Consider the following 57,184-nt stretch of genomic DNA (forward strand, 5'->3'; position numbering starts at 1 on the left):
ACCGAAGAAAAAATCTATTACAACAAGAAAGACAACGAACTTGACCCCCAACAGGGCAACTGAAAACGAAAAATCTCGAGGCATCGACCGGAACGATGTCTCGAGACTTCACATGGTGCCCCCAGTGGGACTCGAACCCACACTGAATCGATTTTAAGTCGACTGCCTCTGCCGATTGGGCTATGGGGGCAAGGGCAAGGAATATTTTAGGCCACCTCACCCTGCGGGAGTTAACGAGGGGTACCCTCCGCAGCCAGACCAGCGATAATGCCGTCGAGAATGTCCTTTTCACTGATGAAAAAGCTGCGCGCATCGCAATTGCGCTCGATAAGCTGCATGATGCCTTCGACGGCCACCGCCCCACCGCCAATGACGTCGGCACGGCCGGGGTGAATGACGGGGTTGAGGGCGCGGACGTCGGAAGGCAGGCCAATAAGCTGCTGCAAAAGCACGCGCAGGGCATCGAAGCGGAGCTCAGACCCGTGAATGGCATCGGCGTCGTAGCGCTCAAGGCCCTGAGCCAATGCAGAAAGAGTGGTAAACGTGCCTGCGCAGCCGACGATGGTACGGGCCTTAGAAATAGGTACTATCTTCTCCACTTCTGCCGTGCGCTCGCCGACGTACTCGGAAGCGATCTCAATCTCCGACTCGGTAGGCGGATCGGTACGCATAATGCGCTCGGTTAGCCTGACGCACCCCATGCGGGCAGAGTGGGTGCCCAAGATATCGCCATCGGCCGTGCCTACGACGAACTCGGTCGAACCGCCGCCCAGATCGATGACACAGAATGGCCCGCGGTCTGGCTCCACATCGGCTACGGCGCCATTAAAGGACAACAGAGCCTCTTCCTCGCCCGAGACGACCTCGGCCTGTGCGCCCGGCTGAATTTGGCCGAGCAACTCAGCGGTCATGTCGAAGAATTCCTGCTGGTTCTTGGCATCGCGAGTAGCGGAGGTAGCGACCATCCGCACGCGGGTGACCTTCTCAAACTTCATCTGGCGTACGTAGCCTTCCAAGGCCACGCGGGCGCGGTCTAGGGCCGCAGGGGCAATTTCGCCAGTGGCATCGACTCCCTCTCCCAAGCGGATGATTTCCATGGTGCGGGTAATATCGCGGACCTTGCCGTCATCCTGAATCTCAGAGATGAGCAAGCGAATCGAATTCGTACCGCAATCAATCGCAGCAACGCGAGTCATAGCAGCCCTCCTATTCCGCGTTAGAGAAATCGAACTGGGCTAGGTCAATCCCCAGATCTTCTACGGTGGGCCAGTCCTGCGGGATGGCAGAGCCTCGAAGCTTGCCGTGGTCGGCGGCCATGGCCACCGCTTCAGTTCCCAACCGGAAATGCTGTGGGCCTTCAGCAAGCGCGTATGCGATGAGCACATGCAGACACTTGACCCGATCGGGCATGCCGCCACCGGAGAAATCGGTGCCAAGGTCTTCGATGTCATTGCGCTTGGCCAAGAAGTATTCGTGGGCGCGCTGATAGTCGGCAGCCAATTCCTCGTCCTCACCCAAGCGGGCTTCCATCCACTTCATAACGTGGGCAACCTCCAAGCGTGAGGCTTCGGCAGTAAGCCGTGGGTCGGTGAGGTAGTAGAGGGTGGGGAATGGGGTGCCGTCGGCAAGCTTGGGCGCCGTCTTAATTACCGCGGGCTGCCCATCCGGCGTGCGATAAGAAACCTCTAGGACCCCGCGCGGGGTGCGGCCCAATTGCTCAGTTACTACAGCGATATCTGCATCAGTGACGGTCATGCGGACAATTATCGCACATCTGGATTCTCTTCCGGCGCCGGCTCAATCGGAAGATGATTTACCTGCTCGGATGGAGCTTCCTCCTCAGGGGGCTCAGCCACGGAATCCCACAAAACCTCGTACCATTCGCGGGAATCTTCTTCCTTCTGACCATCTGTAGTGAGCTGGTCATCCGGCTTTATCTGCGGGTCAATGATGCGGTAGGCGGTCTCGCCCTCATCGACGACCCCGAATCGGCGCCGCGCCTCCTGCTTGATGTACTCATCAGACTTATATCTATCAATCTTTTCCAGCAAAGCAGTCTTCTCATCCTGCTTGGCGGCGATTGACTCATTGAGGCGGGCAATTTCGGACCGGCCGTGGTAGTAATTGCGCAGCGGAATAGCGATAGCAAACAAGACCACAAGCACGATGGCCACGATCACGCCCACTCCGGCAATACTCATCCGGTCCGGCTTCTGCTCCTGCTTCAGTTGCGCACGTTGAGCTTTGCGGATATCCGCAGCACGCGAGGCCACCGGAACCCTAGTGCGACTCCGGTTTCGCTGCGTCTTCTTTTCGCGTGCCATAGGCCTCTAATCCTAGCGCCGTCACTCCTGTAACAGGGACGTGGCACGCGCAATTTGGATACACTAAAAGAAATTCTCCCTCCCAGGAAGGAAGTTTCATGTCCCTCAAGCGCCTCCTCCCCGTTCTCACCGCAACCCTATTCCTTGCCAGCTGCAACCCTTCCGCCCAAGACGGCGAATACCCCGTCTACGGAGACGGCTACGACCTGAACACCAAAGACGGCATGGCCGACTATCTCAAGGAGTACAAAACCCTGCCGGATGATTACATCAACCATGATGCTGACCAGCTCCAGGGAGACGATCAGCCCGAAAGCTTTGAAACCAACGCGGACTCCGTCAAGAAGGCCGGCGAAGCTGCCTGCAAGAATGATGAATTGCTCGATATCTCGAAGGAATATTTCCGAGGAAACACCGACAAATTTGGGGAAGCAGTTATGTCATCGGTCGACGGCTCTGATGACAAATACCGTGATGTTTTTGAAGCGCTAGACATCCCCGATGACGCACCGGACACTGACAAGATCATGGCTGCAGCGATGAGCTCACTCGGCGCCGTGATGTCTTGCGGTGATGAATTCAGCGATGAGGAACTGGAAAAGGTCGCTGAGTCGATCCATTCCAGCTAGAGCTTCGAACCATATTCCCTGCCTAAGGAATAGTAATGCCACTCAAGCGTCTCCTCCTCCTAGCCGCCGTAGGCACCCTACTTACCGGGTGCAGCTCGACCGACCACAAAGAAGAAGCAGCCACCAAAGCGGAATCCCCCACTAGCGAAAGCCCTACCAGCAGCCAAACCCCCACCACCACAAGCAGAAAACACGACCTCAACACCAAAAGCGGCTTCATTTACCATATAAAAGAACATGGCACTATCCCGGACTTTTACCTAGACCTGTTCGGCGCTGGGGCTTCCGAAGAGCCCGACGGACCAACAAGCTACGAGGTCAATGCCACAACACTGAAGAAGGCTGGAGCTGTTGCCTGCGAGAATGAGCAAATCCTGGACGACGCCAAGTATTTGCTAACCCATGGCGACAGCGCATTTGAAGAACTCGTCCCTAGCCTTGAGGAGTTCGATAGGAAATACGCTCCCGTCTACGAAAAGCTTGAAATATCAGCGGCTTCTCCCGTCCTAGACAAGCTTTTTACCATGTACATGGCTGGCGTGGGTTCCCTCGCCACCTGCGGTGACAAATATGACGATAAGGAACTCGAAGCAGTAGCTGACAACGTTTTCAGTTACTAACCCCCGGAATTTCGCACACTCTTTCGTTTCCCCTTGCGCACGCCGGAAAGGCGGCTTATACTAGGGGCAGAAATTCGATTGGGTGTGCGATTCATTTCAGAGGGGGAACTTTCCGTGACAGCCAGCGACGCACCACCAAAGAAAGCTTATTTTTCTACCAATAACCTCGACGATACGGTTTGCGTTCTGGGTATGCTCCAACGCATTCAATCCTGGCAGCTATACCAATCCGTACTTCCGCGATTAGAAGACGATGTCGAATGCACTACCGCCGCTTTAGCTAAGCGGGTGGGCTTGAGCTACTGGCGCGTTTTATCCGCGCTGCGCTCTCACCTGCGCATGCGAGAATTGCCGTTAACCACGGCGGTACAGACCGTACATTGGATTCTCGACCTCCCACGGCTGCACGTCATTGATGCCGAGCTTGCCCCGCTTGGCGACGACGCCGAGGGCATCCAACTAATCGATGCCGCCCTTGCAGACTTCCTCACCCCAAAAGAACCTGCCCAGCATGTCCCCACGGAATCTGAAATCCGTAGATTCTTGCGCGACTACATCGACGGAATTCTCAAGCCAGATATTGAGAAGGAAATCGAGCGCTCCGTTTCCATTTCTTATTCCAAAGGCCAAGCCACCATTACCCTGAAGACGGATAAGGCTACCGCCAGTGCTATTTCACGGCACATCGATAAAGCCGCGCGAAAGAAGAACATCACCAAGCCAGAGGCTTTGGAAGCGCTGATCTTTAATCGCACCCAGACAAAAGTAGTTATCAACACCTATGCAGCGGGTGACGATGCTTCTCGGGTATATATCCCGTCGGCGGGATGGTGCGTTCTTACGGAGCATTTAAGCAATTACTCGATGACTCGCGAGCTGTGCCCAGAAGAAACTTCCTCCTACGTTCCCACCGAACAAATCAGGACATGGGTCCACGGTCGCGATGCCACGTGCCGTTGGCCGGGGTGTTCCATGCCGGCGCATTACTGCCAGCTTGATCATCGGGTGGAGTATGCCGACGGCGGACCGACGAGCGTCGATAATCTTGTCACTCTCTGTCAACACCACCACAACGTAAAGACTGATGGTAGGGCACGCTACATAATGGATCCCATCACTGGGGACGTTGCCTGGCTCTTTTCGGACGGCACCTTCGAAATTGACCGTGCCCAAGGGCCTTTAGCGCCGCGAACCGTGAATTGGAAGCAAACCTGGCAGCAATACCTAGACATGCGAAAGCGCCCCCGCGGCAATGCGAGGGCGCTACGAAAGGAGGCGATTAAGCCTTAAAGCGCGGGAAAGCGGAGCGGCCGGCGTAAACTGCGCCGTCGCCAAGCTCCTGCTCGATACGCAGCAGCTGGTTGTACTTAGCTACACGCTCGGAACGTGCCGGTGCGCCGGTCTTGATCTGGCCGCAGTTCAGAGCAACAGCCAGGTCCGCAATGGTGGTGTCCTCGGTCTCGCCGGAGCGGTGGGACATCATGGTGCGGTAGCCGTTGCGGTGAGCCAGCTCGACTGCGTCGAAGGTCTCGGTCAGGGTACCGATCTGGTTGACCTTAACCAGCAGGGCGTTGGCAGCCTTCTTCTCAATGCCCTCCTGCAGACGAGCAGGGTTGGTGACGAAGAAGTCATCGCCGACGATCTGTACCTTCTCGCCAATTGCGGCGGTCAGGGCGGTGTAGCCCTCCCAGTCATCCTCCTGCAGCGGATCCTCGATGGAGACGATCGGGTACTGGTCGATGAGGTCCTCGTAGACCTTGGACATTTCTTCAGCGGTGTGCTCGCCACCCTCGAAGTGGTACTTGCCGTCCTTGAAGAACTCGGAGGAAGCAACGTCGAGTGCCAGGGCTACATCCTTGCCGGGCTCGAAGCCGGCCTTCTTGATGGCGTCCACGATGACGTCGAGAGCAGCCTTGGTGGAGTCAACGGACGGAGCGAAGCCGCCCTCGTCGCCCAGACCAGTGGACAGCCCCTTGTCCTTCAGCACTGCCTTCAGTGCGTGGTAGACCTCGGCGCCCATGCGTAGAGCCTCGGCGAAGGACTCAGCACCAATCGGAGCGATCATGAATTCCTGGACGTCAACGCCGGAGTCTGCGTGTGCACCGCCATTGAGGATGTTCATCATCGGCACTGGCAGTACGTGCGCATTCGGGCCGCCGATGTAGCGGTACAGCGGCAGTGCAGCGGACTCTGCAGCGGCCTTGGCTGCGGCGATGGAAACGCCCAGGATGGCGTTTGCGCCGAGCTCGGATTTGTTATCGGTACCGTCCAGCTTAATCAGTGCCTGGTCAATGAGGCGCTGATCGTCGGCTTCGAAGCCAGCAATTTCGTCGGCAATCTTCTCGTTGATGTTCTCAACAGCCTTTAGAACACCCTTACCCTGGTAGCGCTCGCCACCGTCGCGCAGCTCGTGAGCCTCGTGCACACCGGTAGAAGCACCGGAAGGAACGCCGGCAACACCGCGGGCGCCGTCATCAAGGAAGACCTCGGCCTCGACGGTTGGGTTACCACGGGAATCAAGAATTTCGCGGGCGAAAGTGTGGATGATGTCAGCCATGCTGTTTTTCACTCCTCATTAAAAAGTTCGCTCTGGACCAGCCGGCCCAGCTACGTTGTCAATTGTTGCAGAAAACTTTACTGTGTGACACTACTTTGCACTTTGCGGAACCGAGTAGGCATTGGCGGCGTGTGCAACTTTATGCAAATACTCGCTGGACTGATTGTAATTTAGGATTGCTTCCTCCCACTGTTCTGGGTTAGAGAGATCTCTATCACCAAAACATAAAAGTCCGGCGGCGCCAACTGCGGCGTCGTCAATTTGATTGGGATCTGCCTTGCCATCGCCGTTGGCATCAGCGCCCACCGATTCCCACGTGGTCGGGATAAACTGCATCGGGCCGACGGCGCGGTCATATTCGGAATCCCCATCGATTTTGCCGTTATCGGTATCTGGGGTGTGCGCCGTATTGTTCAGGCCATCGAGGGCGATGCCGTTGATGGGTGGTTGGGGGTAGCCGGCGTCGTCAAGCTTGGAGGGCTTAAACCAATTGCCGTTGTAGGTGCCATGGCGGGTCTCCACGTAGCCCAGGCCGGCAAGGGTATTCCACCGCAGATGGCAATTCGGCCATTTTTGCTGAGCGATGAGTTCGGCGTTGCCATAAGCGCGCAGGGCTGCCGGTGGGATACCCGTCTGCTCAGCTAGGTCAGAGGCCCAGTAGGTGAGCTTATCGGCGGTGCGGCCGGGGGCATTGACGTCAATATGCGCGACCTCTTTGCCCTCAACGGGCGGAATGTTCTCCGGTACGGGCTCCTGTGAAGTGCCGTGCCCCGTCAACAGCCATGCCACCAGCGCGATTATCACGGCTACGGCCACCCCGCAGCCCCCGAATATCTGCAGCAGCCTCTTCATGAGAAGCCATCCTACATTCCCTTGCCTTCGCGCCACAGCCTCTCTTGCGTGTCAACGTCGACAATCTCCGTGGTGCCATCAAATAGGTATGGGGCGCGGGCGCGCATTTTGGTGAGGAAGCTCTGGGCGACGTCGTCAAGCGAAAAGGTGGAGATTTCCGCATGGAAAAGTACTTGGAGGAAGATATCCCCCAATTCCTTAAGCATCTCGCTTTCCGGTTCGCGGCTGCGCACGGCCGCGGCGAATTCGGCGGACTCCTCCTCGAGGTACGGCAAGAGGGAAGTATGGGTTTGCTCGCGCTCCCACTCCCCGATGCGCCGCGCCGTGGCCATGGTCTGGCGCGCTTGCATGATGGGATCTGCGAGGGATTCGGCGCGAATGACGGGCTCGCCGCTAGCGAGGCGGGCGCGAGTGTCCGGATCGTGTTCGTCGGTGCTTACCAAGGTGCCGGTGGCGTCCTCGCCTACCAGCAGATCGGAAAAATTCCACCGTACGGACACGGGTACCTCACCCGTGAAGTGGACGGGGCCACGCAGCTTCCCGTATGCCTGCATGGGGATCATGGTGGGCCAGCGTTCATCGAGCAACAGCACAGTCATGTGCACAAAGTCTAGCCCGAGTTCCCATTATGGGGCTATTCAAGGTATTTTAGGCCAATGACCTCCAGCCAGAATAGATCCCACTCCGTGACGTTGTGGACCCTCGTCGCGCTGATTATCGGTTCCACCGTGGGCGCGGGCATTTTCTCGCTGCCCCAAAACATTGCCTCCGTTGCCGGCCCAGGCGCGATGCTCATTGGCTGGCTGGTAGCGGGCATCGGCATGCTCTCCGTGGCGTTTGTTTTTCAAATTCTGGCCCGCCGAAAGCCGCACCTTGATTCTGGCGTTTATTCCTACGTGCGGGCCGGCCTCGGCGATTTTATTGGTTTTACCTCCGGCTGGGGCTACTGGCTGGGCTCCGTTATGGCGCAGGTGGGTTATGCCACCCTCTTCTTCAATACCTTGGGCCATTACCTGCCGCTTTTCGACGCCGACCATCACTGGACCTCCGCCATCGCCGTCTCCCTCCTATCCTGGGGCATTTTTGCGGTACTTGCCCGCGGCATTAAGCAGGCCGCGTTCATGAACCTCATCACCACAATTGCCAAGATTGTGCCCATCCTGGCCTTTGTGGTGCTCATTGCGTTCCTCGGGTTCAGCTGGGATAAATTCACCTTGGATTTCTGGGGACGCGCGTCTGAGGCCAGCGTTTTCGAGCAGGTCCAGGGAATCATGCTCTTTACCGTGTGGGTCTTCATCGGCGTGGAGGGAGCATCCGTTTATTCCAAGCAGGCTTCTAAGCGCACCGACGTCGGCCGCGCGACCGTCATCGGTTTTTTCTCCGTGCTGGCACTGCTGGTTTCCGTGTCTACCTTGAGCTTTGGCGTGATGACCAAAGAAGAACTAGCCGCATTGCCAGATAATTCCATGGCCTCCGTGCTCACCGAGGTCATCGGACCTTGGGGCGGCGCGCTGGTGTCTATTGGGCTGTGCTTGTCAGTTTTGGGTGCCTATGTTTCCTGGCAGATGCTGTGCGCCGAGCCCATCGTAATGATGGCCATCGACGGCCTCATTCCCCGCCGCATCGGAACCATTAACGTGGCGGGTGCGCCGTGGGTAGCGCAGCTGATTTCCACGATGGCCATCCAGCTGTTCATCATCGTCTTTTACCTCAACGAGGCGTCCTATAACGCCATGGTGCAGCTGGCAACCATCATGTACTTGCTGCCCTATATCTTTTCTTCCCTGTACCTATTGCTCTTGGCACTGCGGGGCAAGGGGCTGTCTCACCCGCAGGCGGGTATCAAGTTCGATCTTTCCGGACCAGAGGTAGGCCGCAAGGATAACCGCAAGCACTTGGTCATTTCTTTGCTCGCGTTTATCTATTCCCTGTGGCTGATTTATGCGGCCGACCTCGTCTACGTCCTGCTCGGCGCTTTGGCCGTGGTTCCAGGCCTCATCCCGTATGTTGGCACCCGGTTGTGGAAGAAGGAACGCATCTTCAACACCTTCGAGTGGTGCGTGGTGGCCGTTGTCCTGGCCGGTGCCGCCACCGCCATTTGGGGCTTGAGCACCGGCTGGCTCACCCTCTAGCTACTCCCCTACGCTGACCACGTTCGAGGTGGGCTGGGCGCCGCTGACGTTGATGGGGTCGACGTCGAAAAGCGCGCTTAGGAAGTCCGCCGCCCACTGAATGAGCTCGGTATCGCGCAGCTTCGGGGAGGTGACATTGCGCCCCGCCTTGGGGAACGGCACGTTGATAGCCTTCGCCGCCGCACGGAAGCTGGAGCCCGGATATAGGCGCTTGAGACGCACCTGCTTGGAATCCGGCAGCTCCACCGGGTGGAACTTGACGCGGGTGCCCTGCACAGTGATATCGGAAATGCCGGCGCGGCGCGCCTGGTGGCGCAGGCGAGCAACGGAAAGCAGGCGCAGGACCTCCTGCGGCAGCGGGCCGAAGCGGTCTTCCATTTCCTCGATGACGGCCTTGAGATCATCGTCATTCTGCGAGGCCGCAAGCTTGCGGTAGACCTCCAGGCGCAGGCGCTCGGAGTCGATATAGCCTTCCGGAATATGCGCGTCCACGGGGAGATCGATGCGGATTTCCTTCGGGCCCTCATCGGTAACGGTGGGGGCCTCGCCGCGGGCGAGCGATTTGAAGGTCTCGACCGCCTCGCCAACGAGGCGCACGTAGAGATCGAAGCCCACACCGGCAATGTGGCCGGACTGTTGGGCGCCAAGGACGTTGCCGGCACCGCGCATCTCCAAGTCCTTCATGGCTACGGCCATGCCGGCACCAAGGTCATTGTTCTGAGCGATGGTGGCCAGGCGGTCATAGGAAGTTTCCGTGAGCGTGGCCCCCTTGGGGTACAGGAAGTAGGCATAGCCGCGCTCGCGGGAGCGGCCCACGCGCCCGCGCAGCTGGTGCAGCTGGGACAGGCCCATATGGTGGGCGTTTTCCACAATGAGGGTATTCGCATTAGCGATATCCAGGCCGGTTTCCACGATGGTGGTACACACCAATACGTCGTACTCGCGATCCCAGAAACCCTGGACGGTCTGCTCGAGCACCTCCTCGTTCATCTGGCCATGCGCGACGACGACGCGGGCCTCCGGTACCAGGTCGCGCAGCTCGCGGGCCTTCTTTTCGATATCAGAGACTTTGTTGTGGATGAAGAAGGTTTGACCATCGCGCAGCAGCTCACGGCGGATGGCCGCGGCTACCTGCTTGTCCTCGTAAGCGCCGACGTAGGTCAGCACGGGGTGGCGGTCTTCCGGTGGGGTCAGGATGGTGGACATCTCGCGGATGCCAGCCATAGACATCTCCAAGGTGCGCGGGATAGGTGTCGCGGACATGGTGAGCACATCCACGCTGGCTTTAAGCGCCTTAATGTGTTCCTTGTGCTCCACGCCAAAGCGCTGCTCCTCGTCCACGACGATGAGGCCGAGGTTCTTCCAGTGCACGCCAGTCTGTAGGAGGCGGTGGGTGCCGACGACGATATCGACGCTGCCATCGGCCAGGCCCTTGAAGATGTCCTTGGCTTCCTTCTTTGAGGTAAAGCGCGAAAGCACCTCAATCTTGACGGGGAAGCCGGTCATGCGCTCGCTGAAGGTATCAAAGTGCTGCTGCGCCAGCAGCGTGGTGGGTACAAGGACGGCTACCTGCATACCGTCTTGCACAGCCTTGAAGGCGGCGCGGATGGCCACCTCGGTCTTGCCGTAACCCACATCGCCGACGACGACGCGATCCATCGGCACCGTGGACTCCATATCGTGCTTGACGGCGTCGATAGCCAGCATCTGGTCTTCGGTTTCGACGAAGGGGAAATTATCCTCCATCTCCGCCTGCCACGGATTATCCGGGGAGAATTGGTGCCCCGGCGCGGCCTGGCGCTTGGCGTAGAGCTCGACGAGCTCGCCGGCGATTTCGCGCACGGCGGCGCGCGCCTTCTTCTTGGTGTTCTTCCAGTCGGAACCGCCCATCTTGGACAGGTGAGGCGATTCGCCACCGGTGTACTTGCTGAGCAGATCCAGCGAGTCCATGGGAACCCAGAGCTGATCGGCGGGCTGACCACGCTTGGAGGGCGCGTACTCGAGCACGATGTATTCGCGGCGGCTGGTTTCATCGCCGGACTGGATGGTGCGCTCGGCCATCTTGAGGAACTTGCCGATGCCGTGGGTCTCGTGCACCACAAAATCGCCCTGCTTGAGGGCAAGCGGGTCAACCTTATTGCGGCGCTTTGCGGGCCGGCGCTTCGCTTCGGCGATATCGCCTACGCGGTTACCGGTCAGATCCGTCTCGGTCACAACGACCAGCGGGAGGGGCTCAGCGTCCTTAGGCTTTTTCACCTTAGGAAATACCAGGCCGGCGTGGCTTAGTGCTTGGTAGAGGGTAACTTCACCGGCGGTGGGCTCCCAGCCAGGGGTAGCCACCTTGGTGCGGATGCCCTTTTCTGCAAAGCGGTCCACCATGCGCTTGATGGCACCTTGCGCCGGCGCGATGAAGGCTGCCCGGCCGCCGGCGTTGGTGTGCGCGAGGAGCTGGGCCATCATGGCGTCGATTTCTTCGATATTGCCGCGCGGGGTGGGCCCTGGTTCGAATTCGAGCGGGAGGGTCTCCTCTTCCGGGGCGGCGAGCATTCCCGGTGGGGAGAAAGTCCACAAAGGCAGGCTGGACTCGCTGATGGAGACCTCGAGCGACTCATAGGAGCGATAGCTGGATGCCTCGGTATCGAGCCCTTCGGTAGCCAGCGGGCCATCGGCACCCATGGCCGCGGCCTCCCAACCGGCAGCGAGGAATTCCGCATCGGTCTTTTCTAGATCCGCCACACGGCGGCGAATCTTTTCCGGGCCGACCATCACCACGTGGGTGGTGGGGCGCAGGAATTCGGGGAGGGTGATCATGGGGGCGTCGGAAAGCGCGGGCAGGAGCGCTTCCATACCTTCGGCCGGGATGAGCTCGCTAACCTTGGTCAAAAGCTCCACCAGGGCGGGATTGCCGGGGTGCTTGACGGCGAGATCGGCCGCACGCTTGGCAATGGCGTCCGTAATAGGCAGCTCGCGGGCCGGGAAAATGTCTACGCGGCCCACCTCGATTTCCGGAATGGTGCGCTGGTCAGCTACGGAAAATTGGCGGATATCGGTAATCTCATCGCCCCAAAACTCCACGCGGACCGGATAATCCAGCGTGGTGGGGAAAATATCGATGATGCCGCCGCGCGTAGCGTACTCGCCGCGCTTAGCCACCATGTCTACGTGCTTATAGGCGCGGAACTCGAGCTCGCGGACTACCTCATCAAAGTCATATTCATGATCTTCTTCGAGGTGGACGGGAGCGCGGCCCTCCACCTCCTGCAGGATGGGCTGGGACAGGCCGCGGGCAGCCGTGACAATGACCTGCAGGCTATCGAGATTGTGCAGAACTTCAGCGCGGCGGCCGATGATGTCTACGCCGGGGCTCAAACGCTCGTGCGGCAAGGTCTCCCAGGCGGGGAACATGGCCACCTTCTCCCCCAGCATCGCCGTTAGCTCCGCCGTAAGATCCTCAGCCTCGCGGCTCGTAGCGGTTACCACGAGCACTGGGGCATGATGCGCCAAGGTGCCCAAGGCCCACGGCCGGGACTGATCCAAGCCCGTGATGTGGAGGTCTTCGCCCACATGAGAAATCATGCCCTTGAGCTTGGGATCCGAGGCCGCTACCTTGAGCAGGCCGGCCAGCATTGGGGTCGCCATCTATTTGCCTCCTAGCTTGGGCTTTACTTCCATACCGGACAAACCATTCCAGCATAGATTGACAATATGCGTGGCGACGACTTCCTTATCCGGGTTGCGCTCATCCAGCCACCATTGCGCGGTGGTCGATACCATTCCCACCAGCGCTTGGCCGTAAATATCCGCCAAATCCGGGTCGATGCCACGGTGCTCAAATGCTTCGCTCAAAATATAGGAAACCTGGCCCACCGCGGAATTCAACAGCGTGGAGAAACTGCGCTCGTCACCGGGCTTGGCATCGCGCACCAGGATGAGAAAGCCATCAGTTTCTTCCTCAACATAGGTCAAAATGGCCATGACGGCCTGCTCGATGCGCTCGCGCCAGCTGCCGGTCTTCAAGGAATCAGTAATGACCTTTTCCAGGGCCAGCATCTCGCGGTCAACAACCACCGCATAAAGGCCTTCCTTGCCCCCGAAGTGCTCATAGACAACGGGTTTGGATACCCCGGCGCGTGCCGCGATCTCTTCGACGCTGGTTCCTTCAAAGCCTAGTTCCGCGAATGCAGCGCGTCCGATGGAAATGAGTTGTTCGCGGCGTTCCCGGCCGGTCATCCTTTGTCGAGCCATGCCCTCTACCCTATCCTTTGCCCCGCAATTTGTGATTTACCCGGGGGCGTCAGGTACGCTATGCCTACAGCTTTTGCTGTGTTTCCCCATGGTGTAATCGGCAACACTACGGTTTTTGGTACCGTCATTCTAGGTTCGAGTCCTGGTGGGGAAGCTGATTTTTGTAGCCCGTTAACTGGTGTTTTTGCTGGTTGCGGGCTATTTTTCTACCTAGACCCGTTTACTTTGGCGACGTTTGGCTACCTGCGGAAACGTCTCGCTCTCCGTCAAAAGTCCGTCACAAAACACCCCCCTAAAACGACGAAAAGACCCCACCCCGCGATGATCTGGCCCCCAAAAGTTGGACTGTTTTAGTTCTTGGTTTGATGGTGCGTTGAAGCGGGCGCAGGCTAAGGATGCGTCTATAGAGCGGGTGACGCCACATGGTTTGCGGCATGTGGCGTCGGAATTGCTGGTGAATGCGGGGGGCGAACGTGAAAGCGGTGGAGACTCAGATGGGTCATGCGTCGGCGACTATGACCCTCGATACCTACAGTGATCTGTTTGATGATGGTTTGGATGTGGTGGCACAGCGTTGAACGATGGTTTTCTGATTCCAGTTCTAAACCATCATCCAACGTTTCGTCTCTACGCTGATTCCTTATCTGAAGATGATTTTTCTTTACTAGGCGCAAACACAGCAGCTAAAGCGACGACATCAATCGCGACAAGGAACCCAGCCAGCCACGGCTTATCTAGGTATGCGCACCAGCCCGCTAGCAATAGGACAGCGACGACTGAAATAATTCCTAGGATCTGTCCGCGGGAAGCCAATTCGTAGGAATTGTCGACTGTTTGCCTACGGACATAATTGTCCGTGCCAATAGAGGACTTTGTAGTCTCGAGCCATGCGTCATAGACTTCGGGAGCTCTTTCCCGCAACTGTTCAGCAACTTCGGGGTCTGGGTAGTATTGCCGGAATTCTTGGTGGATAAGCGGTATTAGCGCTTGGATGAGAGTGCGGTCTGAAACTCCCTGCCCGTTCGGAATGCCGCTGTTGAGAAGTTCGTCGAGCGAGTTGCCGGTGACATCCTGTATGTCGCTTTGACTGTTTTCAGTCCCCGCAGATCGAGGATGCTCGCCATCCCGATGAGGATCGGGTTGGTCGTTCGGTTGATTCGGATTGTCACTGGACATGTCACCTCGTTTCTCGTGAAGCATCGATTATGACTCAATTTTACCTCAATTCAAAGTCTTTTTCTCACAACGATCTTTATGGCCGCGGGTGCGAGTTATTTTGTTTTATGTCGTCAAAATATCGTCAGATGAGGAGGTTTGCCGAGCTGAGCAGAGCATTTAACAAGGTTCGAGTCCTGGGGAAGCTTTTTTAGTTTTTCTTCCTACCGCGGCGAAAGCCTTTGAGCTCGGCTTTCTTCGCAATAGCCGCCACTTGGGCGGCGGTGTAGTTGACGGGGGCTACACCGGCGCGGGGCAGGACCCAGCCGCGCCAATAGGACACGATGGCCATGCCACTGCCGACGATCGGCGCGACCACCATGCCGAGTGCAAACTGTCCGTAATCGGCAAAAGTAACCATGACGATGCCGGTGAGGATAGAGGGCACGGCATACAGGGGGCTGCCACCAAAGATGGACGGGATTTCCCCAGACGCAATATCGCGGACCATTCCCCCGCCCACTGCGGTAAGCACGCCCAGAAAGACACAGGGAATAAGTGGCATGCCGTGGGTGAGCGCTTTGACGCAGCCGGTAGTGGACCACACGCCGAGAATAATGGCATCGCCGTGTTCGCGGAATAGCTCCCACGCCTTGCCCTTGAGATCGATAAGAAACGCTATGAGAGCACCTCCGCACGCAAGGCCGAGGTACCACGGGTCTGAGATCGCTGCCGCTGCTCCATCCCCGATGAGCATGTCACGGATCATGCCACCGGCCAGCCCTGAAAAGAGGGCGAGGAATACGAAGCCCACAATGTCGAATTCGCGGCGGCGGGCAAGGGTGCCGCCAATGATGCCGTTCAAAACTACGCCGAGAAGATCGAAGGCTTGGTAGAGCGAATTGATGAGGGGATCGACATCGTGCATGATTCTTAGGCCTCCTGCCGCGCGGGTAGAATTTCGGCGTGACTGCGGCCGTCTTTTACTCTCCGGCGTGTCAGCATGGCTCTTATTTAACCAACTCGTTTCTCTGAAAGATCGCATTTCTCATGTCTAAATCCAACGCCCGGTATTTCATCTGGTCCAATGGCCTGCAAAATTTGGGCGATCAGATTGTTGCTGCCAAGACGGTGCTTCCCGCGCTTTTTAGTGCGGCCGGAGTGCCTGCGTTCTTTACCGGTCTGCTCACCCCTATCCGCGAGTCCGGTTCGATGCTCCCGCAGGCGGCGCTGACCCCGTGGGTGACTACCTATAGGGCCCGCAAGCGCCTGTGGATTATCGGTTCGCTGGGACAAGCGGTATCCGCCGCGGTCATCGCGCTCGCGGCATTTTTTACCCGCGGGGCGGTATTGGGCGTGGTGGTGCTGGTGGCCTTGGCGGCGCTGTCCCTCTTCCGCGCGCTGTGCTCGATTGCGGGCAAGGACGTGCAAGCGCGCACGATTTCTAAGGGCGCACGCGGCCGAGTGACCGGTAGCGCGGCAGCCCTCGGTGGCGGTGCCACTTTGCTGACCGGCATTATCCTTTACTTTCTCGGCGAGCTCAGCATTCCCATGATGGGCACGGTCCTCGCCGTTGGTGCGGCCACGTGGGCCATTGCCGCGTGGGTCTTTTCGCACGTGGATGAGCCGGTGCCAGAGGAAGCCGAAGGGGGCATCGATAAGCGCTGGTGGCAAGATACCTGGCAGCTTTTTACCAGCGACGGCCAATTTCGCAACTTCGTCATCGTCCGCGCGCTGCTGCTCGTTTCGGCGCTATCGACCTCTTTTATTGTGCTGCTCAGCAGCAACCTTTCTGGGCTCTACGGATTCGTGCTAGCTTCCGGCCTAGCCTCCCTGGTGGGCGGGCGCATCTCCGGCGTGTATTCGGATAAGTCCTCTAAGAACACCATGGCCGTGGGCGCGGCCGTGGCTTCCGTCGTGCTGGTGCTTTTGGTCGCCAGCTCGCACTGGGCACCGGATGCGGTCAATGCCTGGGTCATGCCGATTGGCTTCTTCGCCGTGAACCTGGCGCACACGGCTATTCGCGTGGCGCGTAAGACCTACGTGGTGGATATGGCCGGCGGCGACAAGCGCACCCAGTATGTGGGTGCGGCCAATACGATGATGGGCGTTATCTTGCTTATCGTCGGTGGCATTTCCTCCGTGGTGGCACTGGCCGGACCTGAGGCGGCGCTGCTCTTCCTTGCCCTCATTGGTTTCCTCGGTGTGTGGCGCGCCCGCGGCCTGAAAGAGGTTTCTCACACATAAATCGCACTTGGGCTATAGGATGTAGTCCGGATAAGAATCAGACTCGACCCCAGGAGTTCAATAACCCGTGGTAGCAACAACCTCGTGTGCTGTCGTCGTCCTTGCGGCTGGCGCCGGCACCCGCATGAAGTCCACTAAGCAGAAGACCTTGCATGAGATTGGCGGTCGCACCTTGCTCGGCCACGCTCTGCATGCTGCGGCCGGGATCAACCCGGAGCGCATCGTGACGGTGGTGGGCCACCAGCGCGATCAGGTCTCCCCCGCCGTGGATGCCATCGCCCAGGAGCTGGACTGCGAGGTACTGCAGGCGGTGCAGGAAGAGCAGCTGGGCACCGGTCATGCCGTGGCCTGCGGCTTGGAGCCGATTCCGGACTTCGAGGGAACCGTCATTGTCACCAACGGCGACGTCCCGCTGCTGACCCCAGAGACCATCGAGGGCCTGCGCGCCACCCACACCGAGCAGGGTAACGCGGTCACTGTGCTCTCGATGCGCCTCGATGACCCGACCGGTTACGGCCGCATCATTCGCGCTGAGGACGGCAGCGTGTCTGCCATCGTTGAGCAAAAGGATGCCACCGAAGAGCAGCGCCAGGTCGATGAGGTCAACTCCGGCGTCTTTGCCTTTGATGGGCGCGTGCTTGCCGACGCCCTCCAGAAGCTCGACTCCAATAACGCCCAAGGCGAGCTGTATATCACTGATGTGCTCGAGATTGCCCGCACCGCAGGACACGGCGTCGGCGCGCACGTAGCAGCGGATCCGGCCGAACTCGCGGGCGTCAATGACCGCGTGCAGCTCGCCGCTGCCGGCCGTGAGCTCAACCGCCGCATGGTAGAAAAGGCGATGCGCGGCGGCGCCACCATCGTGGATCCGGAGACCACCTGGATTGGTGTCAACGTCACCGTGGGCTCCGATGTCATTATTCACCCGGGCACCCAGCTGTGGGGCGCTACCAGCATCGCCGATAACGCCGAGATTGGCCCCGACACCACCTTGACCAACATGCAGGTGGGCGAGGGCGCTTCCGTCGTGCGCACCCATGGCAGCGATTCCGTCATTGGTACCAACGCTAAGGTCGGCCCGTTTACCTATATCCGCCCGAAGACCGTGGTGGGCGAGGACGGAAAGCTCGGCGGCTTCGTAGAGGCAAAGAACGCCCAGATTGGCCGCGGCTCCAAGGTTCCGCACCTGACCTATATCGGCGATGCCACCGTGGGCGAGCAGTCCAATATCGGCGCCTCCTCCGTCTTCGTCAACTACGACGGCGTAAACAAGCACCACACCACCATCGGCAGCCACGTGCGCACCGGTTCTGACACAATGTTTATCGCTCCGGTCAATGTCGGTGATGGCGCATACTCCGGTGCGGGTACAGTAATTAAAGACGATGTTCCTGCGGGAGCACTCGCAGTCTCCGGTGGCAAACAGCGCAACATCGAGGGCTGGGTTCAAAAGAAGCGTCCGGGTACTCCCGCGGCTGAGGCCGCAGCCCGTGCGCAGGACAACGAAAAGTAAGGGGCACATTCTCCCATGACTGGCAAGGTAACTGGTAGCAGCAAGAACATGAAGCTCTTCTCTGGGCGTGCACACCCAGAGTTGGCAGAGGCTGTGGCTAAGGAGCTCAAGACCGATCTGGTTCCTACCACCGCCCGCGACTTCGCTAACGGCGAAATCTTCATCCGCTTTGAGGAGTCCGTGCGTGGCGCCGACTGCTTCGTAATGCAGTCTCATACCCAGCCACTCAATAAGTGGCTGGTAGAGCAGCTCATCATGATCGATGCTTTGAAGCGCGGCTCCGCTAAGCGCATCACCGCCATCCTTCCCTTCTACCCATATGCACGCCAGGATAAGAAGCACCTGGGCCGCGAGCCTATTTCCGCCCGCCTGGTGGCAGACCTCTTGCAGGCTGCCGGCGCAGACCGCATCGTGTCCGTGGACCTGCACACCGATCAGATCCAGGGCTTCTTCGATGGCCCGGTCGATCACATGCACGCTCAGCCCATCCTGACCGATTACATCAAGTCCAAGTACGCCACCGATAACATCACCGTGGTCTCCCCGGATGCTGGCCGCGTGAAGGTGGCAGAAAAGTGGGCCCACGACTTGGGCGACGCCCCGCTGGCCTTCGTGCACAAGACCCGCTCCAACACCGAGGCCAATAAGACGGTGTCCAACCGCGTGGTCGGCGATGTAGAGGGCAAGGACTGCGTGCTTCTCGACGACATGATTGACACCGGTGGCACCATCGCCGGCGCCGTGCGCGTTCTGAAGGACGCCGGTGCGAAGAAGGTCATCATCGCCTGCACCCACGGCGTCTTCTCCGACCCAGCTCGCGAGCGTCTCTCCGAGTGCGGCGCGGAGGAAGTTATCACCACCGATACCCTGCCGCAGTCCACCGAAGGCTGGTCCAACCTCACGGTGCTGTCCATTGCACCGCTTTTGGCACAGACCATCCACGAGATCTTTGAGAATGGTTCCGTGACCACCCTTTTCGACCGCGCCTAAGCGCAGGGCCGCCGAGATTTCCCTCGGCGGCTTTTGATTTGCCCCTGACGCACGTGCTAATCTAACTCAGTCTCGGCGAGGGCGACCTCAGGATGAGGAAGCCGTTATCGACGCGATTGAAGTTAGAGCATGTTGCTTTTTATATACGCCTGCGATGACTCGTCCAAGACGTCCATCGGCAGGCTTTCGTCGTTTTTATCGCGTTGGCCGCGCCGCACTACTTTAACTAAGGAGAATGAAGCATGGCACAGCGCCCAGTAATTAAGGCTGAAGCACGTACCGAATTTGGCAAGGGTGTCGCACGCCGCCTGCGCCGCGAGTGGAAGGTTCCAGGCGTCATCTACGGTTCCCACCAGGAGCCGGTCCACTTCGCAGTTCCGCTGCTGGACATCCAGTCCCTCGTCCGCAACAACGGCGTCAACGCCGTTCTGGAGCTGGAGATCGACGGCGAGCAGTACCTGACCATGGTTAAGCACGTTGACCAGAACGTCCTGACCTTCGACATCGACCACGTTGACCTGCTGGCCATTAAGCGCGGCGAGAAGGTTGAGGTTGAGGTTCCGGTTACCCTGACCGGCGAGCCAGCTGCAGGCACCATGCACATCCAGGATGCTGACGTACTGCTGGTTGAGGCAGACGTACTGAACATTCCGGAGGAGATCGAGGTTTCCATCGAGGGCCTCGAGGACGGCGCAGTTATCACCGCGGGCGACGTCACCATGCCGGAAGACACCACCCTGGTGGCAGAGGAAGACACCGTTATCGTCTCCATCTCCCTGCCTGAGGTTGATGAAGAGCTCGAGGAAGCAGCCGAGGCTGCTGAGGAAGGCGGCGCTGACGCCGGCGCCGAGTCCGCAGAGGATTCCGAGGAGTCCGCTGACTCTGACGAGGAGTAATCCCCTCCCCTTCACACGCATAGGCCGCCGTGAGATTCGCTTCTCGCGGCGGCCTTGCCGTTTTTCTCTCTGCCTATGAGACAATTGAGCGCGTGACTCCACTTCTCGTAGTAGGCCTTGGCAACCCCGGCCCCAAGTACGCAGGCACTCGACACAATATCGGCTTCGATGTGGCAGATGAACTCGCAGGAGAGCTCATGAGCGGTTTTTCTGTACACAAAAAGACCAACACCGAAGTCGCCGAGGGCATGGCCGGCGGCCGCAAGATTATCTGCGCAAAGCCACGGTCCTTTATGAACCTCTCCGGCGGGCCGATCAAGGCTTTGGCCCAATACTTTCATCTCTCCGCCGCCGACATCATTGTTGTCCACGATGAGCTAGAACTCGATTTCGGCACCATTAAGCTCCGCCAAGGCGGCGGCGACCATGGCCACAATGGGTTGCGTTCAACCACAAAGTCCCTGGGCACCAAAGACTATCAGCGCCTTTCGGTAGGAATCGGGCGCCCACCGGGGCGCATGGACCCTGCTTCGTTTGTGCTCAAGCCTTGGGCAAAGCAAGAAAAGGCAGAAATCCCCATCCTTTGCGCCGACGCGGTCGAGGAAATCTTGCGCGTAGGATAGTCGCCATGAAATTGGCTACCCTACGCACTGGCTTTGGAACTTCCGCTATCCGCATCGACGGCGATAACGTGGGAGTTGAGTTGGATTATGAGGACGTGGGCCAGCTGCTGCGCAGCGAAGATTGGCGCAAGGCCGCCCAGCTTTCCGGCGAGCCCGTGGTCTTTGACCACGCTGATTTGGAAGCCGTCGTACCAACTCCCGGCAAGGTCATCTGCGTGGGGCTCAATTACGCCAAGCATATTCGCGAGATGGGACGCGAATTCCCCGAACATCCCACCTTGTTCATCAAGTTCGCCGACGCCCTCACCGGCCCCTATGATGATGTCTTCATTCCCGAATATGGCACACAGAAGCTGGATTATGAAGGTGAGTTGGCGGTCATCATCGGCGAGCGTGCCCACCGTGTCAGCCGCGACGAGGCGCTAAATTATGTGGCGGGCTACGCCATCATGAATGACTACACGCTGCGTGACTTCCAACGCCAGACTAGCCAGTTCCATGCCGGTAAATCCTTTTATCGCACCGCCGGCTTCGGCCCTTGGCTTACCACCGCGGATGAGTGGTCACCGGGGTCCGGAGCTGTGCTCACCACTACCGTAGACGGTGAAGAGAGGCAGCACGATAATACCGATGACCTCATCTTTTCCGTAGCTGAGCTCATTGAGTTCTGCTCGCAGCTCTATCCACTCAATCCGGGCGACGTCATCGTTACCGGCACGCCAGAAGGCGTGGGTTTTGCCCGCACCCCGCAGCAATTTATCGAGGATGGCCAAAACGTCACCATCGCCATCGAAGGCTTGGGGCATATTTCTAATACCACCCGCTATGGAGAGCCCGGCTGCGGCCCCGGCTGTACTTGTTCCTAAGCTGTGCCCAGGTTCTCACTCCAAAGTGGGCGGTCCCGTTTTCATCCCAGCCGCTTGCGCCGGTTAAGCTGGATTAATGAGCACAAAAAGCAGTAAAGCCCCTAAGAAACTCAACAAGAAGGCCTACGAGAAGGAGCTCGAGCGCCTCCAAGCAGAGCTCGTGGACATGCAGCAGTGGGTCGTTGAAACCGGCGCCCGCGTAGTCATCATCATGGAGGGCCGCGACGCCGCCGGCAAAGGCTCCGCGATTAAGCGCATCACCCAGTACCTCAATCCGCGTACCTGCCGCATCGAGGCGCTGCCCGCACCGAACTCGCGCGAACAGGGCCAGTGGTACTTCCAGCGCTACGTGGAAAAGCTGCCCACCAAGGGCGAAATCGTCATCTTTGACCGCTCCTGGTACAACCGTGCCGGTGTCGAGCGCGTCATGGGCTTTTGCACCGACCAGGAGTATGTCCGTTTCCTCCACCAAGCACCCACCTTTGAGCAGATGTTGGTCGAAGACGGCATCATGCTGCGCAAGTACTGGTTCTCCGTCTCCGATGAGGAGCAGATCAAGCGCTTTGAATCCCGCCGCAACGACCCGCTGCGCCGTTGGAAGCTCTCCCCTATGGATCTACAGTCCATTACCCGCTGGGAGGACTACTCCCGTGCCAAGGATGCGATGTTCATCCATACCGATACCCCAACGGCGCCGTGGTACACCGTGGAATCAGAAGACAAGAAGCGCTCGCGCATTAACGTCATTTCGCACCTTTTGAGCACCATTCCATACGAGAAGCTCGAGCGCGAGATGCCGGAGATTCCGCCGCGCCCAGATTCCGATGGCGAAACCTATGAACGCCCTGCCCGCGAAGAGTTCCGGTACGTGCCGGACGTCGCTGCCAAGCTAGAGCGCAAGTCCGAGCAGAAGACAGCGAAGAAGACCTCCAAGAAGGGCAAGAAGAAGGATAAGAAGAAGTAGCAGCAAGGGCTGTATTACTATCTTCTTTTATGAGCACTGACACCGCCGCGCGAGCGCGCTTAGGGGATAAAATCCTCACCGCGGTGGCGGTGCTCATTGCGCTGTTTTATGTGATTTCTGCCGCGAAGAATCCCAGCATAATTGAGATTATTCAGGCAGGTCTATCGTTGCTATTCCTGCCATTTATGTGGATCTGGCGGAGCCGTCCCGTGCTCAGCGCCACGGGCTTCATTGTGCTGCTCGCGGCATGGGCCATGGCTTGGATGAGCCAGCTGCCCACCAATCTAGGGCTTACCCCTTGGGCCCTGACTGCACCCATGGCGGTGTATGCGACCTCCCGCTACGTGGGGCGCCGCATTATTCCCCGCACGGTGCTGGCGCTGACGATTCTGGGCTCCTTCATCTCGCCCGTCATGTGGCGCATTGATCCGGAGTCTTTCCTGCTGCACTACCAGCTAGACCGCCGCTTCCTGGCCATGCTGGTGGTGCACTGGGCAGTTTTGGGCAGCACCTACTTCATCGCCGCACGCTACTTCGACCTGGCGCGCCAGCAGGAGCGGCTGGCCCAGGAGCGTTTCCACCAAGCCCAAGAAGAAGAACGCCTGCTCATTGCTAGGGAATTGCACGATGTACTCGCTCATTCCCTAACTTTGATCAAGGTTCAGGCGAATGCCGGGATCATCGCCGGGCGTGTAAATAGTGAGGCTGCCCAGGAAGCTCTGGCCGCTATTCGTGATGGCGCGGATTCTGCATTGGAAGAGGTTCGCGGCATCGTCACGGCACTGCGAAGCACCGGTCCTTCCGCGCTCAAGCCGACAGAGCAGCTTGAGCACATCGAGGGCATTATCGATGGGTTCCGCGCGGCGGGCTTAAAGACTGCAGCGGACTTACCGGCGACCTACGAAGCGCCTGCACTTACGCAATTGGCCTTGGTACGTATCATTTCTGAAGGCCTGACCAATGCTATGCGCCACCAAGGCCCCGGCACGCAGGTAGAGGTAGAGCTCGCGCTTGCCGACGCCGCCCGGATCACCCTAACCTCTACCAATCCCTCCCCGTCTCCCAGCGAAGTTACTGGCAGCGGAGTTGGCCTCATCGGCGTCGAAGAGCGCGCCCACGCGCTGGGTGGAAGACTAGAGTGCTCGGGTGATGCAACAAAGTTCATCCTGCGCGCCGAACTACCCTTGTAGAAGGAAAGCCGTGCCTAAGATTCGTGTCCTACTCGCCGATGACCAAGCGATGCTAGTTGCCGCATTGTCTACCATCCTTAACGCTCAGGATGATATTGAGGTCGTGGCCACCGCCAATACCGGCTCCGAAGCCGTCACCGCAGCGTTGAGCCACCGCACTGACGTAGCCATCCTGGATATCCGAATGCCCGGCATGGACGGCATCGCTGCGGCCCAAGCAATCCTTTCCCGCGTCCCCGAATGCCGAATCATCATGCTCACCACGTTTAATGAAGAAGAATTGGTGGCTCAATCTATCGCCGCTGGCGCGCATGGGTTCCTCCTCAAAGATGCGGATCCGGAGGTGTTAGCGGGGGCAGTCCGGGACGTCGCCAAGGGCGAATCGGTGCTGGCCTCTCAGGTCACCGGACCAGTTTTGGAGGCCTATCGCACCGCCCTTACCCGCGGCCAGTTGAGCGCGCAGGAGCGCCAAGGGCTTAGCCTGGTAACCCGGCGCGAGATGGAAGTTCTTTCGCTCATCGCACGCGGTGCTACAAATTCCGAGATCGCCGCCGAGATGGTCATTGCGGAAACGACGGTAAAGACGCACGTCTCTTCGCTCATGTCTAAGCTTGCGGCGCGCGACCGCGTGGCGCTGGTGCTGTTCGCCCAGCGCGCCGGAATTGCCTAGTCTCCTACTGCAGTAGGAGACATTCACTGCGAAGTCCGTCTTGTAGGCGGAAGATTCTCGCGCCCCGGCACGCGAGACTTCACAGTATGAACTATGACATCTCTTTTGAGCACGTCTCGAAGTCTTTTGGCCCCCACACAGTCTTGCGGGACGTAGATTTTCGCATCACCCCTGGTCGCGTCCATGCTCTTTTAGGGCGAAACGGTGCCGGCAAATCTACGCTCTTTTCCATCTTTCTAGGCCTGCTGACCGCCGATTCCGGGACTATTCGCGTGGCTGGTGCGCCCTGGTCACGCGAGGTTCTCGACCACGTGGGGGCTTCCGTTAACGGTCCAGCTTTTTATGGGCACCTTTCTGCAGCAGCCAACCTTCGCGTCCATACGCGATTGCTTGGTCTACCAGAATCCGAGATAGAGCGAGTGCTTGCCATCGTCGGTCTCAATGGAGCTGGGTCGAAGAAGGCTAAGTCATTTTCTACTGGCATGAAGGCACGCCTCGCCCTAGCCCAAGCACTGCTTGGCGATCCCGAAATCCTCGTTCTCGATGAACCACAAAATGGCCTTGATCCGCAGGGCATCGTAGAGCTTCGTGAGCTCCTGCAGAAGCTGGCTGGCGCCGGTCATACCGTCATCGTCAGCTCCCATCAGCTCGGTGAGGTTGTCCACTTAGCCCAAGACATCACCATCCTTGCCGAGGGCACCATTCGCTATTCTGGTTCTCTTAAGAATTTGGCTCCCAGTGGCCAGCTAGAAGCCGAGTTTTTCCGCTTGACCTCCCCGGATGGTGAAGCTCATGTTTAAGCGTTACCTTTCTGCCGAGGTCCTTCGCAGCCGCGGGAGCGCACTGCAATGGCTCCCTCTACTGGCCGTACCATTAGTGGTATTGACAGCGTTGTTTTCCGCGCTGGCTTCTCCCGCGCAGGACGCCACCGGCGTTTTGGGATGGCAGTCCATGTTCATCACGGGCATGTATGCACCTCTCATCGCGCTCTTTGCCGCCATTCCCGAGCGCCGAGAAGTCCGTACTCGCGGCGGCGGTACGCTGTGGCGCCGGATCAATGCCCACTATGAACAGGCCTCGCGCTATCTTGCCGTCCTTTCTAGCTTGGCGATCTTTCATGTCCTCAATTTCGGTCTTTCTTGGGCAATAGTGGCTCTTCAGGGCCGTGCCAACCATCAACTATTAGTGGTGGCTGGGCTCTATTCCTTCCTAGGGGCTATCGGGATCGCCGGACTCGCTGTAGGGTGTTCGCGCCGCTGCGGCCTCGTCGCCGCGTTGGCTGGAGGCATTGTCTGGCAAGAAATTGGAACTCTACCGAGCACTGTCGAGGGCAATGCGTGGTGGGCATTCCCGCCTGCATGGCCGATGAGATTAATGCTTCCTGCCCTGCGGATCCATCAAAACTCTGTTCCTCTCGATCCAGGTGATCCGCTACTGCAAGAAGGTCCACTGCCTGCCGCACTGCTGTGCCTGGTTCTAGCGGCTGTAGGTACGTGCGCGGCAATCTTTACTCCTCGCCGCATACGCCCTCTTAGGTTGCGTCTGCGCCAGGGCGGTACCGCTGAAGATGCGGCCGCAATCACCACTGGTGGGGTGTGGACCCCAACTGCTACACCGAGAGCTGCCGCTCGCTCCAAGCTACCTGGCGCGCTGATCGGGCTGCACCGTGCGGCATCGAGCCCCTTGCTCATTGGGTGTCTAGTACTGAGCATCGTGGCTTTAGCCGTCATTGCCCTCACCTACCCTGCCGATTATGTCCACGGCTTCTTCGTCTTTGCGCTACTGCCTGTGGGCGCGGGAGTCCTCCCTTGCATAGTGTGGCCACTGCTAGAGGCGGCGTGGCCGCTGAGCTACAGCGAATCACGACATAGCCCAAACGCCCTTCTCATCTGGATCTTTGGGGCAATAGTATTCGTGTGCACGGCTGCTTCGCTCGCTTCAATCTGCGCCGGTACTTCTGCTCCTGCTGTATTGGGACGACTGCCGCTGGCCGTAGGTGTAGGTTTCAGTATTGCGGTGATTTCCCTGTGCATCGTGGTGCGCTTCGGGATTATTAGTGCACTCGCCCTCACCATCATGGGCACCATTGTTTCCGTAACTCTCGGCGGTGATGTCCTCGCCAAGACTTACCTGTGGCTAGTTGCCTTTTCGGCGTGGCCAATAAATGCCGATACTCCTGCACGCTACGCTGTCGCAGCGTTCTTAACACTGCTCATCGCCGCCGTTGGTTCGTGGATGGCGAAACGACTGCTGCAGACAAAGGCACTGCAGCCAACGGATTAACCACATCAAGCGGCCACGTTTCAACTCCATTGGCGTGCTTCCAGGCCGATAGCGTGGCTGCTTTCGGGGTGGGGTGATTGGAGCAGGGAAAACGGCAAAAGCCCGCGGAAACCGCGGGCCAGAGCTTTATGAGCTTAAAGCTCAGACGGAGATACGCGCTTCGGCAGAACAACCGGGCGGGTGTGCGCCAGCTCTTCTACGATGCGTACTACCTGGTTGGAGTAGCCATACTCGTTGTCGTACCACACGTAGAGCACCAGGTGCTTGCCGGAGGCGATGGTAGCAACGCCGTCGACGATGCCGGCGTGGGTATTGCCGATGAAGTCAGAGGAAACGACCTCTGGAGAGGCAATGTAGGAAATCTGCTGGCGCAGGTCGGAGTGCAGGGAAACGTTGCGGAGGAAGTCGTTGACCTCATCGCGCTCTACTTCCTTGGACAGCTCGAGGTTGAGCACGGCCATGGACACGTCCGGGGTAGGAACGCGGATGGCATTGCCGGTGAGCTTGCCCTCAAATTCCGGTAGAGCCTTGGCCACAGCCTTGGCTGCGCCGGTAGCGGTAAGCACCATGTTCAGGCCTGCGGCGCGGCCGCGGCGATCGCCCTTGTGGTAGTTATCGATGAGGTTCTGGTCATTGGTGAACGAGTGCGCGGTCTCCACGTGACCGTGGGTTACACCGTAGCGGTCATTGATGACCTTAAGAACCGGGGTAATGCCGTTGGTGGTGCAGGATGCAGCGGAGAGGATCTGATCCTCATCGCTGATGTTGTCGTTATTGATGCCGTAGACGATGTTCTTGATATCGCCCTTGCCCGGTGCGGTCAGCAGCACGCGGGAGATGCCCTTGGCCTTGAGGTGCTGAGACAGGCCCTCGCGGTCGCGCCATGCGCCGGTGTTGTCCACCAAGATGGCGTTGTTGATGCCATAAGAGGTGTAGTCGATCTCGGCGGGATCGTTGGCGTAGATCATCTGGATCTTGGTGCCGTTAGCCCAGATGACCTCGTTTTCCTCATCTACAGAGATGGTGCCGTTGAAAGCACCGTGAACGGAATCGCGGCGCAGCAAGGAAGCGCGCTTGAGGATGTCACCGTCGCCCTTCTTGCGCAGGACGATGCCGCGCAGGCGAACGCCACCATAAGCTGCCTCGCGGGCGACGAGGAGGCGAGCAAGAAGGCGGCCGATGCGGCCGAAGCCGTAGAGGACGACGTCAGTGGTCTCTAGGTCAACGCCAGCACCGACGATCTGGCACAGCTCGCCTTCCAAGTACATGCGGAGGTTTTCCTCGTTGGATTCCTCCCACCCGAGGACCAAGCGGCCGAGGTCGACGCTTGCCGCGCCCAGGTTCATGTCTGCCAATTCCACCAGGATAGGCAGGGTCTCCGCCGTGGACAGGTGGCGCTGCGCGATGCGGCGGCCGTAGCGGTGAGACTTGATGATGTCGATATCGGTCTGCCCCACCAGTGGGCGGCCGAAGATGGTGGTGACAACGTTATTGTTGCGGTGCAGCTGGTGGATGAGCGGAATCATCTGCTGCGCCAGCTCGAGGCGCTCGTTCCAATCATCATGGCCAACATGTGCGTTCGCAGTCACGTAATTCATTCCTTTTCTGTCACGGGGGTGGCATTAAATCTTCAAACATAAATATTAGCGCCTACTACTGTGGGTTTTGGCATAGTTCGTTCAGGATGTTGGCCACAGTACCCCCGTTAATTTTTGCCACGTCGGTACCTACGAGGCAGTAGGCTACGGCATCATCGTGCTGCGCACGGCGTTTCTTAAGCACAGGGTTCAAGAGCGGATAAACCGGGGGAAGGTTGGGGTGACTGCGGGTGTACTGAGTTTCTAGTCCACGGGCGAAGCGGCCTGAGAAAGCACGGGTAGACACGGTCTGCCCACCACGACGCAGTAGCTGCCGGTTGTAGTCACTCGTTCCCGCCTCTTCGGTGAGCAAAAATGCAGAACCGCAGGAACATGCGGCGACGCCGTCCCAGGACATAGCAGTGGCTATATCGTCTGCGGTGCGCAGGCCGCCAGCGGCGATTAGAGGAAGATCTGGGGCTGCTGTATGCACCTCGGCCACTAGTTCTTCCAGATCCCGGGAATCGGGAGTCGCGGCTAAATCCCAGGTTCCGCGATGGCCGCCGGCGGCCGGGCCTTGGACGCAGAGCACGTCGACGCCCCGACGTGCGGCCGCGGTTGCCTCAGCAGAAGTGGTGACGGTGGTCCAGGCCTCTGCGCCCGCGGCGTGGATTCGCTCTATCTGTTCGGGTGTGAAGGGGCCAAACATAGACCACACCACGCGGGCACCGCCGCGCAACGCTAGGTCCAGCTTCTCTTCGAAGCCAAAGGAGTAATCGGGATCAGGCAGTGGCTGGTTTTCTGCTTGCGCCAGCTCGCGTGCGGCGGCACGTTGCACCCCGGAAAGCGGCTGTTGTGGGCAAAAGAGGTTTACTCCAAACGGAATACCGGCACACTGGTCAATCTGTGTGCGGGCAGCGTCTAGGCTGGCAGAGCCCAAGCCTAGAGTGCCAAAGGAACCGGCGGCATGGGCGGCGCGCACCAGTTCCGGGGTGGTGGGACCGCCGGCCATGGGCGCGGGGATTACGCTACGGGAAAGGGAACTTATAACCTGACTCATAGCGCCCCACCCTACTGAGAGAGGAAGTCTAGTGCAGTGGCACCTTTAGGAGATTTTTTCGCGCGGTTCTTTGGCTCGAAGAATAAACCCACACCAGGCCTCAATCCGGACGAGCTAGAGGCGGAGTGGCTTATTGTGGGCCTGGGCAATCCCGGCGCGAAGTATGCCGCTACCCGCCACAATGTGGGCTATATGGCCGTCGATGATCTGTTAGCCGCAGGCGGTGACGTGCTTGAGCCGGTCCGTGGGATGGATGTGCAAGTCGCGCCGCTTAGCTGGGCGGGACAGAAAGTACTTGCCGTGCGTTCGGGCACGTTTATGAATCTTTCTGGCGATCCAGTAGCGCCGCTGGCACAGGAGCTAGGCATCGCCCCAGATCACGTCATTGTTCTCCACGATGAGCTGGACCTTCCGGCCAATAAGATCCGGATCAAGCAGGGCGGAAATGAAAACGGGCACAACGGCCTCAAGTCGCTCACCGAGCGCTTGGGAGCCCGCGACTATCTGCGCGTGCGCATTGGTATTGCCCGGCCGCCCAAGGGTTCGTCCATTCCGGATTACGTATTGGGCCCCGTGGATGCGGGCGCAGGCTTTGATGACGCCATCGCCACCGCGGCCGAGGCCGCCCGCCTCATCGTGGCAGACGGGCTAGGCAAGGCCCAGAACCAGATCCACTCGCGCTAGCACTGGGAAAATTTTTCTAGCGCCTTGGGGCTGCCGGCGGCGACGATGAAATCGGTGGGGGTGAGCTCGGTGGCGTCGGCAAGCGGGGCCCACTCCCCTTCCGCGCGGCGCACGGAAACCAATTGCACGCGGTGCGTGCGCCAGATGGCAGACAGGTCGAGCGGCCGGCCCACCAATGAGCTAGGCACGGCCATCTGGGTCACGCCATAATCGGTGGCAATCTCCGCAAAATCACGGAACCGCCCGCCCAAAAGGTAAGCCACGCGGCGGCCGGTATCGCGCTCCGGCCGGATGACATGGTGGGTACCAATCTGGCTGAGAATACGCGCGTGTGCCTCCGAGTCCGCCTTGGCCCAGATGTCTTTGACCCCCAACTCCACCAGATTGGACGCGGTGAGGATGGAATCTTCCAAATGGGAGCCGATGGCGACGATGACGCGCTCAACCTCCTCCACGCCCAGCTGGCGCAAAGCCTCTGGGTCGGTGGTATCGGCCGCAATGGTCTCGGTGAGGTAGGGCGCTTCTTCGCGCACGCGCTTTTCGCTGGAGTCGATGCCGAGGACCTCAACACCATTGGCCATCAGCTCATGCGCAAGCGAAGAGCCAAATCGGCCTAATCCAATAACGACGACGGGTGGAATATCGATGCCGGCGCGGGAGCGTCCCAGCGCCTTGAGAATATTAGCCAAGGAACGGCCTTTCTTCGGGATAGCTATAGCGCCGGCTGACGGATTTTGCCGCCAGCGCTGCTACCAAGGTAGTTGGGCCAACGCGGCCCAGGTACATGATGAGGCACAGCACTATCTGCGAGGGCGCAGACAGGCTTGCGGTAATTCCGGTGGACAAGCCCACCGTAGCGAAAGCGGAGAGCACTTCAAAGGACACCTGATCACCGCTAAACTCCGGATCAAAAAAGCGCAGGACCGCCACGCCCAACGTGACCACCAGAACCCCGGCAAAGCTCAGCGCCAACGCCTGGCGGGTCACCGAGCGCGGAAGGCTGCGGTGGCCGATGGTGGTGGTTTCCCGGCCCGTAAATTCCGCGGCCATGGCAGCCAAAAGCACGCAGGCGGTGGTGACCTTGATGCCGCCGGCCGTACCGGCAGAGCCACCACCGATGAACATCAAAATATCGGTACCCATCAGCGTAATGGGGTGTGCCTGCCCATAATCAATGGCGTTAAAGCCCGCCGTGCGCGGGGACGCGCTGGCAAAGAAAGAGTTGAGCAGCTTATCCCCCAGCGACATGGAGGATAAAAGCCCGGTCCACTCCATACACGCGAAAAAGACGCCGCCGGCGAGCAAGAGCACCATTGTGGCCGTTAGGGTCATGCGGGCAGTAATGGAAATGCGGTGGACCACATGGCGATCGCGGCGTACCAACCGCGCCAACTCCGCCCACACCGGAAAACCTAAACCGCCACCAATCAATGCGGCGGCCAAGGGCAGCAAAATCCAGGCATCAGAAACAAAGGGCACCAGGTTATCGCTATTGGTGCTAAAGCCGGCATTGTTAAACGCAGATACCGCATGGAAAATGCCCTCCCACACCGCGCGCGGAAAGGAGTGCCCATAGCCAATCATCAAGCGTGCGGCCACAATGACAGCGATGATGGTCTCAGCCACCGCGGTAAATGCGAAGGTAAAAATCAGCGTCTTGCGGATTCCGCCGGGGGCAATGGGGCGCCCCTCATAGGCACCAGTTTTGCGCGCCTTGAAGCTAATCCGGCCGGTAAAAAGCAGGCCCGATAGCGAAGCGAGCGACATGATGCCCAGGCCGCCCAGTTGGATCAGCGCCAAAATGATGACCTGGCCGGCCGGGCTCCAAAAGCTGCCGGTATCCACCACGATAAGCCCGGTGAGCGAGACCGCAGACGTAGCGGTAAACAGGGCAGACAGGAAGGAAGCGCGGGCGGTGCCGGCTTCGGCGAACGGCAGCATGAGCAAAACCGTTCCCACCAGAATCAGCACGAGGAAGCCAGCCGCGGTCAATCGCGCCGGGCCCCACTGCCGTATGGAAAGCAAGTGTTTCACCAGCGGAAGTATAGACCTGCTTTCGGCCCAGGGAAACTGCTAGCCGGCGCTGCCCTCGGTGGGCGGTTAGGATTGGTGCTATGACTTCGCCAAATAGCACTGCCAAGACCATTGTGATTACCGGCGCATCGGGCGGATTGGGCGCCGCGGCAGCTCGTCAGTTGCACCGCACCCGGCCACAAGACAACCTGGTTATCATCGGCCGCAATCCGGAAAAGACCCGCGCGGTGGCCGAGGAAGTCGAAGGCCAGTACTTCCTGGCGGACTTCGAATCATTGGGCCAGGTACGCCGCTTGGCACAGAACTTGGAGGGCCTAGAGCACATCCACGCCTTGGGCAATAATGCCGGCGGCATTTTTGACGGCCCATCCACCACCGCCGATGGATTTGAGCGCACCTGGCAGGTCAACGTGGTCGCGCCTTTCCTGTTGACCTCGCTGCTACGGGACAAGCTGCGCGCGGATAAGGCGAACGTGGTTCAAACGGCTTCCCTAGCCAATTTCCTCATGTCTCAATTCGACCTCAGCGACCCTAATACGCTGGAGCACTTCAGCCCTGAGCGCGCCTACGGCAACGCCAAGCTGGGCGATATCCTGCTCACCCGTTATTTTGATGCCCACGGGCTTTCCGCGGTGTCCTTCCACCCTGGCGTGCTTGCCACTGACTTTTCCAAGTCCTCTACCGGCATGATGTCCAAGCTGTATTCCGGGCTGATTGGCAAGACCTTTGGCAAGCCTGCCGACGGCGGCGAAAACCTCGCCTACTTTTTGACGGGCACCGAGGGAATCCACTTTGAATCCGGCGAATACTACAACGACAAGCGCAAACCTGGTCTCCAGCGCCCCATTGCGAAGAAGCTGTCGGTGGCTCGTCGCGTCTTTGATGATTTGGGGCGCCGCCTCAATGTGGAGTGGTAGCGCGAAACCACTAGACTATGGCGCATGAGTTCTGTCGTTTCTGAGGCCTCCCGCCGCCGCACGTTTGCCGTTATCGCCCACCCGGATGCTGGTAAGTCCACGCTGACGGAGGCGCTGGCGCTGCACGCACACGTTATTAATGAGGCCGGCGCGGTCCACGGCAAGGGCAACCGCAAGTCCACCGTGTCTGACTGGATGGATATGGAAAAGGACCGCGGCATTTCCGTGGCGTCCTCGGCGCTGCAGTTCGAGTATGCACCGGAGGGCCACGAAGGCGAGCCCTACATGATCAACCTGGTCGATACCCCGGGCCACGCGGACTTCTCAGAGGATACCTACCGCGTGCTCACCGCGGTGGATGCGGCAGTCATGCTTATCGACGCCGCCAAGGGCCTCGAGCCCCAGACCCTCAAGCTCTTCCGCGTGTGCAAGGCCCGCGGCCTGCCTATCGTTACCGTGATCAATAAGTGGGACCGCGTGGGCCGCGAGCCCTTGGAGCTTGTCGACGAAATCGTCAACGAAATCCAACTGCAGCCCACCCCGCTGTACTGGCCGGTAGGCATTGCCGGTGACTTCCGCGGCTTGGCACACATCAACGATGATGGCGAGGCCGATGAGTATATCCACTTCATCCGCACTGCCGGTGGTTCTACCATCGCCCCGGAGGAACACTTTGCTCCGGATGCCGCCGGTGAGAAGGAAGAAGAGGTGTGGGAGACCGCAGTCGAGGAAGCCGAGCTGCTCGCCGCCGACGGTGCCCTGCACGATCAGGAGCTTTTTGAACAGTGCGTGACCTCCCCGCTCATTTTTGCTTCTGCGATGCTGAACTTTGGTGTGCACCAGATTTTGGACACCCTGTGCGCCATTGCCCCGGCTCCGCACTCGCGCGAATCCGACCCAAAGGCAGTCGAGGCTGCCACCAGCGCCATTGATGAGGTCCGCGAGGTTAGCGATGACTTCTCGGGGGTCGTCTTCAAGGTCCAGGCAGGCATGGACCAAAAGCACCGCGATAACTTGGCCTTTATGCGCGTGGTTTCCGGTGAATTCGAGCGCGGCATGCAGGTCAACCACGCCCAGTCCGGCCGCAGCTTTTCCACCAAGTACGCCCTGACTGTCTTTGGTCGCACGCGCGATACCGTGGACACCGCCTATCCGGGCGATATCGTGGGTTTGGTCAACGCTGGCTCGCTTGCCCCTGGTGACACCATCTATTCCGGCAAGAAGGTGCAATTTAAGCCCATGCCGCAGTTCGCGCCGGAAGCCTTCCGCATTCTGCGCGCGAAGTCGCTGGGCAAGTACAAGGCCTTCCGTAAGGGCCTGGAGCAGCTGGCGGCCGAGGGCGTGGTCCAGATTCTCAAGAACGAGGCGCGTGGCGATGCCTCCCCTGTCATGGCGGCGGTGGGCCCCATGCAGTTCGAGGTGATGCAGGCCCGCATGGAGTTCGAATACAACGTGGAAACCGTTACCGAGCCTATTCCCTATTCCGTGGCTCGCCGCACCGATGCCGAATCCGCCCCAGAGCTCGGCCGTCAGCGTGGCGTGGAAATCTTTACTCGCCAAGATGGCGAGCTCATCGCGCTCTTTGGCGATAAGTGGAAGCTCGCCTTCATTGAGAAGGAACACCCAGAGCTCACTATGGAAACCCTCGTGGCGGATTAGAAACCACACAGGTCCACACAGCAGAGAAAAAGGCCGCTTCCCGTTCTGGGAAGCGGCCTTTTCCGTTGCGTGTTAAACCATCAACATCACAGGGACAACGGCAATCTTGACCACCTGCCCCACCACAATGGTGGCCGCATAACCGGTCATGATGCGCGAGTCGGAGCTCAGCCCCGTGGCGTAATTGACCACGGCCGGCTGAGCAAAGATGCCAGAGAGTCCGCCGGAGGTACGGGTTTCGGACTGACCCATGAAGCGATTCGCTACAGCGAATAGGACCGAAACCACCACGGTGACAATGGCGGCGAGGATCATGCACTTCAGACCCATCCAGGAGAAGGCGGTGGACAAGAATGCCTCGCCGGATGAGAGGCCCACAGACGCCAAGAAGATGACGAGGCCCCACTGCTGGAAGGCGGTATTAATGGAGGCCGGAACCTGCCATGGAATGCGGCGGGTGCGGTGCAGCGCACCGAGGATAAGACCGGTAATCAGCGGGCCGAGCGCGAAGCCCAGCTCGAAAGAAGCACCACCTGGCATCGGTACCACGACCTGGCCCAGCAGGTAACCCAAGAAGAGGCCACCGCCCAAGGCCACCCAGTTCAGCTCGGAGTAGGACTTAATGGAGTCGCCGAAGTAATCCTTGATATCGCCCAAGCGGTCAAACTTCACGATGAGCTCGAGGATATCGCCGGAAGCCAGGTGAGTTTCATTATTGGCCAAGAATTCCTCATCGCCGCGCTGCACGCGCACGATGCGACCGCCATAGCGGGAGAACAGGTTGAGCTCCTCAACGGTGCGGCCGGCAATGTCTTGGTTAGAAATAGCCACGGTTTCGATGACCAGGCGCTTATCCACGAACGGAGTTTGCGGCTGGCGCTTGCCCAGCATTTGGGTCAGTTCACGGGCCTTGGCCTTGGTGACCATCACGCGCAGAATATCACCTTTGCGCAGTTCGGGGCGGTCACCTGCCACGCGCACTTTATTACCGCGGCGAATGGTAGCGATAACAAAGTGATCCTTGAACCGTTCTTCCAAATCATCGTAGTTCACGTCTTTGGTAACGCGGATGGTGCGGGAACGGAAGATCTTGGAGGCAGAATTGTCCTTATCGTGCTTGGCGGGCCAATTCTGCTTGAGCAGGAAGGCCACGACCAAAATGGCCACCGCCACACCCACGGGATAGCCCAGCGAGTAGCCCACGGCGGGTAGCTCTTCACCGGTTTGTTGCTGGGCAACTGCCAGCGACGGCGTCGAGGTCGTGGCGCCGGCAAATACACCAACGGAAGCCAAGGTATCCAGCCCCAGCATGCCACCAAAGAGGATGGCTGCGCCCGCGGCCACCACAATCGCAATGGTCGCCGTGAGCATGTGCTTCATCTGCTTGGAAAAGCCCTTGAAGAAGCGCTCACCGGCGGACAGGCCTTGCATATAAATAAAGAGTCCCAAGCCCAGCTCTTGCAGGGAGCTTAAGATGTCTTTATCTAGGTCAATAAACGAGCCGAAGGCCAAGCCCACAAACAGCGTGCCTGCCGCGCCAAAGCGCAGCGGACCGAAGGGGATCATGCCAAATAGCGTGCCGAGCAGCACTATGAAAAAGATGCTCAGCCATATATTTCCATCAAAAATTGCTAACACGCTGGAATATTTTAGGCATTTTCCTCCAAAGTGCCACGTGAAAGGCACATTCTTTAACGACCACCAATGGCATCGCTACTGCTTAGACCCTTTTCGCCAGGGGCCACCCACCCCCAGCAGCGGCACATCTCACAGCTAACGCCCATAGTGAACTAGTCGAGGAGGAATTCCCTCCACCGGGGCCACTCCGCATATGTTTGTGCCTTACCTGCCTGATAGTTCGCCCGCAGCTTGTGTACGTTGCGTTCGGTAGAGGCTACCTGCATATCCTGCGGGAAAAATAGTTGCGCCCTACCTTGGCGCTCCAACTCCAAAAGCCGGTCTTTGGCCGCGTTATAGAGGGCGGGGCGGGCTATGAGGGCGTCGGCAATAGCGGGGTACCTGCGGAAGACGCGGCGGACAAAGGCTGGGCGCGCCACCTCAGGGCGTACATACCCACGCGGCTTAGTGCCGATAAACAGGAACTTCTCGTATCCAGCCTCTTCTGCTTGCGCAATGGTGATGCCACCGGAAGAGCCCAAAGCACCGTCCACGTACGGCGCGCCATCGATAACTCGCATCGGCATAATCAGCGGCAGCGTGGAGGAAGCGCGCACGCGCACGAAGAGATCTTCCGGGGTGTGGATGTCCTCGCGCGTCCAGTAAACAGACTCGCCGGTATCGGCGCGCGCTGCAGCAAGCACCATATCGGCCGGATGCTCACGGTAAGCCTGCCAATCAAAGGGCAAATCCTTGTCCGCGGCGCGCTCATAGATGTACTCGGCATTGAAATACCCGGTGCCACGCACCAGCGAACCCACTCCGCCGAAGCTGGGGCTTTGAGCAAAGTCCGTAAAAGACTCTTCGGCGCGGCGGGCATCGCGCGCCAAGTAATTAACGGTATGCGATGCCCCGGCGGAGACGCCGCCTACCCAGCCAAAGTTCACGCCCTCTTCGATGAGTTTGACCATGCAGGCGGCCGTATAGGAATTGCGCATGCCGCCGCCTTCAATAACGAGTGCGGTGTTGCTGGCGTCAATCATGGTGCCCCATACTACGCTGGGGCCCAATGAAGCGTATTTTCCGGCAATTGCTCGCGGACGAAGAAGGCACCTTCGATATCGAAACCGGCCAGCAGCCTCGCACCGGGTTCGCCTATAACCCCACCGGGAAAGCGCTGCTGCGGGTGACGGAGCCTACCCCGGCCGCGGTGAGCAAGGCCTTGGCCTTAGCCAGGGAACACGGCGCGCGGTATCTCGGCACATGGCGCCAGCCGGAGGGGCCGCTCGTCTTCCTCGCCACGGCCGTAACCCACGATGAGTCCGTGGCCCGCGAGCGCGTTGCCGCCACCGGCCAACGTGCCTATTTCGACCTGGAGCGCTGCCGCACCATCACCGTCAATGCTCACTAGACTGGGCTCCCATGGGATTAAAAGATGCACTTGCCCGGCTAACCGGCGCACAGTCCCCGCGCCTGGCGCGCCCCGATTCCACCTGACTTAGGCCATTTTAGTGCGGAACAATCCCACCCCACCGTCAAATACCACCAGGTAGCAGTGTCAAGAGAAACGTTACTCACCCACACATGACCTAAGTCGGGAAGCGCCAGCTAACCCCGTAAGTATTCGGCCGCCGCGGCGGCAAGTTCCTCTGGGGCCTCGCTGACATCCAGCACGATGCCCGCTTCCCCCGGCTGCAGTTCCTCGAGTGTCTCGAATTGCGAGTCCAGAAGGACGACCGACATGAAGTTGCCCAGAGCGCTGACTCATGCGCTCCTTGAGCAGCTCATAAGAGCCGTGCAGGCCCACAAAGATCGTATCGATGATGTCGCGGTGGGAGCGCTTGAGCGCGGAGCAGCCCACAATGGCACCGGCGTCCTGGTCCGCGAGAAAGCGACCTAAGGACTCGAGCCAGGGCTTGCGGACGGCGCCGTCAAGGGCCTGCACCGAGGCCGTCTTCTAGATGTTCGCCGCCGGATGCATATCGTCCCCATCCCGAAAAGGCAGGCCGGTGCGCTGCGCCAGCAACTCCCCGACCGTGGACTTACCGCAGCTCGAGACTCCCTTGATCACCACGTGCTTGCGCATCATCCCTCCTTGCAGCATTCCACCAAATCGAACGCGCTGCGCACTGCCTGACGCAGCGCGATTCAACGCAACATGACGCAACCACCGTGCGGCTCGATAAAGCGCGGTTTAACCCAGCGGCGCGTACATGAGGTTCGCGCGCTGCACCTCGCCGCGTGTGGTCGGGTCAAAGGTCGCGCACAGGGCAGCCGCCACGTAGCGCACGCCACCCACCGGAGCAGAGGAGCCGACCCGCTCGGCGCAGTTCTGCAAGGCCGGCAGGCCGATGTCGTCGCCCGGCGAAGTCATGGAGAAGAAGGACGCGGCCATCATGGTGTCACCATCGGCACGCACATACTCGGAAGAGCCCTTGATGGCCTGCCAGGCAATAGCGCCAACGGGGTCGGTACGGAATTGGTCCCGCTCTGTCTGGGTCAACTCGGCGTTGGCGGCGGGTACGGACAGAGATGCGACGAGGAACGCAGCGCATGCTGCGAGGAAAGAAGACTTTTTCATAGCAATATTGTATCCCCGTGCATTGGGGTTGTCCTGGTATTCCTTCGCTATTGTCCAGAGGAACCGCTTGTTGCGCGAAGGATGGAAGCGCGCAGCTGGCGTATCTCAGTGGCCCCACGCGGCAGCACCCCCAGCAGGCTAGCACCGGCAGCCACGAGATTCGTTACGACCTCAGCCAGGCTCGCCGCGCCAACGGGGGCTGGCCGCCAATCATGGGCGCCGTTGTCCCAGCCGAGGCTTGTGTCCAGATCTGGCCGTGGGCGTAGTCTTCACCGGGTTTTCCCGCCGCCAGGTTTCAATCACCTCAGGCACGGTGGAGGTTTCACCGACAAAATGTAGTGCAGACCTGCATCGATGAGTGCTTGCTTGTTCGCCGCTGAAACCATGCCCGCATCGGCAACGACGGTAACCTCGTCGAGCTGGTAGGCATCTTGGAACCGTGTGATCATCGGTAGCATCGTGTGGGTTTATGCCGAGTTGCCAGCAAACGCACCCACATGCAGTGGAAACCCGGTGGCATCAGTAAGCAGCCCGACAAGGTTTTGTGGCTCCACACGATGCTCTTTGGAAAATAGGGGTTTGCGAAGCTCATCAGGAGTATCGGCTTCAAAGTACAAGATGGTCACGTCGTACAAGATAAATGCGCCTGGCCCAATACCTGCATTATGGGCCAACGCTTGAGTTTGTATCTCCCCGAACGATTCGGTGGCGAAGGAGGAACGACGCCTCTGGATGGTGCGGTAGCTTGCGCTGGTGATGCCAACCTCGGCAAGAGTCTCGATGAAATCCAGCTTTGAGCTGGGATGGATGATCCGGGCACGCACCAGAACACGAAGCACCGGATCATCGCCGCTTGCTGCTGCAAGGCCTAGCTCGTTGAAACACGCATCAATACAGTCCAGCAAGTATCCAGCCCGCTGACCGGCTACCGGCAGCGGGTTGGAAACACTGCCTGTTGCCGGTGGGGTGTGTGTAACCTCGCCGAAGTCCATTGCGAGTTGGTCACCATCGACGATGCGTTGAGCCTCAGCCCGCAAAAGCGCAAGCTCAGACTCTGAATGCGCTGAGCCGATATGCTTCATTCTTTTCGCACTTTTGCGTTCAGAGAACACCACGTGCACCGCTATCGGTCCTGAGGCGGTCTTGACGGTGCGAATATAAGGACTCACCAAAATCAGACTACTGAACACCCCGGAACTACCCACTTAGTGCGGAAAAATCCCACCCCACAAACATAACCACCAGGTAACAGTGTCAAGAGTGACGTTACTCACCCGCCCATGACCTAAGTCAGGTTAGACTAAGGACTTATGGGATTAAAAGACGCCCTCGCCCGACTTACCGGCGCGCAGCCCCCGCGCTTAGCTCACCCCGATTTCACCGCCCCCACCGCACGGGTAGAAAAACTGGAAATCCACACCGCCGGCCCGCTTATCATCGTCGTCACTGACCAACCCGGCGCGGAGGTATTGCTGGAGGTAGCCCGCGCCCGCGAGTCAGTTACATTGGCCTCTCCCACCACGACGGTGCATTTTCCCGCCGTGAAAAAGGATGCCTTGCCCATCAAAGATCCCCGGCGCGGCTGGGTCATTCCGCTTACGCCCGCGCTTGCCGACGCCCTCGTAGACAACCTCCCCTACCCCGGCGACTATGAACTTTCCCCCGCCCTAGCCGTGGTGGTCGAATAGCTGCCTTGAAAGGACTGACATGCTGCTTTTGCCTTGTGCCGGAAAGAAGCCGCGCATCCACCGCAGTGCGTGGATTGCTCCTAACGCCACCATCATTGGTGATGTAGAAATCGGCCCGGATTCCTCCGTCTTTTATGGCAGCGTACTGCGCGGCGACGTGGGCGCAATTCGCATTGGCTCTAGGTGCAATATTCAGGACAATTGCGTCTTCCACGTAGAAGAGGACACGCCATGTGTACTAGAAGATGATGTCACGGTGGGACACATGGCAATGGTCCATGCCGCGCACGTGGAGGCAGGTTCCCTGGTGGGAATGTCCTCTTCGCTGCTCTCGCGCTGCACTATTGGCACCGGCTCGCTCATCGCGGCAGGCGCCGTGGTACTGGAAGGAACCGCCATTCCACCACGCAGCCTTGCCGCCGGCGTGCCAGCGAAGGTGCGCCGCGAGCTCAGCCCGGAAGAGTCACAGGCCTTCATCGCGCATGCTGCCCGCTACGTGGACTGCGCGCGCAGCCAATCCGATGCGGCGTTGAGCCTGGATGAGGTCACCTTTGATTAAAGGGAAAGCACGCCCATGAGGATGAGGAAGACCGCTACAAGGTAGCCGCCAAAAAGCGCCACCTGGGTCCTATTGGCGCGCGCCGCGGCAAAAAGACGACCGGCGGCCGATTCGGGATGGGCGCGCACCACCGCAATAAAAAGACCACAGATAGTGGGCAGGGACAGAGCCAGGCTGGCGTACCACACCAAACCGCCGTACTGAGCGGCCGGAGCGATATCTTCGGTAGCCAGGTGCATGAGCCCGTAATAAAACGGCACCGAAGTCAGCGATTGCACCACGCCCATAATGAAACCGATGATTGCGGTTAGTAGCGATGGAGTACGCAACGGCTCGAGCAGCCGATTTACCAAGGCATTGGGCTGGCCTTGAGAGCGCCACGAGCCAAACCCCACCGCGATGCCTACTGCGACAAGTACCCAGCCGGCAACGGGCGAGCTCAAAATGGCCTCGATCTGGTCTTTTACTCCCAGCAGCACAAACATCACCACGGCCGCCGCGGCGAGTACTCCCATCCAGTCTCCTATCACCACTAAGGAGGCAATGCGCCGGTACTTGCCGCGGGGCAAGATGATGCCAATGGCCACGAGGATTCCGATGAGTAAGGCATTGACGGAATCCAAGAGGGCAAAACTAACGGCGTGGAGCATGCCGGTCAGTCTACCGCCCCATGCCGCCATCGCCGATACGCCTGAGGGCACAAGACCTATATCTCACGAGTAGCTTCCTATGGTCCACCGCACAGGTCTTTGCGCACATTCCGTATTTTGCGTACACTATGCAATGTTTCGCACGGGGTGCAAATTTCTCCCCGCGGATTCTATATTCACTGTCACCTGCGTGCAGAGCACTGTACGCATACTGCACAAGAAAGCACTTTTATGTCTAAATTCCTCTACCGGCTAGGTAGCTGGTCCTACCGCAAGGTGTGGCCCTTCCTAGCCTTTTGGCTCATCGTCTTGGTGGCCATGGCGGGACTTACCGCCGGCTTTGCCAAGTCCCCTAACCCTAATTTCTCCATGCCGGAGATGGACTCCACCACCACCCAAGACAAGATGATGGAGCGCTTCGGCCAAGATACCGATGCCATGAGTGCACCCGAAGGCACCGTGGTCATCCAAGCACCGGAGGGAAAGACCCTCGCCGATAAGCAGGTAGCCGGCGAGATAGATGACCTCCTTGGCGAGCTCAAGGACACTGGCGCACTCAAGGACCAGGGCAAACTGGTCAGCCCGGTGATGGCTGCAGCCGGTATGGAAAAGCAAATGGGCGAAAAGATGAAGGCCCAGCACATGCCAGACGAGCAGATTCAAAGGAACCTGCAGCAGCTCTCCCCTCTGAGCGAGGATAAGTCCACCGGCACCGTCACCATCACCTTTGATGCGGAAACCGTCATGGACATCCCAGAAGAGGACATGGCCAAGGTCACGGACGTACTCAATAAGTACGACGAGGGCGACCTCACCGTGAAGTACCAGGGCAATGCCTTTAGCTCCGCCGGTCAAGAGATGGGTGGCAGCGCCGAGATTATCGGCCTCATCGTCGCCGCAATCGTGCTGCTGATCACCTTCGGTTCCTTCGTGGCCGCTGGTATGCCGCTAATTTCCGCCATCATCGGCGTAGGCATCGGCATCCTCGGCGTGCAGGTATCCACGGTCTTTACGGATACCATCTCCGATATGACCCCGACGTTGGCCTCCATGATTGGCCTGGCCGTCGGCATCGATTACGCGCTGTTTATTGTCAACCGCTTCCGCAACGAGCTCATCACCTCCTCTGGCCTCAACGATCTTTCGCCAAAGGAACTGGCCCAAGAGCTCAAGAAGATGGATAAGGCCACCCGTGCCCACGCCATGGGCATGGCGCTGGGCACCGCGGGCGGTTCCGTTGTCTTCGCCGGCACCACCGTGGTCATCGCCTTGGCCGCGCTGACCATTATCGGCATCCCGTTCCTGGGCACCATGGCCATCGCTGCTGCGGCTACGGTCATCATCGCCGTACTGGTTGCCAATACCTTCATCCCCGCCCTGCTGGGGCTCTTGGGCACCAAGATCTTCGCCGGCCGCGTGCCTGGCCCCAAGGTTCCAGACCCAGAGGACGAAAAGCCCACCATGGGCCTGCGCTGGGTTCGCCGCGTGCGCGCCCACCCGTGGCTGCACCTTATCGCGGGTGTCGTCTTGCTGGGCATCCTGGCCGTACCATTTGCCCAGCTGCGCCTGGCCATGCCCACCGATGGCACCGCAAAGCCCGGCACCCCACAGCGCGAGGCCTATGAGATCACGGCAGACGCCTTTGGCCCTGGCCGCAATGCCCCGATGATCGCGTTCGTTGATGTGGCCGATGTCCCTGAGCAGGACCGCATGCCGGCCTTCCAGGATCTCCTGCGGGAGATCAATGGCAACGACGGCGTGGAAAACGCTCAGATCGTGCAGACCACGGACAACGGTGATGCTGCGCAGATCATGATCACTCCTACCACCGGCGCAACCGATGAGGAAACCACCGAAACCCTTAACCACCTGCGCGATTACCAGGGTGAGTTTGAAAAGACCGGCGGTTCCTACGGCATTACCGGTATCACCCCGATTTTCGATGATATTTCTGAGCGCCTCAATAACGTGCTCATCCCATACGTAGCCATCGTGCTGGGCCTGGCCTTCATCGTCTTGATGCTGGTCTTCCGCTCCATCTGGGTACCGCTCATCGCCGCGGCCGGCTTCGCTTTGTCGATGGCCGCGACCTTCGGCATCACCGTGGCCATTTGGCAAGAAGGCATGTTCGGCATCGTCGACGACCCACAGCCGCTGCTTTCCTTCCTGCCCATCATGCTCATCGGCCTTACCTTCGGCCTAGCCATGGACTACCAGGTCTTCTTGGTGACCCGCATGCGTGAGGGATTTGTCAATGGCAAGACGGCCGGCAACGCCACCTCGAATGGCTTCAAGCACGGCGCCCGCGTGGTCACGGCCGCGGCCCTCATTATGATTTCCGTCTTCGCCGCCTTCATCTTGATGGACGAGCCGTTCATTAAGACCATGGGCTTTGCCCTGGCTGCGGGCGTGCTTATCGACGCCTTCGTGGTCCGCATGATGATCATCCCAGCCACCATGTTTGTGCTGGATAAGAAGGCATGGTGGTTCCCGCACTGGTTGGATAAGAACACCCCTAACATGGACATCGAAGGCGAGGCCTTGCACTCTGACCGCGAGGAACTCCTGCGCGCCCAACGAGAGAAGGTAGGCGAAGCACACCGTGACTAGTCTGCGCGAAGAAAAGAAGCGAGCTACGCGTCAGGCCATGGCCGATGCGGCAGCGCGCCTCGTCCTCGACGGCGGTGCCGAAGCCGCCACGGTCTCCGGCATCACCGCGACCGTCGGGGTCTCCCCGCGCACCTTTCACAACTACTTCTCCTCGGTGGCTGATGCGCTACTGTCCTTTAGCACCGATGTGCTTGCCAAGTTTTCCAAGGAAGTACCCACTGTCTTTCCTAATTCATCCATTTCTGAATTCCTCGAACAAGTAACGCTCGATGCCACCGAAAACGAGGGCAAAGAGCTACATTCTTTTACCTCTCTTTTCACCATTGGCGAGGCTTTAGAAAACTTGAGCCATACCTCGAAAGAGCGCCAACAATTCCAAGTCGCAGCTGACCAAGTTTTGGAAACTTTCCACCAACGCGCCCCGGATAAGTCGCGCTTTGAAATCGCGGTCATTCTCCAAGCGTGTGCGGGTGCCAGTGCGATGAGCATGAAAGAAATCCACCGCCGCTCCCAGGCCGAAGAATCACTGGACGCTCACACAAAGCATGAGATAGTTCGCACAGCCTTTGCCACCGTGCGTGCCATCGACTAGCTAGCCTAATGGGCGCTTTAATCCGTATGCTCGGCAATAGTTATGGATAAGACAGCCCCTATATCGAGCACCGCGCAAGACGCCCGCTTCATTCAAGCGGGCGTTAATGCCGCATTTCAAGACCGCATCGGGGAGGCGACCGATGTGGAATTTAATTTCCTCGGGCCCTCGGATGGCGATAGCGAAGGAAGCTATGCCACCGACCAGCTCGTGGAGGTACGGGTAAGCTCCGCGCAGCACGTGGCGGATTTTCGTGGCGTGCGCCTAGCCGTCATCGCCGCAGACACCTGGCACTGGACTACCTCTGCGACCGAGCATTTTGCTGACCTTCCGCAGTCAGGTACGGCCAGCGCAGACATTGACCGCATGGTTGCTTATGCCTCCCTCATCGTGGGCACTATGCCGGTGCTGCGCGCCCAGCAGGGCGATCACGTGGCCATCGTTGCGGTGGATTTCCACCCCTACCTGGACTTTCGCCAGACCTTGCTGCGCGGTCTCCAACACAGCAGCGCGGAGATGGACGAGAAGGGGCCGGCCCTCGCGCTTGCCCGCTACCTGGACATGGAGTCCACCGAGGAAGAGCCCTACCTGCATTTTTCTGATGGCACCACGGTGCGTTTTGAGCAGGCAAGCCCCGAAGTACACAAGATTTCCGGCATCACCCCAGGCTTGGCGGCCGCGCGCGTCCTGGAGGATGCTTTTTACTTAAGCACCGAAAACCAGATGTTTTTCCAAGGCAGCTTCCCAGATGCCACGGTAGATCTCGATGTGGATAAGGCCACCGCCACGGTGTCCTATCGCGGCGGGCAGATGACGGCCAATGCGGTGCTTATCGCGACCATTTCGGACGAGGAATTCACGTGGGCTTGGGCGGATCCGCAGCTTAAAGACACCGCGGCGGCGCGGTTGGCAGGAAACCTAGCGCGCTTTGGTATCGACGAGGCCGTGCCTGAATTGGTTCGCCCGCACCTTCCGCTTCAGCTGGCGCACGAGCACCAGCTACCGCACCTTGCTCTGCCCATTTTGGGGATCTGGACGCTGGCGGGCACTACGCTTGCCGACGCCCGCGTGGGCCTCGTCCTCCTCGATGCCCCACAGCTGCACCTCCCAGAGCCGACGCCAGCCGCGACCGAAGCTACTTTGGCGGTTCCCCCTCCTTCATGGATCAACGCCGATCGCGCCCGCGCCGCCTATGGATCATTTCGCGGGGTGGAGGTGTAGGGCGCTGCGGAGGGCGTCCACGTCGACGTCGGCAAGCGCGGCAGGCTCAAATGCCGCATCGTTGGTTTTATCTACCAAGACCGCTCGCACGCCCTCGGCAAAGTCCCCGCGCCGGTACATATAGGCGCCCAGGTTGGTCTCCATATCTAGGGCCTCGCGGATGCTGCTGCACTCCTGCTCAGCGCGGAATAACTCCATGGCCGCCACGATAGAGGTCGGGCACGCCTGCGCGGTCAGCTTTTCTACCTGTTGCTTCAGTTCTGGGTACTTTTCCAGGGCCGCGGTGATGTCTTGCCAGGTGTTGCGGGAAAAGGCGTCCTCGATGGCGTCGATAAGCTCCGCCAAGGGGGCCTCGCTGCTAGGTGCGCTGGTGTGCTGGGCTAGCGCCGTGGCTAGTCCATGCTCAATAACCGCACTTGCAAAGGCCTCGCCGTCCGCGACATAGTGGGTGGCCAGCCCGCTCCACAGAAGGTCTGCGGCATACATGCGGTAGCCGGTAATCCCCCAGAACTTCGCCAACTCGGCCGAGGCCTTCCCTCGCGTTCCCACCGCCCGCTGGGCGGCATAGGCCATGCCCACGTCCGTGACATAGCCAATATTCATCTCTGGCATGGAGGCAAAGGTTTTCTCCGTAACCACGCGGTGGGACCCATGGGCAGAAATGCCCAGACCGCCGCCCATAGCAATGCCATCGATGAGCGCAACGATGGGTTTGGGATACTCCGCGATATCACCGTTCAACGTGTATTCGGTGGCAAAGAAGGCATCGACCTCATCCACCTTGCCCTCCTTGACCCCTTCGCGGGCGTAGCGAACATCGCCGCCGGCGCAATATGCCTTGGGACTAGTCGAGGTAAACAACACCTGTTCCACCTCATCGTTGTCGCGCCACTGCGCCAGCGACTCCGCAATGAGGTCGATCATTTCCGGGGTGAGGGAATTGAGAGCCTTGGGGCGGTTGAGCTCAATGACTCCGGTATGGTTACGGATTGAGGAAACGATCGGTGCAGTATTAGTCATAACCCCTAGTGTGACACAAAACGCATGCACCTATCCACCATCAGCCAATTCACAGATAGGTTCGGAATTTTGCTCCCACAGCTCATCGCCCTGGATATGGACGGCACCCTACTGGACGGCAACGGCCAGCTTCCACCAGATTTCGCCGCGATCAGCACCCGTGCCCACCAGCTCGGCGTGACCCTTGTACCCGCCTCGGGCCGCCAGCTCGCCACCCTACAAGAGATGTTTCCGCACGAAGACACCTTCATTGCAGAAAATGGCTCCGTCGTCGTGCACGATAATCGCGTCATTAGCGCCACTACCCTGCCCCGCGCAGCCGTGCGCGCCGCCATGGCCGCACTCCAGTCTGTCGAGACCCCGCATACCGTAGTGCTGTGCACGCCGGATACCGCCTATGTGCACAACGGCGCCAATGAACAGGCCCGTGCTGAAATAGCGAAGTACTACAGGTCAGTGGAATGGGTAGATGACCTCGATGCGCTACTGGATGCAGACATCATTAAAATCGCCGCTTACTGCGCCGACGGCAGCGAAAAGCACCTCCACCAGCCCCTCCTTGCGGCCGTACCGGAACACAACATCGCCATCTCTGGCGCCGTATGGCTCGATGTCATGGCCGCTGGCGTCAACAAGGGCGTAGCACTACAAACCATGGCCGAGCTCCTTTCGGTCCCCATGTCTCGCACCGCCGCCTTTGGCGATTTCCTCAATGACTACGAGCTCCTCCGCGAGGCGGGCACCGCCATCGCCATGGAAAATGCGCACCCAAAGTTGAAGGAAATCGCCGATCGCATTGCCCCACCCAATACCGAATATGGGGTCATGACAGTTCTGCGTCAGCTTTTTGACAGCGAAGAGTCCTAGACTCGAATTTTCGCCTCCGCCCCGCGCGCCGCACCTTCACTCCCCCGCATGGGGAGAAGTGCTGGTGCGCAGGCTAAAATAGTCCGTTTAGAAAATATACGTAGTGCTTTGGGAGTTTTTGTGAAGCAAATTTTGCGCTCACTGCTGGGGAAGAAGAAACCTGGGCGTTCGAACGAACCACGCACACCGGTCTATCAGCCAGTACAGCCCAAAGCTGGCTCGACCAGTGCGCCCCAGACCCCTAATAAAAAGGATTCTGCACCCCAGAAATCGGCCAACACCGAATCCACCACGGGTGCACAATCCACCGCGCCGAAGGGCAAGCCTCAGGACCGCACCGCTAAGGACAGCGAGACCAAGAACCAGGCTAAGCAGGCACCCGCGCGCAAGCCCACTCCGAAGAAGCCTGCACAGGCTTCCGAATCCAAGCCTGCTGCTGCGAAGCCAAAAGATGCAAAGCCTGCCGCCAAGCCCGCGGCTAAGGACGCCACTCGCCCCAGCACCGAAAAACCACAGGCAAGCAAAGCCACTTCCGCAAAACCGCAGCAGCCTAAGTCCACCTCGCCATCGCCTGCAGCCAAGACGCCGAAGGCCAAGCCAGCAGCCCAAGAATCTGCCACTAAGCCATCCGCCGCACCACAAAACAAGGCAGAATTCTCCCCCAAAGCAGCTGTTAAAAAGCAACAAGACTCGCCCGCTCAGGACAAGAAGCCACAGCGCAAAGCGCACGAACCGGTTCAACGACCGCGCCGCGGTGCAAGCTTTAGCACTACCCCGTCTAAGAACTCCCCAAAGACCCCTTCTGCCCGCAGTACTTCCCCGAAGCCGGCCGCGAAGCCTGTCACCCAACCGTCTCAGAAAGACGCGGTAAAGCCCGCACAGCAGGCTCACTCCACCACCCAGAAGCCGAAGCAGACGCCCAAGCCATCCTCTTCTTCCAGCGCGAAGAAGGCTTCCCCACAACCGGCACAGCCGCAAAAATCCCAGCCGGCTAATTCGAAGCCGGACACAGGCCAGCAGCAAGCGCAGAAGCCTGACTCCCCTAAGCGCGTGCCCGCAAACTCGGCAAAGAAGAAGCCACAGCCGCAACCTACACCGAAGAAGGATGCGCAGCCGTCTAAGCCTTCGCAACCGTCCAAGGACCAAGACTCAGCGCGTACTCCGGAAACTGCAAAGCAAAAGGCTGGCCCACAGGCCTCGACGCCTAGCTCTCCAAAGCCGAAGAAGGGCACCACTGCCCCCAAGCCGAAGGTGACTGCGCCAAAGACTGCAGCCGATGCTTCTCAGCAGAAAGCTCGGTCGACGCAGAACAAGACTGCCCAAGATGGAAACAAGGTAGTCCCACCGAAATCGAAGCAGGGCACCTCCTCTAAGGACGAAAAACCTAAGCAAGAGGCGAAGAAGCAACAGCCGCAGCCGAAGGCAAAGGAAGCGACGCCTGAGAACAAGGCCAAGAAGGTAGCCGGGCGCCGCCCGCAGGTTAAGCCCTCCGATATCAGTCGCGGTTTGGCACGCAAATCGCAGCAGGTGGGCACTCCTACCCCAGCGCAGCAAGAGCCGTCCCGAGCTACCCCAAAGCCCAAGGCAAAGCAGCAGCCTGAACAGCCCCAGCCGAAGAAGGCCGAGCCTCAAGCAGCTCCAAAGACGCCGCCTGCGCAGAAGGGAAAGTCCGCTGCTACAGGCGCTGTAGCAGCCGGAGCGGGTTCAGCCGCTGCCGCTGCCGCTGCTGAGCAGAAGCGGAATAAGGCACAGCCGTCTAAATCTCCACAGCAAGCGCCCGAAAAGCCACAGGAAAAGGCCGCACCGAGCCAGCCACAACAAGCTGCGCAGAAGCCAGCATCACAGAAGACCTCGGCAACGCAGGTAGATACTAAATCTAAGTATCCGCTACAAAAACAGGCCAAGGACCCTGAAGCGCTGGCTACGCCGCCAGAGAGCAAGGTCGTTAAGAAGAAGCGCCACGCCCGCCTGCGCCAGGTCAAGGGGCTGGATGGTCTTCGCGGCCTCGCGGTTATTGCCGTGGTGCTGTACCACTTCTTCCCTTCCCTGCTTCCTGGTGGTTACTTGGGCGTTGACCTCTTCTTCGTCCTCTCCGGCTTCCTCATCACCTCTTTGCTGGTGCGCGAATTCCGCACCTCCGGCACAATCAGCCTGAAGGACTTCTGGGTGCGCCGATTCCGACGCATCCTCCCGGCCGCAGTATCCGTCCTGGTCATGTGTACCGCTTTGGTGGCATGGATAGGCGGGGACCTCGCGGTCGGCTTGCGCCAGCAGTTCTTGGGAACTCTGTTCTTTGTCAATAACTGGACCCAGATCGCCACCTCCCAGTCCTACTTTGCGGACAATGAGATTCAGGTCTTTGCTCACTATTGGTCGTTGGCCGTGGAGGAGCAGTTCTATGTCATCTGGCCGCTTCTTATCACCGGCGTTTTCCTGATTTCTCGCCGCAAGCCGCGCCGGCTTCCCATCCTCGTAGCCGCAGTCTTAGCTATCGGTTCCGCCGTGGCCATGGCGCTTCTTTACGTGCCGGGTGAAGACCCGACGCGCGTCTACTACGGCACCGATACCCATGCTTTCGGCCTGCTCACTGGCGCCGTGCTGTCGCTGCTGATGACCTCTACCAAGTCCGATCCACAGGCGGACTCGTGGGCGGCGGCAGGCAAAGCCGAATCGCGCATCGCCGGAATCATCGGCACTTTGGCGCTCATCGGCTACGGTGCCCAGCTATTCCTCATGCCGGATGACGCGGAGATCACCTACCGGGGTGGACTCTTCCTCACCAGCGTGCTTGGTGTCCTGATGGTGTGGGGCGTGGTTCGCGAATACGGCCCGATGACCCCGCTCTTTAGGACCAAGGTCATGCGCTGGTTTGGCCAGCGATCCTTCTCGCTGTATCTCTGGCACTGGCCGGTCATCATGATGCTCAAGGCGCTTTTCGAGGGCAACCAGAACTCCGATAAATCCTGGATCCTGGGCCTTGTAGCCGTGCCTATTTCGCTGCTTCTGTCCGAGATTTCCTATCAGTTCATTGAGAATCCTTTCCGCCGCGGCGGCTATAAAAGGACGTGGAAGACCTATTGGTCCTCCCGCCCAGGATTTAGCGAATTGCGCGATGGCTTTGGCAAGACCATGTGGCCGGTAGTCCCATTCCTGGTCATTGCCTCTATAGCCGGCGTAGTCTACGGCGTTGTTAATTCCAGCGATAAGACCGAGTTGGAGCAGCAGCTGGAGCAGCTCCAGCAGCAGAACCAGAGCAGCAACAATGCCCCGGCGCAGCCGAATGATACTGCCCCACAGCCGCCTGCTGAGGACAACGACGATAAGGCTGCCGCGAAGGATAAGAAGACCCGCCCGATGCCGCAGGGCAAAGACATCACCGCCATCGGCGACTCCGTGATGCTGGGTTCTAGTGGCGCCCTCAAGCAGCGCTTCCCGCAGATTTACGTCGATGCAGATGTATCCCGCCACTACACTGCGGGTATCCAGATTCTGCAGCAGCTCAAGGATTCCGGCCAGCTGCGCGATACCGTCTTCCTCGGGTTTGGTACTAACGGCCCTGCCTTCCCGGACCAGATCAAGGAAGCTCTAGACATCATCGGCGAAGACCACACCGTTGTCATGGCTGTCCCCTATGGTGACCGCGAATGGATGGCCCAGTCCCAACAGGATGTTCTCGACGCAGCCAAGGAACACGACAACGTATATGTCGCGGACTGGTGCGGACACGCACAGAGCGACCCCTCAATCCTCTATTCCGATGGTGTTCACCCGATTCCGGAACGCGCTGGCGAGTACTCGGATGCCTTCTACGATGCTCTAAAGCAGTACTCGAATGGCGACAAGACCGTGTCTTCGCAGTGCGTGCCGCAGTAAAGGAACGGCGGGTGCGAGGAGGGTCGTCGGAAAGCGCTTAGCTCCCTCCCCTCCCCTCCCTTCGCGCTCACCGGAAGGTGTGCTCCGCTGACAGTAGCATCCGCTGTGAGCGCGAAGGGCGCTGGTGCGCCTAGGCATAGAAAAAGCTCGCCCTCTACATCGCGGTAGAGGGCGAGCTTTATTCGTTGGGATTAATCGACGGAGAATTCGCCCATCTTGTCCCAGCCGGTGCGGCCTTCGATGTGAACGTTAATGATGTCCGGGGTCTCCACGAGGTACTTCGGGAATTCCTCGCAGGAGCGCTGGAAGTGCTCGCTCTGGACATGCTCTACGTCCTTGCCGTCTGCGTAGGACTCCAGCAGCAAGAAGCGCTGGCGATCTTCTGGATCGCGGAACCACTTGAAGTCGATGCAGCCCGGCTCTGCATTGCAGGCCTCGGTGTACCAATTGATTTCATCGAGGAAGGTCTCTGCGTATTCGGGCTTAACGTGGAACTGTACGTTGATCAAAATCATGCCCCGATTCTACCGGCACCGTGCGGCTTCATCATCGTTGCAGATGAAGGCCACGAATGCGGTGAAATCGGGGCTAGTAGAAAAGGCTTAGTTGAGGAAGAACTCCGCAACGTAGATGTAGGTTCCGTCATAAGCAGTTGCTACGCCGAAGCCGTGTGGGGAACCAGCGTTGACTGGTACATCGCGGTTGAACCAGTTCAGGCGGTCTTGCGCTTGCTGCTCGGTGAGGCGGTGAACAGAACCCTGTCCTTCGTCCTTGTGATTCAGGCCGTGGGCTACCCCGCCCTTGTAGTCGAGCTTGCCGGCGGCACCCTGGTTGGCCCATTCCTGGGCGATGGCGGTCGCGTGGGAATCCTTGCGGTGCCCAGCCTTCTCGAGATGGGCGGTGGTGGCGGCCCCCAACTCACCAGCCACCTTGGGCGCGTGGCCCACTGGCTTGGCCAGGAATTCTGGCAGCGAGATATTGTACTTCTCGGCCAGTTCATAGGCCTGCGGTGGCAAGGTGAGGCGGAAATCCTGCAAAGCAGCGAAAGGATCAGAAGAAAGCTGCTGAGCCTGCGAAGAAGCCTGCTGAATCTGCGGTGGCAAGGCCGGCTGAGCAGAGGCCACGGTGGAAGTACCAGTAATGACAAGAGCGGTGGACAGGGCGGCTACGGTTGCACGGTGAGAAAGCTTCATGCCCTCCACCGTGCCATAAGTAGCCGGCAGTCTGGAAGGAGTTTCCGGGCTGCGCAGGAGATTCGATACCACTTTGTTATGGTCCCCGTGTTCTTGAGGAAATACGGATGGTGGGACAATATCCTCACCGCGCTTTTTGGAGTACTGCGAAAGGTTGTTGACTGTTGCTGGACGTATTGACCGGGTTTGCGATTATTTTCGTAGTCATCGGCGTCGGGTTTGTGCTGGCCCACAGGGGCGTTATTGGCAAGGGCGAGGCGCGCTTGCAATTCAATCGCACGGCCTTTTGGGCGGCCACGCCGGCACTTATCTTCTCCAGCGTGGCTACATCCGATACCTCCGCGTTTGCGTCCCCAGTGGTGGCCGTCATTGCCGCTGCGTCCGTCGCCACCATGGCGGTGTACTGGCTGTGCAGCCGGCTACTCTTTCCACGCAGCGGCGCCGAAACCATGGCGGGTGCCGCGGCGGCGAGCTATTACAACTCGGTCAATATTGGCCTGCCCATTGCCACCTATGTCATCGGTGATGCCACCTACGTCATTCCGGCATTGGTTCTCCAGATGGCGGTGCTCTCCCCTTTTATCATTGCAGGGCTCAATGCGCAGGGAACGAGCCTGCGATCGATATGGAGCTCCGTTGTCTCGGGGGTTACCGCGCCGGTGGTGTTAGCTGCGGTGGCGGGATTTATTGTCTCCGCAGCGCAGTGGCAGGTACCGGATGTGGTGATGAAGCCGCTGGAGATTTTGGGTGGCGCTTCCATTCCTATGATCCTGATGAGCTTTGGTGCCTCGTTAAAGGGCGACGGGCTATTGGAAGAAGACCGTCTGCCCACCATTACCGCGACGGTATTGAAGTTGGTGGGCATGCCTGCAATCGCGCTGGCCGTGGGCGCAGCGCTGGGCCTTAATGGCGCGGAGCTATACGCGGCGTTGATTTTGGCGGCCTTGCCCACGGCGCAGAATGTGTATAACTATGCCGCTACCTATGAGGTAGGAGAAACCGTGGCCCGAGATACGGTCTTTCTCACTACCTTCCTGTCGCTTCCTGCGATGCTGGCCATCGCTGCCTTATTTGGCTAAAGCGCACTTAATATATGCCGACGTCGAGCGCGGCAAATTCGCGCTGCAGCGCATCGGGGTCAATGGCTCCCGCCACGTCTGGACCAGCGATGGCGGCAAAGCCGTCGAGCACCGATGCCCCGTAGTTATGACCGTGTCCATCGGGTACCTCCTTTGCGCCGGGCAGATCGGCGGCTACTTGGAGGGAGGAGATGATGGGTATCCACTGCATCACGCGCTCGGCAGAATACGGGGTCCGCTCGCGCATCCAATCCGGCTCCTTAAAGGCCATCTGTGGCGACCACCAGGCCACCGGGTCCGAGGGGTGTTGGATATAGAGCATGCGGGTGCGTCCCCACTCCTCTTCTGGCACCGTGCCCCATTGGCGCACCTGCGCATCATCGTTGGCAAAGCGCACGACGAGGCCGCCGGCGTATTCAGGGGAAATCTCAGAGGAGCCAGGGTCGCGGCGCTCCACAAACTGGGTGCGCAGGCGATTGAAGTGCGGCGGGCCGGTAAGTAGGATTCCGTCAACGGAATTGGCGATATCGCGCACCCCGGAAAAGGCCGCTTCAATGCCCGTGGTGCCTAAGGATTCGCCGTACAGGTAGAGCTTCGGGCGCTTGTCCTCCGGCAGTCCGTTCCACCAGTCCACGATGGGGTTGATGAACTCCTGCCCGGCGCGTTCTACCTGACCACCGCCGGACAGGAAATGCAGGGCTGAGGGCATGGCGGAGTATTGGGCGGCCGCGATGGCGGTGTCGCCGCCGTAGAGCAGCTCGAAGGCCTGGGCGGAATAGGACGACACCCATCCCGTTCCGGTGGTCATAATGAGAAGCAGGGCCTTGCGGTCTTGGGCATGGGTGCGCTCGAGTTCGTCGATAAGCAGCTGCGCTCGCTCCTCATTGGAGGCGCGATTGCCCAGGCCGGCATAGGCGCGAATGGGTTCTTTAGCGGGCTTTCCGGTTACCTCTTCCAATTCCGCGCGGTGCGCACCGGAGGAGAGGAAACGCGAGCCCTGCAGCCCCACCCCATTCCAGTCCACGCGGGAGTCTGGGGAGCCACTGCGCTCAGCAGACGTGGGACGCTGCGTTGCGGGATCAGGCTCGGCGTTTTGGGCGGTAAAGATCCTCTCGCCCACGCCCACAATGGCGCCGGGGATGAGGTTTTCCACGGTATAGGTGCCCACCAAGGCCACGATGATTACCGCGCCCACAACGCGGTAGGCGGCGCGGAAGCGCTGGGGGAAGTGACTAGAAAGCCAGCGCACGCAAAAGCGCAGCACGCGCAGGATGAAAAGGAAGGCGGTAAATACCGCAAGCGCCAACGGAACCACCAGCACGTAGCTGGCAATGGTGGGTGCCGGTGCGGACAGGGTGTCTGCGAGTTGGCGTTGCCACCGCACGGCAAAGATCGCGAAGCCTATCATCCACACCACAAAAGCGGCGGTGGCGATGCGGGAGGCTAGGCGGTAGCGCCGAGCTGGCCACGTGGTGGCATCAAGCCAGGCATGCCGGGGCGCCACATAGCGCACCACCAGCCGGTACCACACGAGCTTGAGGGCGATGCCCAGCGTATAGCCGAGCCCTGCGGCAATGCCGGAAACGAGCCCTTGGTAGAGCCAATCGCGCGGCAGAATGGATGGGGTAAGCCCCAGGGTAAATAGCGCTGCGGCGCCGATAATGCCCCACAGGTCGAGGTGGCTGACAATATCGGCGATGCGGGCTTCTACCCTTCGAGCTTCTCCCCCAACTCCAGCCATTCCATCTCCAATTCCTCGTAGGCGCTGCGGTTTTCCTTTAGCTCTCCGTCCAATTCGGTCAAGGCCTGGGTATCAACCTTTTCCGCGGCGGTGGCCATCTTCTCATTGATCTGTGCGGCCGCCTTTTCCAGCTTCTGCATCTTGCGCTCGAGGGCGTTCATCTTCTTGGTGATTTCGCGCTCTTGCTGGGACGAGAGCTTCTTTTCTGGTTTCGGTGCAGCGTTGTCTGCCTTCTTTTCTCCCAGGTTGAGCACACCGGAACTCTGCTGAGCCTCAAGTGCGGCGCGCTTGCGCAGGTACTCGTCGATGCCGCCGGGAAGGTTGGTGAGCTTGCCATCGCCAAAGAGCGCGTAGGTGTTATCCGCGATGCGCTCAATGAGGTAGCGATCGTGCGAAATGACCACCAGGGTGCCCGGCCAGGAGTCCAGGAGGGACTCCAGTTCCTGCAGGGTATCGATATCGAGATCGTTGGTGGGCTCGTCCAGCAGCAATACATTGGGCTCGGCCATCAGTACGCGGGTGAGCTGCAAGCGGCGGCGCTCGCCACCAGAAAGGTCGCCTACCGGGGTGCGCTGACGCTTGGCGGAAAATCCTAGGCGCTCGGCCAGCTGGGAGGCGGAAAGTTCCTTTTTGCCGAGTTGGACGAAGGTGGCGACGTCCTCGACGGCGTCGATAAGCCGGCGCTCCGGATCTAGGTCATCGAGTTCCTGGCGCAGCCAACCGAGGCGCACGGTTTGGCCCTCGATGCGCTTGCCGGCCGCCAGCTCGTACTCGCCAGCCAGGGTGCGCAGCAGGGTGGTCTTGCCGGAGCCATTAACGCCCACCAAACCGATGCGCTCGCCGGGGGCTAGGCGCCAAGTGAGGTGATCTACCAAGGTGCGACCGTCCGGGGACTGCACGGTGGCATCCTCTAGCTCGATAACCACGCGACCTTGGCGCTGCTTGGAAAAGGCCATGAGCTCGACCTTATTGCGTGGCTCCGGGACGTCAGAGATCAGCGCCTCGGCGGCCTCGATGCGGTAGCGCGGCTTGGAGGTACGCGCCGGTGCGCCGCGGCGCAGCCAAGCCAGTTCCTTGCGGGCGAGGTTTTTGCGGCGCTGTTCCATGGCATCGGCCTGGCGGGCACGCTCGGCGCGGGCAAAGGTCCAATCGTTGTAGCCGCCCTCGTAGGTATCGACCACGCCATCGTGTACCTCCCAGGTCCAC

General features: G+C 59.4%; 53 protein-coding genes, 1 tRNA gene and 1 pseudogene (1 of these 55 cut by a window edge). 28 read left to right on the forward strand and 27 right to left on the reverse strand.

Translation table 11 applies throughout. The annotated features are described in order from the left end of the window. Nucleotides 1-113: 113 nt before the first annotated feature. The 4 genes from CORTU0001_RS08515 to CORTU0001_RS08530 all read right to left on the reverse strand — a co-directional run bounded on the left by CORTU0001_RS08515 (nt 114) and on the right by CORTU0001_RS08530 (nt 2,324). Nucleotides 114-190: transfer RNA gene (locus tag CORTU0001_RS08515), tRNA-Leu, on the reverse strand. 40 nt (nt 191-230) lie between these two features. Further along, nucleotides 231-1,196 (reverse strand): Ppx/GppA phosphatase family protein, encoded by a 966-nt coding sequence (locus CORTU0001_RS08520; protein ID WP_005323625.1) that lies wholly within the window; start codon nt 1,194-1,196, stop codon nt 231-233. 10 nt (nt 1,197-1,206) lie between these two features. After that, nucleotides 1,207-1,755, reverse strand: coding sequence for a DUF501 domain-containing protein (locus CORTU0001_RS08525; protein ID WP_005328998.1), 549 nt, complete (start codon nt 1,753-1,755; stop codon nt 1,207-1,209). 8 nt (nt 1,756-1,763) lie between these two features. Next, complete coding sequence (locus CORTU0001_RS08530) at nt 1,764-2,324, reverse strand: septum formation initiator family protein (protein ID WP_034668561.1); 561 nt, start codon at nt 2,322-2,324, stop codon at nt 1,764-1,766. Nucleotides 2,325-2,422: 98 nt separating this feature from the next. On the opposite strand from CORTU0001_RS08530, the gene CORTU0001_RS08535 reads away from it, so the two are divergent. The 3 genes from CORTU0001_RS08535 (at nt 2,423) to CORTU0001_RS08545 (ending at nt 4,863) form a co-directional block, all read left to right on the forward strand. Continuing rightward, entirely contained in the window at nt 2,423-2,953 is a 531-nt protein-coding gene (locus CORTU0001_RS08535) for a hypothetical protein (protein ID WP_005329002.1), read from the forward strand. Between the two features lie 35 nt (nt 2,954-2,988). Further along, nucleotides 2,989-3,573, forward strand: coding sequence for a hypothetical protein (locus tag CORTU0001_RS08540; RefSeq protein WP_005329004.1), 585 nt, complete (start codon nt 2,989-2,991; stop codon nt 3,571-3,573). 114 nt (nt 3,574-3,687) lie between these two features. Next, the gene (locus tag CORTU0001_RS08545; RefSeq protein ID WP_005329006.1) at nt 3,688-4,863 is read left to right on the forward strand and encodes an HNH endonuclease signature motif containing protein; all 1,176 of its coding nucleotides are present in this window, start codon (nt 3,688-3,690) and stop codon (nt 4,861-4,863) included. On the opposite strand, the gene eno is transcribed toward CORTU0001_RS08545, so the two are convergent. From eno to CORTU0001_RS08560, 3 genes are all read right to left on the reverse strand, one after another. Further along, nucleotides 4,853-6,130 carry a phosphopyruvate hydratase gene (eno, locus tag CORTU0001_RS08550; protein WP_005329008.1) on the reverse strand — a complete coding sequence of 426 codons (1,278 nt, stop codon included), beginning with the start codon at nt 6,128-6,130 and terminating at the stop codon, nt 4,853-4,855. The two genes, CORTU0001_RS08545 and eno, sit on opposite strands and share 11 nt — an antisense overlap. Before the next feature lie 90 nt (nt 6,131-6,220). Next, on the reverse strand, nt 6,221-6,982 hold the full coding sequence (locus CORTU0001_RS08555; protein ID WP_005323641.1) for a lytic transglycosylase domain-containing protein: 762 nt from the start codon (nt 6,980-6,982) through the stop codon (nt 6,221-6,223). An 11-nt stretch (nt 6,983-6,993) separates the two neighbouring features. Continuing rightward, nucleotides 6,994-7,581 (reverse strand): MazG nucleotide pyrophosphohydrolase domain-containing protein, encoded by a 588-nt coding sequence (locus tag CORTU0001_RS08560; protein ID WP_034668562.1) that lies wholly within the window; start codon nt 7,579-7,581, stop codon nt 6,994-6,996. Nucleotides 7,582-7,638: 57 nt separating this feature from the next. Here CORTU0001_RS08560 and CORTU0001_RS08565 point away from each other — a divergent pair, with 57 nt between their 5' ends. Continuing rightward, nucleotides 7,639-9,114 (forward strand): amino acid permease, encoded by a 1,476-nt coding sequence (locus tag CORTU0001_RS08565; protein ID WP_005329014.1) that lies wholly within the window; start codon nt 7,639-7,641, stop codon nt 9,112-9,114. Here CORTU0001_RS08565 and mfd read toward each other — a convergent pair whose 3' ends face one another. The 4 genes from mfd to CORTU0001_RS08585 form a co-directional block, all read right to left on the reverse strand. Then, entirely contained in the window at nt 9,115-12,753 is a 3,639-nt protein-coding gene (mfd, locus tag CORTU0001_RS08570; RefSeq protein ID WP_005329016.1) for a transcription-repair coupling factor, read from the reverse strand. Beyond that, nucleotides 12,754-13,359, reverse strand: coding sequence for a TetR/AcrR family transcriptional regulator (locus tag CORTU0001_RS08575; protein ID WP_005329018.1), 606 nt, complete (start codon nt 13,357-13,359; stop codon nt 12,754-12,756). 627 nt (nt 13,360-13,986) lie between these two features. Beyond that, a complete protein-coding gene (locus tag CORTU0001_RS08580) occupies nt 13,987-14,535 on the reverse strand; it encodes a hypothetical protein (protein WP_157749122.1) in 549 nt (182 codons plus the stop codon). A 190-nt stretch (nt 14,536-14,725) separates the two neighbouring features. After that, entirely contained in the window at nt 14,726-15,442 is a 717-nt protein-coding gene (locus CORTU0001_RS08585; RefSeq protein ID WP_005323649.1) for a trimeric intracellular cation channel family protein, read from the reverse strand. A gap of 122 nt (nt 15,443-15,564) precedes the next feature. Here CORTU0001_RS08585 and CORTU0001_RS08590 point away from each other — a divergent pair, with 122 nt between their 5' ends. From CORTU0001_RS08590 to CORTU0001_RS08640, 11 genes are all read left to right on the forward strand, one after another. Beyond that, nucleotides 15,565-16,761: an MFS transporter gene (locus CORTU0001_RS08590; RefSeq protein ID WP_005323653.1), complete on the forward strand. Its 1,197-nt coding sequence runs from the start codon at nt 15,565-15,567 to the stop codon at nt 16,759-16,761. Nucleotides 16,762-16,828: 67 nt separating this feature from the next. Next, nucleotides 16,829-18,274: a bifunctional UDP-N-acetylglucosamine diphosphorylase/glucosamine-1-phosphate N-acetyltransferase GlmU gene (gene glmU / locus CORTU0001_RS08595; protein WP_005329020.1), complete on the forward strand. Its 1,446-nt coding sequence runs from the start codon at nt 16,829-16,831 to the stop codon at nt 18,272-18,274. Between the two features lie 15 nt (nt 18,275-18,289). Then, nucleotides 18,290-19,264 (forward strand): ribose-phosphate diphosphokinase, encoded by a 975-nt coding sequence (locus tag CORTU0001_RS08600; RefSeq protein ID WP_005323655.1) that lies wholly within the window; start codon nt 18,290-18,292, stop codon nt 19,262-19,264. A gap of 242 nt (nt 19,265-19,506) precedes the next feature. Further along, nucleotides 19,507-20,160, forward strand: coding sequence for a 50S ribosomal protein L25/general stress protein Ctc (locus CORTU0001_RS08605; RefSeq protein ID WP_005329025.1), 654 nt, complete (start codon nt 19,507-19,509; stop codon nt 20,158-20,160). Between the two features lie 92 nt (nt 20,161-20,252). Then, a complete protein-coding gene (gene pth / locus CORTU0001_RS08610) occupies nt 20,253-20,783 on the forward strand; it encodes an aminoacyl-tRNA hydrolase (protein WP_034668581.1) in 531 nt (176 codons plus the stop codon). 5 nt (nt 20,784-20,788) lie between these two features. Next, entirely contained in the window at nt 20,789-21,649 is an 861-nt protein-coding gene (locus tag CORTU0001_RS08615; protein WP_005329030.1) for a fumarylacetoacetate hydrolase family protein, read from the forward strand. A gap of 76 nt (nt 21,650-21,725) precedes the next feature. After that, complete coding sequence (ppk2, locus tag CORTU0001_RS08620; protein ID WP_005329034.1) at nt 21,726-22,613, forward strand: polyphosphate kinase 2; 888 nt, start codon at nt 21,726-21,728, stop codon at nt 22,611-22,613. A 29-nt stretch (nt 22,614-22,642) separates the two neighbouring features. After that, nucleotides 22,643-23,803 (forward strand): sensor histidine kinase, encoded by a 1,161-nt coding sequence (locus CORTU0001_RS08625; RefSeq protein WP_005329035.1) that lies wholly within the window; start codon nt 22,643-22,645, stop codon nt 23,801-23,803. A 10-nt stretch (nt 23,804-23,813) separates the two neighbouring features. Then, on the forward strand, nt 23,814-24,473 hold the full coding sequence (locus tag CORTU0001_RS08630) for a response regulator transcription factor (RefSeq protein ID WP_005329041.1): 660 nt from the start codon (nt 23,814-23,816) through the stop codon (nt 24,471-24,473). Nucleotides 24,474-24,559: 86 nt separating this feature from the next. Then, complete coding sequence (locus tag CORTU0001_RS08635) at nt 24,560-25,273, forward strand: ATP-binding cassette domain-containing protein (RefSeq protein ID WP_005329043.1); 714 nt, start codon at nt 24,560-24,562, stop codon at nt 25,271-25,273. Between the two features lie 76 nt (nt 25,274-25,349). Further along, the gene (locus CORTU0001_RS08640; RefSeq protein WP_244262109.1) at nt 25,350-26,756 is read left to right on the forward strand and encodes an ABC-2 family transporter permease; all 1,407 of its coding nucleotides are present in this window, start codon (nt 25,350-25,352) and stop codon (nt 26,754-26,756) included. Between the two features lie 134 nt (nt 26,757-26,890). Here the strand turns inward: CORTU0001_RS08640 and CORTU0001_RS08645 are convergent, their stop codons facing one another. Further along, nucleotides 26,891-28,345, reverse strand: coding sequence for a glyceraldehyde-3-phosphate dehydrogenase (locus tag CORTU0001_RS08645; protein ID WP_005329046.1), 1,455 nt, complete (start codon nt 28,343-28,345; stop codon nt 26,891-26,893). A gap of 64 nt (nt 28,346-28,409) precedes the next feature. Next, nucleotides 28,410-29,393 carry a nitronate monooxygenase gene (locus CORTU0001_RS08650; protein WP_005329048.1) on the reverse strand — a complete coding sequence of 328 codons (984 nt, stop codon included), beginning with the start codon at nt 29,391-29,393 and terminating at the stop codon, nt 28,410-28,412. Between the two features lie 36 nt (nt 29,394-29,429). Between CORTU0001_RS08650 and pth (CORTU0001_RS08655) the strand changes: the two genes are divergently transcribed. Further along, nucleotides 29,430-30,077 carry an aminoacyl-tRNA hydrolase gene (pth, locus tag CORTU0001_RS08655; RefSeq protein ID WP_005329051.1) on the forward strand — a complete coding sequence of 216 codons (648 nt, stop codon included), beginning with the start codon at nt 29,430-29,432 and terminating at the stop codon, nt 30,075-30,077. Here pth (CORTU0001_RS08655) and CORTU0001_RS08660 read toward each other — a convergent pair. Beyond that, complete coding sequence (locus tag CORTU0001_RS08660) at nt 30,074-30,766, reverse strand: potassium channel family protein (protein WP_005329053.1); 693 nt, start codon at nt 30,764-30,766, stop codon at nt 30,074-30,076. The two genes, pth (CORTU0001_RS08655) and CORTU0001_RS08660, sit on opposite strands and share 4 nt — an antisense overlap. Next, nucleotides 30,759-32,111: a TrkH family potassium uptake protein gene (locus CORTU0001_RS08665; protein WP_005329054.1), complete on the reverse strand. Its 1,353-nt coding sequence runs from the start codon at nt 32,109-32,111 to the stop codon at nt 30,759-30,761. The genes CORTU0001_RS08660 and CORTU0001_RS08665 overlap by 8 nt, the downstream gene beginning before the upstream one ends. Nucleotides 32,112-32,191: 80 nt before the next feature. Here CORTU0001_RS08665 and CORTU0001_RS08670 point away from each other — a divergent pair, with 80 nt between their 5' ends. Further along, a complete protein-coding gene (locus tag CORTU0001_RS08670; protein WP_005329055.1) occupies nt 32,192-33,028 on the forward strand; it encodes an SDR family NAD(P)-dependent oxidoreductase in 837 nt (278 codons plus the stop codon). Nucleotides 33,029-33,052: 24 nt separating this feature from the next. Next, nucleotides 33,053-34,687 (forward strand): peptide chain release factor 3, encoded by a 1,635-nt coding sequence (locus CORTU0001_RS08675; RefSeq protein ID WP_005329056.1) that lies wholly within the window; start codon nt 33,053-33,055, stop codon nt 34,685-34,687. Between the two features lie 72 nt (nt 34,688-34,759). Here the strand turns inward: CORTU0001_RS08675 and CORTU0001_RS08680 are convergent, their stop codons facing one another. After that, nucleotides 34,760-36,325 carry an aspartate-alanine antiporter-like transporter gene (locus CORTU0001_RS08680; protein WP_034668565.1) on the reverse strand — a complete coding sequence of 522 codons (1,566 nt, stop codon included), beginning with the start codon at nt 36,323-36,325 and terminating at the stop codon, nt 34,760-34,762. Nucleotides 36,326-36,477: 152 nt separating this feature from the next. After that, on the reverse strand, nt 36,478-37,347 hold the full coding sequence (locus CORTU0001_RS08685) for a patatin-like phospholipase family protein (protein ID WP_005329059.1): 870 nt from the start codon (nt 37,345-37,347) through the stop codon (nt 36,478-36,480). 26 nt (nt 37,348-37,373) lie between these two features. Between CORTU0001_RS08685 and CORTU0001_RS08690 the strand changes: the two genes are divergently transcribed. Further along, nucleotides 37,374-37,715: a hypothetical protein gene (locus tag CORTU0001_RS08690; protein WP_005329062.1), complete on the forward strand. Its 342-nt coding sequence runs from the start codon at nt 37,374-37,376 to the stop codon at nt 37,713-37,715. Nucleotides 37,716-37,912: 197 nt separating this feature from the next. Here CORTU0001_RS08690 and CORTU0001_RS12070 read toward each other — a convergent pair whose 3' ends face one another. Further along, complete coding sequence (locus CORTU0001_RS12070; protein ID WP_005329065.1) at nt 37,913-38,047, reverse strand: carbohydrate kinase; 135 nt, start codon at nt 38,045-38,047, stop codon at nt 37,913-37,915. On the opposite strand from CORTU0001_RS12070, the gene CORTU0001_RS12075 reads away from it, so the two are divergent. Then, nucleotides 38,046-38,204 (forward strand): hypothetical protein, encoded by a 159-nt coding sequence (locus CORTU0001_RS12075; protein WP_366511720.1) that lies wholly within the window; start codon nt 38,046-38,048, stop codon nt 38,202-38,204. The genes CORTU0001_RS12070 and CORTU0001_RS12075 overlap by 2 nt on opposite strands. A gap of 57 nt (nt 38,205-38,261) precedes the next feature. Here the strand turns inward: CORTU0001_RS12075 and CORTU0001_RS12080 are convergent, their stop codons facing one another. The 3 genes and pseudogenes from CORTU0001_RS12080 to CORTU0001_RS08715 form a co-directional block, all read right to left on the reverse strand. Next, nucleotides 38,262-38,393 carry a shikimate kinase gene (locus CORTU0001_RS12080; RefSeq protein ID WP_366511721.1) on the reverse strand — a complete coding sequence of 44 codons (132 nt, stop codon included), beginning with the start codon at nt 38,391-38,393 and terminating at the stop codon, nt 38,262-38,264. 105 nt (nt 38,394-38,498) lie between these two features. After that, nucleotides 38,499-38,885 carry a hypothetical protein gene (locus tag CORTU0001_RS08705; protein WP_005329067.1) on the reverse strand — a complete coding sequence of 129 codons (387 nt, stop codon included), beginning with the start codon at nt 38,883-38,885 and terminating at the stop codon, nt 38,499-38,501. 229 nt (nt 38,886-39,114) lie between these two features. Next, a pseudogene (locus CORTU0001_RS08715) lies at nt 39,115-40,054 on the reverse strand (IS1634 family transposase); the annotation flags it as partial. Between the two features lie 141 nt (nt 40,055-40,195). On the opposite strand from CORTU0001_RS08715, the gene CORTU0001_RS08720 reads away from it, so the two are divergent. Both CORTU0001_RS08720 and CORTU0001_RS08725 read left to right on the forward strand, forming a co-directional pair. After that, on the forward strand, nt 40,196-40,573 hold the full coding sequence (locus CORTU0001_RS08720; protein ID WP_005329072.1) for a hypothetical protein: 378 nt from the start codon (nt 40,196-40,198) through the stop codon (nt 40,571-40,573). A gap of 19 nt (nt 40,574-40,592) precedes the next feature. Then, nucleotides 40,593-41,132 carry a gamma carbonic anhydrase family protein gene (locus CORTU0001_RS08725; RefSeq protein ID WP_005329080.1) on the forward strand — a complete coding sequence of 180 codons (540 nt, stop codon included), beginning with the start codon at nt 40,593-40,595 and terminating at the stop codon, nt 41,130-41,132. Here CORTU0001_RS08725 and CORTU0001_RS08730 read toward each other — a convergent pair. After that, a complete protein-coding gene (locus CORTU0001_RS08730) occupies nt 41,129-41,782 on the reverse strand; it encodes a membrane protein (protein ID WP_034668569.1) in 654 nt (217 codons plus the stop codon). The genes CORTU0001_RS08725 and CORTU0001_RS08730 overlap by 4 nt on opposite strands. A gap of 231 nt (nt 41,783-42,013) precedes the next feature. On the opposite strand from CORTU0001_RS08730, the gene CORTU0001_RS08735 reads away from it, so the two are divergent. From CORTU0001_RS08735 to CORTU0001_RS08745, 3 genes are read left to right on the forward strand one after another with little or no spacing between them, the layout of a single operon-like run. Beyond that, a complete protein-coding gene (locus CORTU0001_RS08735) occupies nt 42,014-44,392 on the forward strand; it encodes an MMPL family transporter (RefSeq protein WP_005329082.1) in 2,379 nt (792 codons plus the stop codon). Next, entirely contained in the window at nt 44,385-44,984 is a 600-nt protein-coding gene (locus CORTU0001_RS08740) for a TetR/AcrR family transcriptional regulator (protein WP_005329084.1), read from the forward strand. The genes CORTU0001_RS08735 and CORTU0001_RS08740 overlap by 8 nt, the downstream gene beginning before the upstream one ends. Before the next feature lie 42 nt (nt 44,985-45,026). Continuing rightward, nucleotides 45,027-46,205: a DUF6882 domain-containing protein gene (locus CORTU0001_RS08745; protein ID WP_005329086.1), complete on the forward strand. Its 1,179-nt coding sequence runs from the start codon at nt 45,027-45,029 to the stop codon at nt 46,203-46,205. Here CORTU0001_RS08745 and CORTU0001_RS08750 read toward each other — a convergent pair. After that, nucleotides 46,182-47,225: an enoyl-CoA hydratase/isomerase family protein gene (locus CORTU0001_RS08750; protein WP_005329088.1), complete on the reverse strand. Its 1,044-nt coding sequence runs from the start codon at nt 47,223-47,225 to the stop codon at nt 46,182-46,184. The genes CORTU0001_RS08745 and CORTU0001_RS08750 overlap by 24 nt on opposite strands. A 24-nt stretch (nt 47,226-47,249) precedes the next feature. Between CORTU0001_RS08750 and CORTU0001_RS08755 the strand changes: the two genes are divergently transcribed. Together CORTU0001_RS08755 and CORTU0001_RS08760 are read left to right on the forward strand one after the other, a co-directional pair. Next, nucleotides 47,250-48,092 (forward strand): Cof-type HAD-IIB family hydrolase, encoded by an 843-nt coding sequence (locus CORTU0001_RS08755; RefSeq protein WP_005329091.1) that lies wholly within the window; start codon nt 47,250-47,252, stop codon nt 48,090-48,092. Between the two features lie 120 nt (nt 48,093-48,212). Further along, a complete protein-coding gene (locus CORTU0001_RS08760; RefSeq protein ID WP_005329093.1) occupies nt 48,213-51,965 on the forward strand; it encodes an acyltransferase family protein in 3,753 nt (1,250 codons plus the stop codon). Between the two features lie 191 nt (nt 51,966-52,156). Here the strand turns inward: CORTU0001_RS08760 and CORTU0001_RS08765 are convergent, their stop codons facing one another. Together CORTU0001_RS08765 and CORTU0001_RS08770 are read right to left on the reverse strand one after the other, a co-directional pair. Continuing rightward, a complete protein-coding gene (locus CORTU0001_RS08765; protein WP_005323747.1) occupies nt 52,157-52,480 on the reverse strand; it encodes a putative quinol monooxygenase in 324 nt (107 codons plus the stop codon). Between the two features lie 87 nt (nt 52,481-52,567). After that, complete coding sequence (locus CORTU0001_RS08770) at nt 52,568-53,158, reverse strand: hypothetical protein (RefSeq protein ID WP_034668570.1); 591 nt, start codon at nt 53,156-53,158, stop codon at nt 52,568-52,570. Between the two features lie 164 nt (nt 53,159-53,322). Here CORTU0001_RS08770 and CORTU0001_RS08775 point away from each other — a divergent pair, with 164 nt between their 5' ends. Further along, a complete protein-coding gene (locus CORTU0001_RS08775; RefSeq protein ID WP_005329097.1) occupies nt 53,323-54,237 on the forward strand; it encodes an AEC family transporter in 915 nt (304 codons plus the stop codon). 7 nt (nt 54,238-54,244) lie between these two features. Here the strand turns inward: CORTU0001_RS08775 and CORTU0001_RS08780 are convergent, their stop codons facing one another. Both CORTU0001_RS08780 and CORTU0001_RS08785 read right to left on the reverse strand, forming a co-directional pair. Next, a complete protein-coding gene (locus CORTU0001_RS08780; RefSeq protein WP_005329099.1) occupies nt 54,245-55,978 on the reverse strand; it encodes an alpha/beta hydrolase in 1,734 nt (577 codons plus the stop codon). Next, nucleotides 55,945-57,184 carry the 3' portion of an ABC-F family ATP-binding cassette domain-containing protein gene (locus tag CORTU0001_RS08785; RefSeq protein ID WP_005329103.1) on the reverse strand. The gene runs 569 nt beyond the window's last position, so 1,240 of the gene's 1,809 nt are visible here — the last part of the coding sequence; its start codon lies off the right edge, out of view; it ends in the stop codon at nt 55,945-55,947. The genes CORTU0001_RS08780 and CORTU0001_RS08785 overlap by 34 nt, the downstream gene beginning before the upstream one ends.

The organism is Corynebacterium tuberculostearicum SK141, from assembly GCF_000175635.1.
Lineage (GTDB): Bacteria > Actinomycetota > Actinomycetes > Mycobacteriales > Mycobacteriaceae > Corynebacterium > Corynebacterium tuberculostearicum_C.

Bases quoted from the DNA above. Each gene is read 5' to 3' on its own strand.
- CORTU0001_RS08685 (WP_005329059.1), bottom strand. From the start codon at position 37,347: ATGATTGACGCCAGCAACACCGCACTCGTTATTGAAGGCGGCGGCATG.
- CORTU0001_RS08600 (WP_005323655.1), top strand. From the start codon at position 18,290: ATGACTGGCAAGGTAACTGGTAGCAGCAAGAACATGAAGCTCTTCTCT.
- CORTU0001_RS08625 (WP_005329035.1), top strand. From the start codon at position 22,643: ATGAGCACTGACACCGCCGCGCGAGCGCGCTTAGGGGATAAAATCCTC.
- mfd (WP_005329016.1), bottom strand. From the start codon at position 12,753: ATGGCGACCCCAATGCTGGCCGGCCTGCTCAAGGTAGCGGCCTCGGAT.
- CORTU0001_RS08535 (WP_005329002.1), top strand. From the start codon at position 2,423: ATGTCCCTCAAGCGCCTCCTCCCCGTTCTCACCGCAACCCTATTCCTT.
- CORTU0001_RS12080 (WP_366511721.1), bottom strand. From the start codon at position 38,393: ATGATGCGCAAGCACGTGGTGATCAAGGGAGTCTCGAGCTGCGGTAAG.
- CORTU0001_RS08735 (WP_005329082.1), top strand. From the start codon at position 42,014: ATGTCTAAATTCCTCTACCGGCTAGGTAGCTGGTCCTACCGCAAGGTG.
- CORTU0001_RS08580 (WP_157749122.1), bottom strand. From the start codon at position 14,535: ATGTCCAGTGACAATCCGAATCAACCGAACGACCAACCCGATCCTCAT.
- CORTU0001_RS08530 (WP_034668561.1), bottom strand. From the start codon at position 2,324: ATGGCACGCGAAAAGAAGACGCAGCGAAACCGGAGTCGCACTAGGGTT.
- ppk2 (WP_005329034.1), top strand. From the start codon at position 21,726: ATGAGCACAAAAAGCAGTAAAGCCCCTAAGAAACTCAACAAGAAGGCC.
- CORTU0001_RS08770 (WP_034668570.1), bottom strand. From the start codon at position 53,158: ATGAAGCTTTCTCACCGTGCAACCGTAGCCGCCCTGTCCACCGCTCTT.
- eno (WP_005329008.1), bottom strand. From the start codon at position 6,130: ATGGCTGACATCATCCACACTTTCGCCCGCGAAATTCTTGATTCCCGT.
- CORTU0001_RS12075 (WP_366511720.1), top strand. From the start codon at position 38,046: ATGAAGTTGCCCAGAGCGCTGACTCATGCGCTCCTTGAGCAGCTCATA.
- CORTU0001_RS08675 (WP_005329056.1), top strand. From the start codon at position 33,053: ATGAGTTCTGTCGTTTCTGAGGCCTCCCGCCGCCGCACGTTTGCCGTT.
- CORTU0001_RS08650 (WP_005329048.1), bottom strand. From the start codon at position 29,393: ATGAGTCAGGTTATAAGTTCCCTTTCCCGTAGCGTAATCCCCGCGCCC.
- CORTU0001_RS08525 (WP_005328998.1), bottom strand. From the start codon at position 1,755: ATGACCGTCACTGATGCAGATATCGCTGTAGTAACTGAGCAATTGGGC.
- CORTU0001_RS08585 (WP_005323649.1), bottom strand. From the start codon at position 15,442: ATGCACGATGTCGATCCCCTCATCAATTCGCTCTACCAAGCCTTCGAT.
- CORTU0001_RS08565 (WP_005329014.1), top strand. From the start codon at position 7,639: ATGACCTCCAGCCAGAATAGATCCCACTCCGTGACGTTGTGGACCCTC.
- CORTU0001_RS08750 (WP_005329088.1), bottom strand. From the start codon at position 47,225: ATGACTAATACTGCACCGATCGTTTCCTCAATCCGTAACCATACCGGA.
- CORTU0001_RS08720 (WP_005329072.1), top strand. From the start codon at position 40,196: ATGGGATTAAAAGACGCCCTCGCCCGACTTACCGGCGCGCAGCCCCCG.
- CORTU0001_RS08635 (WP_005329043.1), top strand. From the start codon at position 24,560: ATGAACTATGACATCTCTTTTGAGCACGTCTCGAAGTCTTTTGGCCCC.
- CORTU0001_RS08605 (WP_005329025.1), top strand. From the start codon at position 19,507: ATGGCACAGCGCCCAGTAATTAAGGCTGAAGCACGTACCGAATTTGGC.
- CORTU0001_RS08520 (WP_005323625.1), bottom strand. From the start codon at position 1,196: ATGACTCGCGTTGCTGCGATTGATTGCGGTACGAATTCGATTCGCTTG.
- CORTU0001_RS08615 (WP_005329030.1), top strand. From the start codon at position 20,789: ATGAAATTGGCTACCCTACGCACTGGCTTTGGAACTTCCGCTATCCGC.
- CORTU0001_RS08575 (WP_005329018.1), bottom strand. From the start codon at position 13,359: ATGGCTCGACAAAGGATGACCGGCCGGGAACGCCGCGAACAACTCATT.
- CORTU0001_RS08670 (WP_005329055.1), top strand. From the start codon at position 32,192: ATGACTTCGCCAAATAGCACTGCCAAGACCATTGTGATTACCGGCGCA.
- CORTU0001_RS08765 (WP_005323747.1), bottom strand. From the start codon at position 52,480: ATGATTTTGATCAACGTACAGTTCCACGTTAAGCCCGAATACGCAGAG.
- CORTU0001_RS12070 (WP_005329065.1), bottom strand. From the start codon at position 38,047: ATGTCGGTCGTCCTTCTGGACTCGCAATTCGAGACACTCGAGGAACTG.
- CORTU0001_RS08560 (WP_034668562.1), bottom strand. From the start codon at position 7,581: ATGACTGTGCTGTTGCTCGATGAACGCTGGCCCACCATGATCCCCATG.
- CORTU0001_RS08540 (WP_005329004.1), top strand. From the start codon at position 2,989: ATGCCACTCAAGCGTCTCCTCCTCCTAGCCGCCGTAGGCACCCTACTT.
- CORTU0001_RS08780 (WP_005329099.1), bottom strand. From the start codon at position 55,978: ATGGCTGGAGTTGGGGGAGAAGCTCGAAGGGTAGAAGCCCGCATCGCC.
- CORTU0001_RS08755 (WP_005329091.1), top strand. From the start codon at position 47,250: ATGCACCTATCCACCATCAGCCAATTCACAGATAGGTTCGGAATTTTG.
- CORTU0001_RS08730 (WP_034668569.1), bottom strand. From the start codon at position 41,782: ATGCTCCACGCCGTTAGTTTTGCCCTCTTGGATTCCGTCAATGCCTTA.
- CORTU0001_RS08705 (WP_005329067.1), bottom strand. From the start codon at position 38,885: ATGAAAAAGTCTTCTTTCCTCGCAGCATGCGCTGCGTTCCTCGTCGCA.
- CORTU0001_RS08590 (WP_005323653.1), top strand. From the start codon at position 15,565: ATGTCTAAATCCAACGCCCGGTATTTCATCTGGTCCAATGGCCTGCAA.
- CORTU0001_RS08690 (WP_005329062.1), top strand. From the start codon at position 37,374: ATGAAGCGTATTTTCCGGCAATTGCTCGCGGACGAAGAAGGCACCTTC.
- CORTU0001_RS08725 (WP_005329080.1), top strand. From the start codon at position 40,593: ATGCTGCTTTTGCCTTGTGCCGGAAAGAAGCCGCGCATCCACCGCAGT.
- CORTU0001_RS08745 (WP_005329086.1), top strand. From the start codon at position 45,027: ATGGATAAGACAGCCCCTATATCGAGCACCGCGCAAGACGCCCGCTTC.
- CORTU0001_RS08555 (WP_005323641.1), bottom strand. From the start codon at position 6,982: ATGAAGAGGCTGCTGCAGATATTCGGGGGCTGCGGGGTGGCCGTAGCC.